Genomic DNA, 56,382 nt, shown 5'->3' with positions numbered 1-56,382 from the left:
GGTGTCGATCACCTTGCCGAGACTGCGGTGCCCGGTGCCGGCGTAGGCGATCCGGGTGGCGGAGGCGTCGATGGCCTTCGGCTGGGCCTGGGCACTGCCCGGACCCGAGGCCGCCGTCAGCGCGAGCAGCGGGACCAACAGGAGCAACGAGGCTCCGAATCTCCCCAGCCGACGCTGCCCGCCGGGGTCAGCGGTGCCGTTCACGGTCCACCTCGCAGTCTCGGAACACATGGGTCGCCCCGCCACTCTGGCTCCGCGCGGGCGTCGCGCGGCAGGGCGGCGGGGCCGTGCCCGGGGGAAGCGCCGGCTGCGCTTTCGGGCAACACCACGGTGCCGGACTACAGATGACGGATCATCAGATCAGGCCGTTGCGCAAGGCGTAGCCGACGGCGTGGGCCCGATTGCGCAGTTGCAGACGTGTGGTGATCTCATGCAGCACGTTCTTGACGGTCCGTTCGGAGTACGACGTCTTCTGCGCGATCTCGGCGGTGTCGAAACCGTCCGCCACCAGGCGCAGCATGTCCGCCTCGCGCGCGGTCAGCGTGGACAGGGTCAGACCGTGCGGATCGAGCGCCGAGCGCTGCAGACTGCCGACATGGCTCAGCAGCTTGCCCAGCAGATCGCCGGGGAGCACCCCTTCGCCGTTGGCCAGCGCGACCGCCAGATGCAGCAGCCGGTCCTGGTCCGCCTCGGTGCGCCGCAGCACCGCCGCGACACCGCACTCGATGACCCGCTGCAGCGCCGCGGACTCGAAGGAGCCGACCACGAGCCCGGTGCGGGTCGCCCGGTTGCGCTGCAGCCGCTGGAGCAGGGCTATCACCTCGTCGTCCACGGAGTCGACGACCACGAGGGACGCATGCGCCCGTTCCGCGTCGGTGTCGTCGAGCAGTTCCACCTCGGGACGCTGGCGGAGCTGATGGACGACACCGATGCGCAGCACCAGGTCCTGGGCGTAGACGGCGACGGAGACCCGGTGCGGCCGGCGGGCCGTACCGGACTGAAGTTCTGTTGTGGTGAGGGACATGCAGAGTCCTGTTTCAGTGGGAGGAGCGAAGAGGAGCGGAAGGACACGGAAGCCTGTGCGGGGACGGTGTCGGGGCCCGCGGGAGGTCCGCGGACCGGTCCGGGGCCGGTCAACGAGCCTGCCGATCCGTCGAGTTGGCCTTGACCGCGCGGGGCACGCGTACTGCCCGGACGTTGCCCTCGCACCTCTCGTGGCCGTCCGCGGGCGGTTCTACGGTCATCGCGTGACGCCTTCTGCAGCCTCTTCCAGCCCTGGACTGCCAGGGCTCGACATGCCCGCCGTGACGGTGATGCCGGGTGGTACCGCCTCGACCCGACTGACCGTCCGCAACGACAGTGACATCGTCGAGGCGTACACCTTGGAGGTCGTCGGCGACTGTGCGGCCTGGGCCACCGTGGAACCCGAGCGGGTCTCGCTGTATCCCGGGACCTCCGAGACGGTGACCATCCGGCTGGACCCGCCCCGCTCGCCCGAAGTGCGTGCGGGTGATGTGCCGCTGGGCGTACGTGTGCTGCCTGCCGAGCACCCCGAAGCGGTCACGGTGCCAGAGACGACGGTGCACGTGGAGGAGTTCCACGAGCTGCGCACCGAGATCCTTCCGCGCCGCCGGCGCGGCTGGCTCCGCGGCCGCTACCGGCTGGCGGTGCGCAACGAGGGCAACGCCCCGGCCCGGATCGCCCTGACCCCGGAACAGGCGGGGGAGGAACTGCGGTTCGCGTTCACGCCCGCCGAACTGACGCTGGAACCGGGCGAGTCGGCGGAGACCCGGCTGCGCGTGCGCACCGGAAAGCCGGTCTGGTTCGGCAAGCCGGTGGTCTGGCCGTTCACCGTGCACGCCACGGACACCGCGGCCGCGGAGCGGGCCGAGCAGCCGGGCGCCCTGGTACGGCCGCCGCTGGAAGCCGAGTTCGTCCAGATCCCGATCTTCCCCAAGTGGCTGCTGGCCCTGCTCGCCGCCCTGATCGCGCTGCTGCTGGCGTGGTTCGCGCTGGTCCGGCCGGCCGTGCGGAGCGCCGCCAAGCAGGCCGCCAACGAGGTGGTCCAGCCGCGTCCCACGCCCGGCGGACCGGACGGGCAGTCTCCGGGGAACGGTTCCGGGGGCAAGACGGGTACGGGTTCCCAGGGCGACAAGGGGACGAAGTCGGGCAGCGGCGGCAGCGGCGGTACCGGCGGAGACGGTGGCGACGGCGGCTCCGGCCAGCAGAGTTCGACCACGATCGACGTGCAGACGTCCGGCGGCCAGGACAACGCCGGTACCTATGTGGTGCCGAAGGGCAAGCTGTTCGGGATCACGGACATCGTCGTCGCCAACTTCCAGGGCGACGAGGGCGTCCTGACGATCACCTTCGGCGACCGGAAGATCACCACGATCGCCCTGGAGACCTTCCGCAACCAGGACTACCACTGGGTCACCCCCATCAAGATCCCCCAGGACGCCAAGGTCATCATGAACGTCACATGCGCGAAGCCCGGTACACCGGCGACGGGCCGGCAGGCGCAGCAGTGTCATGAGGTCCTGAATGTCAGTGGCGTACTCAGCGACGTCACTCGATGACATCGCTCCCTCGAACATCGTTCGCCCCATGAGCAGCTAGGGGAAGAGGAGAGTCTCACTCCGTCCGAAAACCGTCAGAGTGTGGGAAGTTACGGACACTTTTTGAAATAGGTCAGGCGCCCGGAATCTCGCGGTTCTTCCGGGCGCCTGACGGGTCTGACGGCACACGACCAGCAAGCGGAATTGGCTGGTTCACGTCTTTGATGTCATGCCTTGCAAGCGCGAAGGTGCTGTGCGTCGACGTCAAGGTGACACGCCGAAACGGTGTCAGACGTCATCCGTCGTTCGCAGGAGCGCGAACGCCTCGTCGAGCAGTACGGCGAAGTCCTCGGCCTTGCGTGAAGCGGGCGCCTCGGCGCCACGGACATGGATGAGCAGGGCGCCGCGCACGGCGCCGACGGCGGCTCTGGCCAGGACCGAGGCGCGCAGCGCGCGCCGGCCGGCCGGCTCCTCGGGCTCGTGCTCCGCGAAGCGTGCGGCCAGTGCCGCGCCGATGCTGTCCTCGAACTGGGTCAGGACATGGGTGCGCCGGGTCTGGCCCGTCAGTGCGCGGGGCGGTGCGCCCACGAAGAGGATCGCCAGCCCGCCCTCGCGCCGGGCCGCGGCCGCCAGCAGACTGTGGTGGACGGCGGTGAGCGGCGGTTCGCCGGCCGGCCGCCGCGGGATCTCCTCGGCGACCAGCGGGACGAAGTCCAGGATCTCGGCGAACACGAGGTCTTCCTTCGAGGGGAAGTAACGGAAGAACGTGCGCTCGGTGACGCCGGCCTCGGCGGCGATGTCCTTGACCGTCGTGTCCTGGAAGCCGCGCTCGGCGAACATCCGGGCCGCCGTCTGCAGCAGGGTGCGCCGTGTGGCGGCCTTCTTCCGGTCCCGCCGCCCCAGCTCCGGCTCCTGTGTCCCCTGCGCGCTCACGGGATCATCCTGCCACGCTCCGCACCGCACGTGACCCCCTTTTTGACATGAGCATGAAAAGTGTCAGCCCTGACAGTTTATGTATCGTGTCAGTCGTGACATTTTTCGGTGGCTGCCTCTGCCGCGGGCACTGAAGCCCTCCCCGTACGTGCCGCTCGTTCCCGGCAACACCCCTCAAGGAGCACCCTCCATGGCTTCCCTGCTCTACCGGCTGGGCCGCGGCGCCTACCGGCACCGCCGCGCGGTGCTGGCCGCCTGGCTGCTGACACTGACCGCCGTCGTCACCTGTGTGATCGCCTTCGGCGGCACGACCGACGACGAGTTCACCGTGCCGGGCTCACCGGCCCAGACCGCGATGGACGCCCTTGAGCGCGAGCTGCCCTCGGCGGCCGGCACCAGCGCCCAGATCGTCTTCGTCGCGCCCCACGGCCACTCGGTCACCGAGCCGCGCTACGCCCGGGCGATCAGCTCCACCATGGCCGCGGCCGGCCAGGCTCCCCAGGTCGTCGCCGTCACCGACCCGGTGCGCGGCAAGGTCATATCCCCGGACCGGACAACCGCGCTCGGCCAGGTCCGCTACCAGGTCACCCGGGCCGGCCTGCACGACGACAGCCTGGGCGCGCTGGAGCGGACCACCCGGCCGGCGAAGGACGCCGGGCTCACGGTCCAGGTCGGCGGATCGGCGTACGGCAGCAGCAAGAGCGGCGGGCACACCAAGGAGCTGACGGGCGTGGCCGTCGCCCTCGTCGTGCTCACGATCACCTTCGGCTCGCTGTTCGCCGCGGGCATGCCCCTGCTGACGGCGGTCGCCGGCGTGGCCGTGACCCTGCTCGGGCTGTCCGCGCTGACCGGCGTACTGACCATCTCCAGCACCGCGCCGTCCCTCGCCTCCATGCTGGGACTCGCGGTCGGCATCGACTACGCCCTGTTCATCCTCTCCCGTCACCGCTCCCAGCTCGCCACCGGCGCGGACACCGAGGAGTCGGCGGCGCGGGCCATCGCCACCGCCGGCAGCGCGGTCGTCTTCGCCGGCCTGACCGTGCTCATCGCGCTGTGCGGGCTGGCCGTCGTACGCATCCCGTTCCTGACCGTCATGGGCCTCGCCGGTGCCGCCGCCGTGCTGGTCGCGGTCGGTGTCTCCACCACACTGCTGCCGGCCCTGATGGGCTTCGCCGGGGAGCGGCTGCGGCCGAAGCCGGGCTCGCGCGCCGCCCGCCGCGAGCAGGCCGCCCAGAGCGCCGGGCGCGGGTCGCTGGGCGAACGCTGGGGCAGGATCGTCATCAGCCGCCCGCTGCTCACGCTGGCGGCGGTCCTCGTCGGCCTGCTCGCCCTCGCGATCCCCGCCCGGGACCTGCAACTGGCCCTGCCCGACAACGGTTCCGCCCCGGCGGGCAGCGGTCAGCGACAGGCGTACGACACCGTCTCCGCGAAGTTCGGCCCCGGCTTCAACGGCCCGCTGCTGGTGCTCGCCGACACCTCTCACGCCGACAGCACCCAGCAGGCCACCACCACCCTCGTGCGGGACCTGAAGGCCACCGCGGGCGTCGCCACGGTCGGCGCGCCGCAGCCCGTCCCGCACCAGGACGCGGTCCTCATCCAGGTCGTGCCGAGGACGGGGCCCGCGGACGAACGGACCAAGACCCTCGTCGAGCACATCCGCGCGGAGGCACCCGACTGGCGCGAGCGGACGGGGGCGCAGGTGTCCGTCACGGGTACGACGGCCGTGAACATCGACGTCTCCGACCGGCTGGCGAGTTCGCTCGTCCCGTTCGCCCTGGTCGTCGTCGGCCTGTCGCTGCTGCTGTTGCTGCTCGTCTTCCGCTCGGTGGTCGTGCCGATGAAGGCCGGTCTCGGCTTCCTGCTGTCGGTCGCCGCCACTTTCGGCGCGGTCGTGGCCGTGTTCCAGTGGGGCCGGCTCGCGGGCCCGCTCGGCGTCGCGCAGACCGGGCCGGTCGTCAGCATCCTGCCCATCCTGGTGATGGCGGTGCTGTTCGGACTCGCCATGGACTACGAGGTGTTCATGGTCAGCCGGATGCGCGAGGCGTACGTCCATGGCGCCGCACCCCGTGATGCCGTCCTGGCCGGTTCCCGCCATGCCTCCCGCGTGGTCACCGCCGCCGCGCTGATCATGTTCGCGGTGTTCGCGAGCTTCGTGCCGGGCGGCAGCACCCTGCTCAAGCCGATCGCCTTCGCGCTCGCCGTCGGCGTGCTCATCGACGCCTTCGTCGTCCGTATGACCCTCGTCCCGGCGGTCCTCGCGCTCGTCGGCCGGGCCGGCTGGTGGCTGCCGAAGTGGCTCGACCGGCTGCTGCCCGACCTCGACATCGAAGGAGAGCGTCTCGCCCCTGCCCCTGCCCCTGCCCCCGTTCCCGGCGAGCCGGCGGCGGCGAAGCCCGCGCCCGTGCCCACCGCGAGCGGGCCGGGCACGCCCTGAGCAGGGCTCTTGGCCGGGGTGCGCCGCATCGCCGTACGGCGCACCCCGGCCAAGCCGACCGAGTCGGCCGAACGCTCCGTGCCCGCGCGCCGGTTCGTCCCGGACGCGCCGGTGATCCCGGAGGTGCGTTGCCGCCTCGTGTATACACGCCATGTATACGTCCTGTGTATAGTGCGCGCCGTGGAACTGAGACCCCGAGGGGCGACGATGGCGACGATCACTGCCGACCCGGCCGACCGCACGAGGGACCGAACGCCGTGGGCCGGCCCCGCGGCGGCGGTGTCGGGCGCCGGCGTGCTGCTCGGCGTACTGACCAATCTGGCGCAGGGGTGGCTGCCCGGGGCCTGGCAGCAGATCGCCAACTCCGGTGCCGTGTGGGCCGCCGTCGCCTTCGCCGCCGGCGCGCTGCTGTATGCGCGGGGCGCGGCGGGCAAGGCCGCGATCGGGGGTCTCGGCGCGGAACTGGGCCTGGTCGCCGGGTACTACGGTTACGCCGAATTCGGGCGCGGCGGCGCCGGGAGTCTCTTCTTCCCGCTCGTGTGGGCCGGCATGGCGTGCGTCGCGGGTCCCCTGTTCGGCGTGGCGGGCCACTGGTGGCGGCGCGGCCCGGACGCACGCCGCCGCGTCACCGGCCTGGGCGCGCTCGCCGGGCTCTTCGGCATGGAGGGCCTGGACTACGCCTGGATACTCCACTACACCGCGCAGGCGTGGGCCTGCGCGGTGCTGTTCGTTCTGATCCCGCTGCTCATGGCCCGCACGCACAAGGAGCGCGCCCTGGCGCTGGGCGTCGCCGTGGCCTGCGCGCCACTGGCCTACGCCGTCATCGAACTGCCCCTCCAGATGCTCTCCGGCTGAACCGAACGCCGGTCAGCCGAGGACGGTCTCCAAGACGACGATGTGGCCGGCGTCGGGATCGAGGCTTCCGCCGAGCCGGCTGAACGCACCGTCGGTCAGGTCCAGGCACTTGGGCTGCTGCGGAGTGGAGACGAAGGCGCCCGGTCGTTGACGCGGACCACCAGGGAGGCGCCGTTGGCGGCGTTGGTCACCTGCACCAGGGTCCCGAAGGGGAGCTGGGGCCGGCGGCTGAGCGAGGTCGCCGCCGTGTCGGCGTCGTTGTCGAAGAGTTCACCGCTGGCCGTCAGGGCGCCGGGCGGCTGGGGGCCGTAGTGGGTCGCCCAGCACGGATCGGAGGCGTGGGCGGGGGAGGCGCCGAGCAGACATGCGGAGACGCCCAGAGCGGCTGCGAGCGCGCCGGCGGGGAGGGACCTGGCCATGAACAGGTGGCCCTTTCGGGTGGGGGGTGTGACTGAACCGTGAAACTAAAGGTCCAGACCAGTTGCGTCAAGCGGTGAAGTAAGCCATGACGGAAGGGAGTTGGGGGCGTTCGGCATCTTGTCGTGAAACCGCCGACCGGTCCGCCGGGCGGTGCGTGTCGGCGAGGTCGCGGCATGAGGGAAAATAGTTGCCTGGAGAAACTACGGGGAACGTGGGAAAGGCCCGTCATGCCGCACCTCACCATCGACTACTCCGCCCGCCTGGCCGGAGCGTTCGATGTCTGTGCTCTTGTGAAGCAACTGCATCCGCTCGTGGTCGAGGAGTCCGGTTCCTCGGGCGTGTGCAAGACGCTGGTCCGCCCGGTGGAGACCTATGTCGGGGACGTGCCGAGCGCGCAGACCGCGTTCGTCCACGTGGACGTCGGCCTCATGCCCGGCCGTTCCGAGGAGCGGAAGGCGCGGCTGTCCGAGAGCGTGCTGGCCCTGCTCGGCCGGCATGTGCCGCTGGACGACGGTGCGGAGGAACAGGCGGTCCTCACCGTCGAGGTGCGCGATCTCGCCGCTTCCTACCGGCTCTCGCCGTCGGTGCGCTGAGCCGCCCGGGCGGCGCCGGGACGGCGACACGACGGTCCGGCCCGCCCGAATCCGGTTGTCTGCGGCGCCGCGCCCGCACTACCGTGCCGCGGTGGATCTCTTCTCACGTTCTTGGACGGCGCTGCTCACGGCGGTCGCCGCGGTCCCGGACGAGGACTTCGACCGGCCGTCCGGCTGCGCGGGCTGGCTGGTACGGGACCTGGTGTGCCACCTGGTCATCGATGCGCAGGACGTCCTGATCACCCTGGTCACACCCGCCGACACCGAACCGACCGTGGACGCGGTCACCTACTGGAAGCTCGTGGACCCCCCGACCGGCGAGGATCCGCTCGACGCGCTGATCCCACGGCTGGCCGCCGCCTACGGAGAGCCGCGGTGGCTGAAGTTCCATCTGGACGACGTCGGTTCCGCGGCAGGCCGCGCCGCCGCACTCGCCGATCCGGCCGCCCGCGTCGGCACCCGCGACGAGGTGCTGACCGTCGGAGACTACCTCTGCGCGTATGTGGTCGAGTGGACCCTGCATCACCTCGATCTGAACGCCCATCTGCCGGCGGCCGCCGAGCCGCCCGCCGAGACCCTCGCCGCGGCGCGCGCGTCGCTGGAGACGATAGCCGGGACCGCGTTCCCCGCCGCGCTCTGCGATCGGGACGCGCTGCTGATCGGCACCGGACGCAGTACGCCCACCGAGGCGGAGGAGGCCGTCCTCGGCGAACTCGCCGCGAGGCTCCCGTTCGTCCTTGGCTGAGCGGGCCCGTCCTCGCCTCCTCGGCCGGGCGCTCCCGCGTCCCTCGCGGGGTGCTCCGATGTCCCCTGAGCGCTCCAAATCGGCTTGAGCCGAGGGCACCTGATGCGATTAGCTTTCAATCCGGTCACTACCATGTGGCCCCAAGACAACGGTTCGACCGGCTCGTCCGATGTGAGCCGGATCGAGGTCGCCGATGCCAGGGACCGCTCCCCGGGCTGCGGTGATCTTCCTTTCCAGGAGGACCTTTCCGCATGTTCCGACAAATTGGCACCACAGTCGTCCGTCATCCCGTGTGGACGATAGTGGCATGGCTAATCGCCGCGGTGGCGATCGTCGCCACCGCACCGAGTCTGCCCTCGAACAGTGACGAGAGCAGTTTCCTACCGAAGAGTTATGAATCCATCAAAGCGGCGGATCTCCAGCAGAGGGCGTTCCCCAGCGCCTTCACCCCGTCCGCGATCGCGCTGTACCAGCGCACGGACGGCGGCAAACTGACCGCCGCCGACCAGAAGGACATCGCCCGGATCACCACCGAACTGGGCAACAAGCACATCGACCAGGTGCAGAAGGTCGTCCCCGGCCCGCCGTCCAAGGACGGAAGGTATGACCTGACCCTGGTTCAGATGGACAGCAAGAACGCCGGTCAGCCCAAACAGGCCGACGCGGCCAAGGTGTTGCGCGATGACATCAGGCAACTGGCCAAGGGCACACATCTCGACGTCAAGCTCGGCGGCTCCGCCGCCCAGGCCCTCGACCAGCAGGACTCCTCCAAGCGGGGCCAGGCGCTGATCGGCATCGGCACCTTCGCGATCATTCTGGTGACCCTGCTGATCATCTTCCGGGCACCGATCCTGGCCGTCCTGCCCCTGGTGCTGATCGGCCTGGTGTCGGCCATCGCCAACGGACTGATCTCCTACGCCACAAAGCTGTTCGACCTCCAGGCCAACAGCTCGATCTCGTCGATCCTGATCGTCGTGCTCTTCGGCGTGGGTACGGACTACTTCCTGTTCCTGATGTTCCGCTACCGCGAACGCCTGCGCGCCGGTGACGAACCCAAACAGGCCATGATCAACGCGGTCGACCGGGTCGGTGAGGCCATCGCCTCGGCGGCCGGCGCCGTCATCATCGCCTTCCTCGCGCTGGTGCTCTCCACCCTCGGCTTCCTCAAGCAGATGGGCCCGGCGCTCGCCATCGCGGTCGGCGTCACCCTGGTCGCGGGCCTGACCCTGATCCCGGCCGTGGTCTCGCTCATCGGACCGAAGGTGTTCTGGCCTTCCAAGTCCTGGAAGAAGGAGCCGGAGAACGCCCGGTTCGCGGCGCTCGGCCGTGGTGTGCAGCGCCGCCCGGCGCTGACCGCCGCGGTGTCCGGTCTCGTCCTGGTCGTGCTGTCGCTCGGCACCCTCGGCTTCCACGCCACGTTCGACCTGGCGTCGGGCTCCATGCCGAAGACCAAGGAGTCCATGGTCGTCCAGGACCAGATGCAGAAGGCGTACTCGGCGGGCGCCGCGGCACCCACCGACGTCTATCTGTCCAGCACCGACGGCAAGCAGCTGGACAAGGCCGGCTTCGCCGCGTACGCGCAGAAGCTCGGTGCCGTGGACGGGGTCGCCAGCGCCCGGATGACCCAGCTGAACAAGGAAGGCACCACCGCGGACTTCACCGTCACGCTCAAGTACGAGGCGTCGACGGACAAGGCGATCGACGCCGTGGGCAAGGTGCGCGATGTCGCCCACTCCGACGCCCCGCCCGGCACCGAGGCGGTCGTCGGCGGCATGTCCTCGATCTACAAGGACATCAACACCGCGGTGAACCACGACTACAAGACGGTCTTCCCGGTGGCCGCCCTCCTCATCATGGTCATCCTGGGCCTGCTGCTGCGCAGCGTGGTCGCGCCCTTGTACCTGATGGCCTCGGTGGGCCTCGGCTTCGGCGCCACCCTCGGCGCCACCGTGTGGATATTCCAGAAGGGGGAGGGGCATTCGGGCCTGATGTTCATGCTCCCGGTGATCATGTACCTGTTCGTGGTCGCCATCGGCACCGACTACAACATCCTCATGATCGCCCGGCTCCGCGAGGAGGCCCGCGAGGGCCGCGAGCCGCGCGAGGCCGCCGGCATGGCGCTGCGCCACGCCGGACCGACCGTCGCCGCGGCCGGCTTCATCCTCGCGGCGACCTTCGCCACGATGATGCTGGCGGGTAACTCGCTGCTCACGGAGATGGGTTTCGCGGTCTCCTTCGGCATCATCGTCGCGGCGTTCGTCATGGCGATGTTCTTCACCCCGAGCCTCACCGCGCTCATCGGCCACGCCGCCTGGTGGCCGGGCCACGGCGACCAGGCCGAGGCGACGACGGCCGGCGCGGGCACCGGGACGACCGGTTCCGAGCCGCCCTACGGCACCGACCGGGACTCCGTCGTCCACGACCCGGCGGGACACCGCAACTAGGGCCTGTCCGCCGGGCAGGCCCTGGCGGCAGCATGACAGGGAATTCCTGACGGGGGAGTCCTGCCCGGCCACGACGGTCCGGCAGGGCTCCCCCGTCGCCGTACGGCAGGGGGCCCTGACGCGCGCCCGGGCGCTCCAACCTCCCCCGCAGCACCGGCAGTTCACCCAACCGGGACCCGCGCATCAACCGCCGCACGGGTGGGCGTCCGACGCGGCGAGCACGCTCGCGTGCATGGCCATCACCTCGTACAGACCCGGACTCACCCGTGCGGCGGCCGTCACGGTGACCGCCCTGCTCGTCCTCCTCGCCCCGCCCGCCGGCCGGGCCGGCGCCGCCCCGGCGACTCTCCCGCTCGGCGATCCCGGCCTCCCCGAGACCCGCACGACACAGACCCTGGCCGCCGGCGTGACCCTCACCCGTATCATCCGGGGGACCGAGCCCGCCCCGCCCGGCCAGATCGACACCACGGCCCGGGGCCCCTGGCGGGTCGACGTCCTGACGATCGACCCGCACACGGCGCACGGGCATGTGCGGGCGACCTACGGCCCCGACCTGGCCCACACGGAGAAGACGACCGAACTGGTGCGCTCCGCCAGGGCTTCGGCCGGCGTCAACGCGTCCTTCTTCACCTTCACCGCCAGCGCGGAATATCCCGGCGACCCGGTCGGGCTCGGCCTCTACGACGGCCGGCTGCTCAGCGAGCCCACCGGTGACACCACGGAGGCCGACTTCCTCGTGGACGCCGCCCATGGCGACCGTGCCCGGATGGGCCGGATGAGCTGGACGGGCAGCCTGCACAACCGGCGGACCGGGGCCACGCTGCCGCTGACACACGTGAACCACCCGCCCGTGGTGCCGCCCGCCTGTACCGGGCTGCCCGATCCGACGCAGTGCTCCGTACCCGGTGATGTCGTGCGCCTCACACCGGAGTTCGCCGGCACCACACCCGTCGGCGCGGGCGTCGAGGTGGTCCTCGACCGACACGGCTGCGTCGTACGCACCCGGTCCTCGCGCGGCACCCACCTGGTCCCCGGCCAGACCTCGGTACAGGCGACCGGCGTCGGCGCGGCCGCCCTGCTGCACACCGCGGGCGGGGGCTGTCTGCGCACCGACTCCGCGCTCACCGACGAACAGGGCCGGCGTGTGCCCGTCCACCCGGGCCTGTCCGGCGTGACCGGCCGCTATCGGCTCACCGCACACGGCCGCATCGTGGTACCGGCGGGCTCCGGCGGCTTCTTCGCGCGCAACCCGCGCACCATCGCCGGTACGACCCGCGACGGCAAGGTCGTGCTGGTGACCGTCGACGGCCGTATGACGACCAGTGTCGGCACCACGATGGACGAGACGGCGGCCGTGGCCCACGCGCTGGGCCTGACCGACGCGGTCAACCTGGACGGCGGCGGATCCACCACCATGTCCGTCGAGGGCACCCTGGTCAACCACCCCAGCGGCCCCACGGAACGGTCCGTGGGAGACGCCCTGGTCTTCGTCCCCGGCCCGTACCGTCCTGCAGGGCAGGGAAGTTGACCACCGCCCGGTGCCGTGACCGGAAAGGCGGCGCACAGGCTCGCGGCACCTCCGCTCCGCCCGCACGGCTTCACCCAGGGCAGAACGCCGCTCCCTTCCCCCGGCGCCCCGGATCCCTAGGCCCTGTCGTCAAACTCCCGTCGTCCGCCCGGAGGGCGGGCCTGGGGACGGCTGGTGCGTGCAGCTGCAAGGCGGAGGAGGGAGTCGACGCGGCGCGTCGGCGACTGACGACAACGCGGCAGATGTGCGTGCCAGCCGCCCCCAGGCAGGCGGGAGTTTGACGACAGGGCCTAGGCTGAGGGGGTGAGCACCCATACGCCGAACGAAGCCCGTGTCATCCCCCTGCGCCCGCAGGCCTCACCGTCCCGTCCCGGTGGGGCGGCCCGCGGTCCGCAGCGACCGGCGGGAGCCCCGCAGACACCCGCGCCGAGGGAGCCCCTGTGGCGCGACCTCGTCGGCGATGTGCTGCGGCGCGAGCGGCTCGCCCAGGAACGCACGCTGAAGGACGTCGCGGAGGCGGCCCGGATCTCGATGCCGTACCTGTCGGAGCTGGAGCGCGGACGCAAGGAGGCCTCGTCCGAGGTGCTCGCGGCCGCCGCCCAGGCCCTCGGCCTCGGCCTCGCCGACCTGCTCTCCCTCGCCCAGGACGACCTGGCCCGGCCCACCCGGAGCCGGGTGGGCCGGGGCCGTACGACGCCCACGGCGCGGTACGACGGCCTCTGCCTGGCCGCCTGACCCGACCGGACCGACGGCCGGTACGACGGGGCGCACCACCGCCGTACCGGCCGGCTCGCCGGCCTTCGGCCATGGCCGCGCGGGGGTCAGGCGAACGCGAGCCGTCGGCTCAGCACCTCGTCGGCGAGCCCGTAGGCGACGGCCTCCTCGGCGGTGAGCACCTTGTCCCGGTCCATGTCCGCGCGCAGCGTCGTCACGTCGTGATGCGTGTGCCGGGACAGGACCTCCTCCACCTGCGAGCGGATACGGACCATCTCCTTGGCCGCGAGGCTGAGATCGGAGACCGTCCCCTGCCGGCCGCCGCTGGCCGGCTGGCCGAGCAGTACCCGCGCGTGCTGGAGCACGAACCGTCGCCCGGGATCTCCGCCGGCCAGCAGCACCGCCGCCGTCGACGCCGCCTGACCGACGCAGAACGTGGAGATCGGCGCCTGCACGAACGTCATCGTGTCGTAGATCGCCATCAGCGAAGTGAACGATCCACCGGGCGAGTTGAGATAGATCGAGATCTCCTGCTCCGGATTCGCCGACTCCAGATGGAGGAGTTGGGCGATGACCACATTGGCGACCCCGTCATCGATCTCGGTACCGAGGAAGATGATCCGTTCGTTCAGCAGCCGGCTGAAGACGTCGTAGAACCGCTCACCCTGCGCGGTCCGCTCGATGACGTACGGAACAGTGTACGACCCCATGTCACAACCCCATCCGTCGGCGCGACGCGGCCGGGCGGATGTCGGCGAGCGACTCCACCACCCGGTCCACGATCCCGTACTCCCTGGCCTGTTCGGCCGTGAACCAGCGGTCCCGGTCGCCGTCCCGGGCGATCGTCGCCTCGCTCTGCCCGGTGTGCTCGGCGGTGATCCGCTCGACGGCCTTCTTGGTGAACTGGAGGTTCTCCGCCTGGATCTCGATGTCCGCGGCGGTGCCGCCGATGCCCGCGGAGGGCTGGTGCATCATGATCCGTGTGTTCGGCAGCGCGAACCGCTTGCCGGGCGCCCCCACGGTGAGCAGGAACTGGCCCATGCTGGCGGCGAACCCCACCGCCAGCGTCGAGACGTCGTTCGGGATGAGCCGCATGGTGTCGTAGATGCCGAGACCCGCGGTGACCGACCCGCCGGGGCTGTTGATGTACAGGCTGATGTCGGTGCGGGGGTCCTCCGCCGACAGCAGCAGCAACTGTGCGCACACCCGGTTGGCCGACACGTCGTCGACCTGTGTGCCGAGCAGGACGATCCGCTGGGCCAGCAGCTGGGCCGCGAGATGGTCGTCGAAACGGCTGGGCGGTGTGTCGCCCTCCTCCGCGCGGGGCGCGAGCGTGGTGAGTGAGGTCATCTGGTCTCCTTGGATCTCCTTGGCCGCGGCAGGGATGCCGTCGACTCCACTCTTGACCTCGGAAGACCCCCGGATACGGATTCTCTGCCCGCCGCAGATTCGCCAAGGGCAGAGCTGACGTCTCAGCAGGGGCCCTGGGGAGGCGTGGACAGTCGCCCGCACACACTCTCAAACGAGCCAGGCGACCAGAATGTTTCGACTTAATAAGTTTATAGGCCCGTGGCTGGATTTGCGGGAATAGGTCCCGGTCATCATCACTCACTTCGGCGCGGCGTGCCCCGCGGAACCGAAGGGGGAGGAGTCGCAGCGTGGGGCGTGGAGGACGTCGACGGGGAGTTCACTCGATGCACATGTGTCGTGTGTGATCGGCTGATGCGGAACTCGGCCGGCCACCCGTGTGGCGGGCAAGCGATTCCCGCGCGGCGCGCCCCCATCGACCCCCTTTCGTGAAAGCCCGGGAGAGGTCCAGCCTTGTCTGCGGTTTACCTCGGACGCGTCCAGCTGCCCCGCGCTCTCGCCTCGCTGTTCGCGAGGCGACAGACGTCGGGCTGCTCCGGGGGAGTCCGGTGTCGAAACCCGATCCCGGTCATCGCCCACCCCACGCCCGGTCTCGTCGAATCCCTCGGCGAAGCGGGCATCTTCGCCTAGCGCGATGACTCGCGCTGACCAGTGAAGGAGGAGTTCCGTGACATCAGTCGTCCCCTCTCCGCAGCCGGCCGCCGCCGACAGCGGCAACACCAACCCCAATCTCGTCAGGGACGGAGGCTTCCAGAAGGCACCCAATTTCCTGGAGTCGGAGTACGTCTACTACAACGCGGTCGCCAGGGCACAGAACGTGTATCTCTCCGAGTGGGACTACGGCAGCAACGGCAACAATCTCGGCAACGACCAGGGGCCGAGGGGGAATTACATCGACGTGCGCAGCCACGACTACGCCTTCGACCAGAACGAGTGGCGGGACGCGTCACACGGAAGCAACGCCGTCGACCTCATCGGCATGGGCAACCAATGGCATGGCTACGTGGGCCAGCGCATCGCCGGGCTGATCCACGGAGCGCGGTACGAAGTCACCTTCCTGGCGGGAGCCGCGTTCGCCCAGGACGGCCCGCACCCCGTGCGGATGCGCTATACCGTCACCGACGGCTCCTCGCCGTTCGGCGGCGTCGAGCTGGACCGGGACATCCTCGAGATCCGCAAGGCCGACGAAGCAACAGTCGGCAGCGCCTGGAAGCGGTACTGGGAGCAGCACAAGGGCTCCTTCACGGCTGTGTCGTCCGACGCGTACATCAAGTTCGCGGACGACACCCAGCTCGGGTTCTGGTCGGGCGCCCAGCTGGCCGACGTGGCCGTACGACTCCACTCCGCGCCCGTGGTCCCGTTCTCGGTGTCGCCGGGCGACCCGGTCTCTCTCAAGCGCGGCGTCGAAACCCGCTACCCGGGCGTGCAACTGCAGAACGGCGGACAGGCAGCGGTTCCCCCACAGAACATCAAGGTGACCCTCCCTCCGGGAAAGGGGCTCGAGTTCGCCTCCTACAAGCTGACCGTCATGGACGCCTTCCAGAACACGCGTCAGTACAACGGGAACGTGTCGGCGGACGGGCTCACGTTCCCGGATGTCAACCTGGCGCTGCCGCAAGGGGGGTCGACATCCGTGATGTGGGTGGAGGTGAAGGCCGGCGCCGGCGCTCCGCTCGGAAGCACGTACCTGAGCTTCTCCATCGGCGACAAGACGTCGCCCTCCTCGATGCTCAATGTGGTGGAGTAAGGAGACAGGACGGCCGCCTGGTGTCCCGCGTTCGCGCCTCATGAATTCATGGGCGGCCCGGTGCTGGTGACAGAGTGTGAACTGGACGGGGGAAGGGTGCCTCGACCCGGGATGATTCAGCTTCTCCAGGACTGGACCACACGGGGAGGAGGCACCCTCCGGGTGCTGCCGGTGTTCTTGGACAACACCGACGAGCACCTGGTCTGCGCCGACGGCGCCTGCCGTCCGGCTGCGGCTCCTCGCCCTGGACGGCAAGCTCACCAGGGCCGAACCGGCCACCGTCTGCAGCGAACTGTTCGACGTCCCACCTCACGCGCCCGCGGCCACCGCCACGCCCAGGGCGAGCAGGGCGATCCCCGTGGCCAGGGCCAGTCCCCGGCTGACCGCGGGCCGGGTCACCAGCGCGCGGCCGCGATGGACGAGCCAGGTGAACAGCAGGTACCAGCAGGCGTTCACCAGGGCCCAGACCCCGCCGAGCAGGGCGCTGGACAGGAACACCGGCCCCGTCCCCGTGACGAACTGCGGCAGCACCGACACGGCGAACACACCGGCCTTGGGGTTGCCGAGACTCGTACCGAGGCCCGTCGCGCAGCCGCCGCGGAATCCGGCCCGGCCCGCGCCCGCCGGGGCGCCCACGGGGCCGGCCTCCCCGGGCTCCGGCGCGGCGCGGCGCGCGGCCGTCAGCGTCCGCACACCGAGCGCGACAAGCACGATCCCGCCCATGATCTGTATCGCCGTGTACGCGCGCGGACTGGCCGGCAGAACGGCCGACAGACCGGCCGCCGCGGCCATGGACCACAGCAGCAGACCGGCCGCGTTGCCGACGATCGTGCCCCGGGCCGCACGCAGTCCGCCCGCCAGCACCTGACGGATCATCACCGCCTGACCGGCCCCCGGGAGCATGGCGAGCAGCCAGGTGGTGAGCAGGAACGCGGGCAGACGGGTGGGCACGAGGGGCCTTCCGGACGGTCGGACAGGGCCGCTCCAGCATCTCCGACCAGCCCATTTAAGAGAAGTTAAGAGCCTTCGGTGCAGCATTAACATGAGTGCATGCTCGTGGACCCGGGGCAGCTGCGGCTGCTCGCCCTGATCGAGGAGTACGGCTCGCTCACCGCGGCCGCCCACGCCCTGCGGCTCACGCCCGCCGCCGTGACCCAGCAGCTCGCCAGGGCCGAACGCGCATGGCAGGTGCCCCTCGTCCGGCGCGGGCCGCGCGGCGCGACGCTCACCGAGGCCGGTGCGCTGCTCGCGGCACACGGGCGGACCGTGCACACGGCGGCGGAACAGGCGGCCGCCGACATGCAGGTGCTCCTCGGGCATCTCTCCCTGCGGCTGCGGGTCGGCGCCTTCCAGGCCGCCGCCCTGCATCTGGTGCCACCCGCGCTGACGGCGCTGCGGCACCGCCATCCCGACGCCGATGTCTCCGTCGTCGACCTGATCTCGGGCCGGGGCCTGGGCGAGATCACCGCCGGCCGGCTGGACCTCGCCGTCGTCGCCTCCTGGGGCCCCTCACCCGCGCTGCCCCCGCACGTCCGCAGACATCCGCTGCTGCACGACCCGATGGTCGTGGTCCTCCCCGACGACCATCCGCTCGCCGTCGCCACACCGCCGGGCAGACCACTGCGGCTGAAGCAGCTGAGCGGCGAGGCGTGGGTGGGCATCGTGGCCGGCCACGCCGCGCGGGAACAACTCGACCGGGCCGCGGGCGAGGAGGGCTTCACCCCCAGGGTGCGGTTCGAGACGGAGTCCTTCGACATCGCCCAGGCCCTGGTCGGCGCGGGCAGCGGCGTCGCCCTGGTCTCACGTCTGGCGCTGACCGGCATCCCCGGCACCACGCATCGGGGCCTGCTGCGGCCGCCACTGCACCGTGAGATCCAGGCGCTCACCCAGGCCGACACGACACTCACCCCGCTCGTCGAGGTGTTCCTCGGCCTGCTACGCGACGTCGCCCGCGAACGCACCGCCACCTGGGACGAACAGCCCCCGGGCGGCTGAGGATCGCCTTCGCGGGCCGCCGGACAACTCCATCGGCGCGGACGAAGCCCTCCGAAAGCGGGAGGTACGGTCCACGCGTACTGCCGTTCCCGTGGGTCAGGCGGTGGGTTCGGGGCCGTGGACGACGCGGCCGCCGAGGACCGTGTGGGTGGGGCAGAGGTCGCGCAGGCCGGTGCCCGTGCAGTGCGCGGGGTCCTGGTCCCAGACAGTGAGGTCGGCGAGCCGCCCGGCGGTGAGGCTGCCGCGCAGCTGTTCCTCGCCGAGCAGGCGCGCGGCCCGGGTGGTGTGCAGGGCGATGGCCTCGTCGTGGCCGATGGCGTGTTCGGGGCCCTGGACACCGATGACGGTCTGCCGGGTGGTCATGCCCCAGACGGAGCGCATGGCGCCGAACCGGCCGACGGGGTAGTCGGAGCCGGCGGCCACCAGCGCCCCCTGGTCCAGCCAGCCCCGGGCCGGGAACAGCGCGGCGACGCGCTCCGGCCCCCAGAACTCGCGCTCGACGTCGGCGGTGTCGTGCAGCAGCGGCTGCTGGATGGTGACCGGGATGCCCAACGCGACGGCGCGGGCCCGCTGTTCGGGGCCGGCCAGACCGCCGTGCTCCATGACGAGCGTGCCCGCGGGCACGCCGGGATGGCGGCGCAGCACCCGCTCGTAGACATCGAGGAGGAGGCGTACGGCACGGTCGCCATAGGCATGGGTGCCGACCCGCCAACCGCGCCGCACCACCGCTTCGACCGCCTCGACCAGCGCGTCGGGCTCCCAGGTCAGGGTGCCGGAGAAGGCGTGGTCGCAGGCGTAGGGCTCCTCGGTGGCGCCGGCCTCCAGGCCGCCGTCGAGGCCGAACTTCACCCCCCACACGCGCAGCCACGGGTCGGCGCCGTGGCGCAGGTCCTCCATGGCGTCGAGCAGGTCCTCCACCTGGGCGGTGCCGGACAGGCCGAGCGCGGAGATCAGCGCGCGCACCCGGATCCGGAGCGCGCCGGCCTCGCGGGCGGCCCGCAGCACGGCGTAGTCGTCGAGGGAGACCGCACAGTCGCGCACGGTGCCGATCCCCGTGGCCGCGTACTGCCCGCCGGCCAGCCGGAGCCCGTCGATACGCTGGGCCCGGCTCTGCGCCGGGACGTGCCGCTCCACCAGTCCCAGGGCGTTGTCGACGAGGCGGCCGTTGAGCCGGCCGTCCGCGTCCCGGCCGATCACGCCGCCCGCCGGCACGGGCGTGTTCTGTGTGATGCCCGCCAGCCGCAGGGCGTAGCTGTTGACGACGTCGTTGTGTCCGCCGCGCTTGACGAGGACCGGGTGGCGGTCGGTGGCCCGGTCGAGTTCGGCGGCGGTGGGCATACGGCGCTCCGCCAGATGGAGTTCCTGCCAGTTGGCGGTCGTGCGGATCCACTCGCCCTCGGGCGTCGTGGCGGCCCGCTGCCGGATCAGGTCCAGGAACTCGGCGATGGTGCGGGCCCGGTGGACCGGCACGTCATGGGCGCTGTGCCCGGCGAAGATCAGATGGGTGTGCGTGTCGTCGAACGCCGGCAGAACCGTGGCCCCGGGCAGATCGAGGACCCGGGTACCCGCCGTCACCCACGCGTCGAGCCCCTTCGGATCGGACGACAGCGCGGCGATGCGGTCGCCCCGCACCGCCAGAGCCCGCCGCGGCCCCTGGCCGGGCACCAGCGTGTGCACCGCGGCCGCCCGGATCAGCAGATCGGCACCGTGATCGGTCATGGTCGTCTCCCGCCTCGACTCGACGCTCTCGTGTGCGGCGGACGGAAACGCCCCGCTCCGCCGCCGAGACCGTTGTACGAGGATTCAGCAGACTTCCTTCCATTCGGCAGCCGATTTCGCAGGAAGTGTGCCACTGGGCGCCCCTGAATCGCCGATCATGCGACAAGCGCACTCGGGAAGAGCTGTTCAGGAAGAGCCACCCCCTGGGCGAAGCCGGCTGAGTCACTCGTCACCGGTGTTCTTCGGTCGCCCGCATCCGCCCCCGAGCGCGTGCTCCGCGGGCGTGGGTGACAGTGTGCGCAGGAAACGGAGCAGGACCTCGACGTCGGCGCCCACGAGCGGGGCCCCGTGGGCGAAGCCGACGGCCCGCGGCTCGGCGGGGAGCCGGGCGAGGCTCTCGGTCCGCAGTGCCGGATCAGCGGCGAGGGCCGCCGGTCCCAGGGCCGGCCCGCCGCGGTGGAAGACCGCGTCGCCCATGAGGACGGTGCGGGTGGGCTCGTGGAACAGCACGATGTGGCCCGGGGAATGGCCGGGCGTGTGCAGGACACGCAGGCCGTTCGAGCCATCCAGCACCTCGCCGTCGCTCACCGTCCCGTCGGCCGGGCACGGCGTCCAGTGCAGCTTGGGGAGCCGGTCGAGGAGTCGCCCGGCGCGACCGGAGCGGCCCTCGGGCGGGACCCGGCCCGCTTCCAGCCAGGGCCGGTCCGCGTCGTGGATGAGGATCCGCGCGCCCGTACGGCGTCGGAGTTCCGCCGCGCCCTGGACATGGTCGGGATGGGCATGGGTGAGGACGATGCGGCGGATGTCCGACGGTGTGCGGCCCAGTTCGACCACCGCGTCCAGCAGGACGGAGGGGGCTTTGGCCCAGCCGACGTCGACCAGGGTGAAGCCGTCGTCGCCGTCGACCAGGAAGGCGTTGTTCCGGCCGGTCGCCGCGATCCGGGCGATGCCCGGGGCGAGTTGTCGGGGTGTCGTCATCGTTCAGCTCCCGGATCCGGCCGGCGGGACGGGGACATAGCCTTCGCGGGCGAGCCGGGGCAGCACGCCGCCCGCGGCGAGGATGTCCAGGACCAGCGGGGGACGATGCGGCGGATGTCCGACGGTGTGCGGCCCAGTTCGGCCACCGCGTCCAGCAGGACGGAGGGGGCTTTGGCCCAGCCGACGTCGACCAGGGTGAAGCCGTCGTCGCCGTCGACCAGGAAGGCGTTGTTCCGGCCGGTCGTCGCGATCCGGGCGATGCCCGGGGCGAGTTGTCGGGGTGTCGTCATCGTTCAGCTCCCGGATCCGGCCGGCGGGACGGGGACATAGCCTTCGCGGGCGAGCCGGGGCAGCACGCCGCCCGCGGCGAGGATGTCCAGGACCAGCGGGGGAAGCGCGCCGCCCGCAAGGCGCAGTCCGGACCCGGTGTGCTCGGCCCAGCCCGCCGCGAAGTCCAGCCGCATGACGGCCCCGTCGCCGAAGGCGGCCGTGACCCCGGGCACCGTCAGCGCGGGCAGACCATGGTTGATGCAGTTGCGCAGGAACAGCGAGTTGAACTCCTCCGCCACCAGGGCGGCCACACCCAGTTCGCGGAAGAGGGCGGCGACCGGGCGGGAGGAGCCGAGGCCGAAGTTCCGTCCGGCGACGACGATGTCGCCGGGTGACACCTCGTCGGTCCAGCCGGGGCGCAGCTCGTAGAAGACATGCCGTGCGGCTTCGGGGACGGGGAGCTTCATGGCGAACGCCGGGTACATGGCGTCGGTGGTGACGCCGTCGCCGACCACCCAGACCTTCCCGGTGACGACGGTGTCCATCAGCGCGGTTCCCCTCGTGGGTCGGTGACATGGCCGGTCAGGGCCGAGGCGGCGACCGTCGCCGGCGAGGCCATGTAGATCTCCGCCTCGGGGCTGCCCATACGACCGGTGAAGTTGCGGGTGGAGGAGGTCAGACAGACCTCGCCGGGGGCGAGCAGCCCCATGTGGTAGCCGAAGCAGGCCCCGCACGTGGAGTTGGTGATCACGGCTCCGGCATCCGCCAGATCCTGCAGATACCCGGCGCGCAGGGCGTCCTGATACACCCGTTGGGACGCCGGGGTCACCAGCAGCCGTACCCCGGGGGCGACCTGCCGGCCGCGTACGACGTCGGCCGCGATCCGCAGGTCCTCCAGCTGTCCGTTGGCGCAGGAGCCGATGAAACACTGGTCGACCGGCCGGCGTTCGATCCGCGAGACCGGCAGCGCGTTGCGGCTGACGGTGCCGGGCCGGGCGACATACGGTTCCAGCGCGGAGAGATCCACGGTGCGTACGGCGGCGTAGGCGGCGTCCGGGTCGGGGTCGGCCGGTGTGTAGGTGTCCGGAGCGGCGCCGTGCCCGGCGAGGAAGTCGCGGGCCAGGTCGTCGACGGGGAAGGTGGAGAAGTCGGCGGAGATCTCGGCGCCCTGGGTGGCGATGGTACGCCGGTCGTTCATGGGGATCGAGGCCAGGCCCAGGCCGCCGTACTCCAGGTTGTGGTTGGTGGCGTCGCCGTAGGTGCCGGCGATGTGCAGGAAGACGTCCTTGCCGGACACGGCGGCGGGCTTGCTGCCGACGAACTCGTAGCGGAGGGTAGGCGCCACCTGGAACCAGGTCGTGCCGGTGCACAGGATCGCGTACACCTCGGCCGGTCCGAGGCCCCGGGCGGCGGTGTTGTAGGCGCCGGCCGCGCAGGTGTGGGAGTCGGTGCAGGCCAGGATCTCACCGGGCCGCGCCAGCGTGTTCTCGGCGATGACCTGGTGGCAGATGCCGTGCCGGCCGACGTCGTAGAACCTCTCGATGCCGCAGGCGCGGGCGAACGCGCGGGCGTGGGTGCCGCCGAGCGCGTCGTGGAGGTGCGGCGCGGGCACGGCGTGGTCCATGACGACGGCGACCTTGTCCGGGTCGGCGATCCTCAGCGGCTGCACCCAGCCCATGGCGAATTGAAGGTCGATCAGGACGGTCATGTCGACCTCGCAGACCACGGTGTCACCGACGGCCACCTGCTCCAGGCCGGCCCTGCGGGCGAGGATCTTCTCCAGCATGGTCATGCCCATCGCATACCGTCCTCCGTGTGGTCGTAGCGCTCGCCGATCGCGGACCACTCGCGCAGTCCGACGAGTTCGAACAGGCCCTGTGGACCCGCCGCGACCTCGGGCAGAGTGCCGCCGAGGCGCCGCAGCGCGTCCAGTGCGGTCAGGGTGTAGGGGGCGAGCAGGGCGCCCGGGTGGATGGCGATCCGGTAGCCGAGGGCCGCGAGCCGCCCGGGCGCGGTGTCCGGGGTGAGTCCGCCCTGGACCATGTTGATCAGGAGAGGGGCCGCCACACCGGCGGCGATCTGCTCGATCTCCTCGGCACTGTGCGGCGCCTCCACGAAGACGACGTCGGCGCCGGCGGCGGCGTACCGGTTCGCGCGGTCGACGGCCGCGTCGAGACCCAGCGGGCCGCGGGCGTCGGTCCTCGCGATGATCACAAGGTCGCCGGTGCGCGCCTGGAGTGCCGCGTCCAGCCTGTCGGTGAACGCGCGCACGCCGATCAGCTCCTTGTCCGGCAGATGCCCGCACCTCTTGGGGAACGCCTGGTCCTCCAGATGCAGGGCGGCGACACCGGCCCGCTCGTACTCGCGGACGGTGCGGGCCACGTTCAGCGGGGCGCCGTAGCCGGTGTCGGCGTCCGCGATGAGGGGGACGCCGTCCAGGGCGGTGACCACGACACGGGCGCGCTCCGTCATCTCGGTCTGGGTGAGCAGCCCCATGTCGGGCAGGCCGAACCCGGCGACGGACACACCGGCGCCGCTCAGATAGGCCGCGCCGAAGCCGGTGCGTGCCACGAGATGGGCGCAGAGCCCGTCGAACACGCCCGGGGCGGTGATCAGACCCGGCCGGGCGAGCAGCGAGCGCAGCCGGCCGCCCGGTGTGTCGGGCGTGGGCGGGCGCGAACCGCCGTGTGGGGATGCGGACATGGGGACCCTCCTTCGGTGGGCGGCGGTCAGTCGAGGGCGCCGCGGACGGGTGCCGCCAGCAGCTCGACGAGACGGGCGAGGTCGGGCTGTGCCTCCAGGCCGAGGACGAGCCGCTCGATCTCGGCTGCCCGGCCGGGGGCCATGACCCGCGCGGTCAGCGCCCGGTACTTCGCCCGGATCTCGTCCAGGGTCAGCGGGTCGTCGGGACCGCCGTGCGGCTGGTTCAGGGCCCGGGTGAGGACGGTGCCGTCGCGCAGGATGAGGGTGAGGCGGGTGTTGTAGCCGGGCCGGTCCCAGCTCGGCTCCTGCTGCTCGTCCACCTGGGTCACCTCGGTGCGGCCGATCAGCTGCCAGACGTCGTCGGCGTCGAGGCGGGCGGGCGTGAACTGCTCCGGCCGCACATGACCGTCCAGCAGCGCGACGGCGGTGGCGTAGGCGATGTTCATCTGGGCGCCGATCGCGGTCAGCGGCCGCTCGGGGGGCCACCAGCCGTGGTGGTAGAGGGCGTCCGGCACCTCGATGCGGACGCTCTCGATGTCCCCGGGAGCGAGCCCGTGCCCGGCGGACAGGGCCAGCGCGGCGTCGATGGCAGGGTGCAGACCGCCCATCGCCGCATGCAGCTTCACCGCGATCTGCTCCGTGTTCCATGTCTCGCCCAGGCCGGTCGCGATCCGGTCGGGGTCGGGGCGGTGGCCCTCGCCGAAGGTGGCGAGGAAGCCGCCGTAGGGACGCTCGAAGACCCGCTTGATGCCGGTGTATCCGCCCTGGGCGAGGCCTGCGGCGTAGAGGCCGCTGCGGGCGGCGAGTCCGTGGTGCATCCGCTTGGACATCGCCTCGTACTGCGCCGCCATCAGCCCGGCCGACTGGGTGGCCGCGAGGCCCAGCGCGTCCTCGAAGGCGGCCGCGTCCAGGCCGCGCAGGGCTCCCGCGGCGGCGGCCGCGGCGTGGGTGCCGAAGACCGAGCCGGAGTGCCAGCCGCGCGAGAGCATCTCGGGACCGTGCAGCGCCAGGCCGACCCGGGTGCCGGTCTCGCAGCCCAGGACGGTGGCCCGCAGGAACTCCGCACCGCTGACGGAGGGGATCAGGGCGGCGGTGGACAGCAGGGCGGGCAGCACCAGTGAGGCGCTGTGCAGCGGCGCGGCCGGGTAGTAGTCGTCCAGTTCGAAGCCCTGGACGAAGGTGCCGTTGAGGACGGCGGCCGCGGGCGCGCCGGTGGTGCGTCCCCAGCCGATCAGGGGCACGTCCCCGGCGCCCTCCAGGGCGAGGACGGCCGTCACGGCCGTACGCGACCAGGGCAGCTGCGCGCCGACGAGCGCGCAGGCCAGGCCGTCGAGGACGAGATGCGCGGCCCGTTCCCGCACGGGCGCCGGGATCTGTTCGAGCGTGGTGCCGGCCAGCCAGGCGGCGAGCCGGCCGGTGGGGCCGGCGGGATCGGTGGGCCGGCGGTGGGTCGCCTGCGTCGGTGCGGACACCGCGCTCACCTCCAGGTTCGTACGGCATGGAGCCGGGCGGGTCGCGGCCGACTCGATTCGCTGACATTAGAATTTATAACATCTAGTTTTGTCGAGTGCCTCGGTAGCATGACGGCATGGCTCTGAAGCGCACCTCCCTGCCCCGCACCGCCGAAGCCGTGGCCCTCGCGGAGCTGCGGGACGCGATCGTCCGCGGCGATCTGGCTCCCGGCACCCAGATCCGGCAGACGGCGGCGGCACAGGAGCTGGGACTGAGCGTCATCCCGGTCCGTGAAGCCCTGAAGACCCTGGCCGGAGAGGGGATCGTCACCTACGTCCCCCAACGCGGATACACCGTCACGGAACTGACCCCGCGGAGTGTCGACGGCATCTTCCGGATCAGGGAACTGCTGGAGAGCGAGGCCGAGGCGAACGCGGCGGCCCGGCTGCGGCCCGAGGACATCGCGGCGATGCGCGCCGCCGTGGACGCCCAGCGCGCCGCCACGGCCGCCGCCGACGTACCCGCGGTGATCGCCGCCAACCGCGGCTTCCACTTCGCCCTGCTCGCCCGGTGCGACAACGACTGGCTGCTGCGCTTCGTCACCCAGCTGTGGGAGGCCCTCGAACCGCACCGCGCGCTGTCCTACCGGCGGGCCGCCGTGGCCGGCGACTCCGCTCGGGCCGAGGCGATCCTCACCGAGCACGACGGCATCGTCACCGCCTTCGAGGACGGCGCGGCCGCACGCGCCCTGCGCCTGCTGGCCGGACACCGCACGCAGGGGCGGGCGGACTTCCACCGGCTGCTCGGTGCCACCGAGCCCACCGGCTGACCGGGCGGGCGGACCCGCGCCCCGCCCCCTCCGTGGAACGGCCCGGGCCGGGAACGAGCAGGGCTCGTCCCCGGCCCGGGCCGGACGGATGACGCGGGACGCTACAGCTCCGCCCGCACCGCGCGGGCGGCCGCGACCAGGTTCTCCAGGGAGGCGCGGGTCTCCGGCCAGCCGCGGGTCTTCAGACCGCAGTCGGGGTTGACCCACAGCCGTTCGGCGGGGACGGCCCGCAGACCGGTGCGCAGCAGCGCGGCCGTCTCCGGAGCGCCGGGAACACGCGGGGAGTGGACGTCGTAGACACCGGGGCCGGCCTCGCGGGGGTAGCCGTGGGCGGCCAGTTCCCGGGCGACCTGCATAGGGGAGCGGGCGGCCTCCAGGCTGATGACATCGGCGTCGAGGTCGTCGATGGCCTGGACGACATCACCGAACTCGGCGTAGCACATATGGGTGTGGATCTGGGTGTCCGGACGTACGCCACCGGTGGTGAGCCGGAACGCCTCGGTGGCCCAGGCGAGATAGGCGGCGCGGTCGGCGGCACGCAGCGGCAGGGTCTCGCGCAGCGCGGGCTCGTCCACCTGGATCACCGAGGTACCGGCCTCCTCCAGGTCGCCGACCTCCTCGCGCAGGGCGAGGGCGACCTGACGGGCGGTCTCGGCCGGCGGCTGGTCGTCGCGGACGAAGGACCAGGCGAGCATCGTGACGGGACCGGTCAGCATGCCCTTGACCGGACGGTCCGTCAGCGACTGGGCGTACGTCGTCCAGCGCACGGTCATCGGGGCCGGCCGGGAGATGTCACCGGCGAGGATCGGCGGACGCACATACCGGGTGCCGTAGGACTGGACCCAGCCGTGCCGGGTGGCGAGGCAGCCGGTGAGCTGCTCCGCGAAGTACTGGACCATGTCGTTGCGTTCGGGCTCACCGTGCACCAGGACGTCCAGCCCGGTCTTCTCCTGGAAGGAGATCACCTCCCGGATCTCCGCCTCGATGCGCTCCTCGTAGCCGGCCGTGCCGATGCGGCCGGCCCGCAGGTCGGCGCGGGCGGTGCGCAGTTCGCCGGTCTGCGGGAACGAACCGATGGTGGTCGTGGGCAGCAGCGGCAGACCGAGGCGGGCACGCTGGGCCGCCGCCCGCTCGGCGTACGGCTGGCGACGGCGGGCGTCGGCCTCGGTGACGGCGGCGGTCCGGGCGCGTACGGCCGTGTCGCGGGTGATGGGGGAGTGGGCGCGGGAGGCCAGGTCGGCCCGGTTCGCGGCGAGTTCCGCGGTGATCGTGCCGGTGCCGTGGGCGAGGCCCCTGGCGAGGGTGACGACCTCGGTGGTCTTCTGCCGGGCGAAGGCGAGCCAGCGCAGGATCTGCGGCTCGATGTCCCGTTCCACGGCGGCGTCGAGCGGCACATGCAGCAGGGAGCAGGACGCCGAGACATCCACCCGGTCCGCGAGGCCGAGCAGGGTGCCGAGCGTGGTCAGGGAGCGCTGCAGATCGTCGACCCAGATGTTGCGGCCGTTGACGACGCCGGCGACCAGGCGCTTGCCGGGCAGTCCGCCGACGGCGGCGAGGGCGTCCAGGTTGGCGGCGGCCCCCTCGGTGAAGTCCAGGGCCAGCCCCTCCACCGGGGCCTTGGCCAGCACGGGCAGTGCCTCGCCGAGCCGGTCGAAGTACGAGGCCACCAGCAGCCTGGGCCGGTCGGCGCGGGCTCCGAGTTCACGGTAGGCGTGGGCCGCGGCGTTCAGTTCGGCCGCAGTGCGGTCCTGCACGAGCGCGGGCTCGTCGAGCTGGACCCACTCGGCGCCGGCCGCGCGCAGCGCGGCCAGGATCTCGCCGTACACCGGCAGCACACGGTCCAGCAGGGTGAGCGGGTCGAAGTCACCGGCCACGCCGGGGGCGGGCTTGGCCAGCAGCAGATAGGTGAGGGGTCCGACGAGCACGGGCCGGGCGGCCAGGCCCAGCGCCAGGGCCTCCCGCAGCTCGGCGACCTGCCTGGCGGAGTCGGCCGCGAACACCGTGTCCGGGCCCAACTCGGGCACCATACAATGGTAGTTGGTGTCGAACCACTTGGTCATCTCCAGCGGCGCGACGTCCTGGGTGCCGCGCGCCATCGCGAAGTACCCGGCGAGCGGATCCGCGGCGACCGCCTCCCGGTGACGCGTGGGGATCGCGCCGAGCATGACGGTGGTGTCGAGCACATGGTCGTAGTACGAGAAGTCGCCGGTCGGCACCTCGTCGAGGCCGGCGTCCGCCAGCTGTTGCCAGGTGGTGCGGCGCAGTCCGGCGGCGGTGGCCCGCAGCGCGTCGGCGCTGACGCGGCCCTTCCAGTAGCCCTCGACCGCCTTCTTCAGTTCGCGGTCCGGTCCCTGGCGGGGGTAGCCGTACACGGTGGCCCGTGTATGTGCGGCGCGGGACATGCTGGTCACGGAGATCTCCTTCGCGAGATGAATCCCTGAGGTCCCGGGGACGGGACGAGAGCGCGAAGGGGTGACGGAACCGGACGGCGCCGACCCTGGGCCGTCCGTTCGGTTCTGTACGCCGACCCGCCCTCGAGGTCACCGGGATGTCCGCGCACGAGACGTCCCGCACGCGGGCAGTTGGCAGGTCTTCGGACTCGCGGGCACAGCCATGCCTCTGCCGAGGCGTGGACACCTACTGGCCGTCGCTTCCCAGGCCCTCCATGGGGCCCAGTGCGTATGACGGCGGTCGTTCCCGCTCACCGCTGCGGGGCAGTCCCGGATTCCCACCGGGTTCCCTCTTGCGACGCATCCCGCCTGGCTGACGGGGCGAACCAGCTGCGGGAGCCAGCTTAGGGGGCCGCCCGCGCAACGGGGAGCGCACGTCCGGCATTCGGATGGTGAGGTGGGACACGGCGACCGGGCGCGGGGCGCCGGCGGGGCGGGTGAAGCCGGTCGGGTGATAGACGGGCCGGTCCCGGCTTGGGAACGGCCCCGGGCGGGCTCGGCCGGAGAGACTGCGGCCATCCCAGTGGAGGTGGCGAACATATGCTCAGCGACAGCACAGCGACGATCCTGGCCGACCGGCAGGGCGTGGCGGAGGTCGTCGCCGCCGCTCCGCGCGTGGCGCAGATCGCGGCGCGGTGCAGCGACGAGACGGAGGCCGCCCGGCGTCTTGCGCCCGAGGTGGTCGAGGCCGTGCGGGAGGCCGGGTTCGCCCGGCACTTCGTGCCCGCGGCCTTCGGCGGTACAGAAGGCGGCTTCGCGGACATGACCTCGGCGGTGATGCTGGTCGGGGAGGGCTGCGCCTCGGCGGCCTGGGCCGCCTCGCTGTCCGCGTACGCGGCCCGGTACGGGGCGTACCTGCCCGTGGAGGGGCAGGCGGTGCTCTGGGGTGACGGGCCGGACGCCCTGATGGCGGGCGCGCTCATGCCGGCCGGCACGGCGGAACGCGCCTCCGGTGGCTGGCGGCTCAGCGGTGAATGGAAGTACATCAGCGGAGTGCGCTTCGCCGACTGGGTGTTCGCCTGCTCCGCCGTACCCGGCAAGGTGGGCCCCGACGGGCGGGGCGAGGTGCGGTTCTTCGCGGTGCCGCGGGCGGACATCACCGTGAAGGACACCTGGTTCACCCTGGGCATGCGCGGGACCGGCAGCGACACCATGGTCCTCGACGACGTCTTCGTACCCGACTGTCTGACCCTGTCGAGGTTCGACATCAACGCCGGGCGGGCGACGGCCTCCGAGGCCCGGTGCCACACGGTCCCGGTGAACGCGGTGAACGCGCTGCCGCTCGCCGTTCCCGTGGTGGGCGCCGCGCGCGGCACGGTGCGCACCGCGGCCGAGCAGAACATCCGCCGCACCGACCGGCGCGGTGCCCCCCTGCGCGAGAAGCCGCAGGCGCAGATCGACCTGGCCCGCTCCGCCGCCGAGACGGACGCCGCCGGACTCCTCGTCCAGCGGGCCGCACGGGTCGCCGACGGCGTCGAGGAGACCAGGGACGGCGAGGCGGCGGTCCGCGGACCGCGGGACTTCGCGCTGGCGGTCGAACTGTCCGTGTCGGCCGTCGAACGCCTCTTCCGCGGCACGGGGACGGCGGGCCATTTCGAGTCCGACCCCCTCCAGCGGTTCTGGCGGGACGTCAACACCGCCGCCTCCCACATCATCTTCTCCTTCGAGACGGCCGGAGCCGCCTACGGCGCCTGGGCCCTGGGCGCCGAGGGCGCCGAGGGCGCCGAACCGAGGCGGTGACCACGCCGACGCGCCGGATCCAGGCCCACTTTCTCTGATCCAGGCCCTCTTTCCCTGAACGGCTTTCTTCGCGCGGGCGGCACGGATACCCATGGGAGGTGAGACGCCGGAAGGCGGACACGATCCCGAGAGGAACGCGCCATGAGCGAGGAACGGTCCGAGGACGAGTGGTATGTCGACGAGCGCTGCACGAACTGCGATGTCGCACGGCAGCTGGCGCCCGGTCTGATCGGTGAGGTCGACGGGCGCTCGGCCGTGCTGCGCCAGCCACGCGACCGAGCCGAGGCCGAGCTGCTCCACGCCGCCGCACACGCCTGCCCCACCCGCTCGGTCCGCCCGCCGAGCGGCCGCCTGGACACGGCACAGGACCCCTTCCCGATGGCCCTGGACGACACCGTGTACCTGTGCGGACACAACTCCACGCACACCGCGGGCGCCAACTCCTACCTGTTACGCCGCCCCGGCGGCACCGTGATGATGGTGGACACCCCGCGCTGGAGCACCGCGCTGGCCACCCGCTACGAGACGCTGGGCGCCGTCACCGACGTCCTGCTCACCCACCGCGACCACGTCGCCCACGGGCGCCGCTACGCCGACCGCCTCGGCGCCCGGCTGTGGATCCACGAGGGAGACCTCGACGCCGCCCCGGACGCCGACCGCGTCCTGCGCGGCACCGGCCCGACGGAGATCGCGGAAGGGGTGATCGCCCATCCGCTGCCCGGCCACACCCAGGGCAGTGTGCTCTTCGTCGCCGACGAGCGGTACTGCTTCAGCGGCGACAGCTTCTACTGGTCACGGACCACCCAGGACATCGAGGTGGCCGAGAGCGTCACCTGGTACTCCATCACCGAGCTGGCCGCCTCCTTGTCACGCACCGTGGGCCGGCTGCGCTTCGAGTGGTTGCTGCCCGGCCACGGCGACCGCCGGCGGCTGCCCGCCGACGAGATGGCCCGGCGCCTGCGCAGGCTGACGGCACGCACCCGGGAACTGCGCCCCCGGCCCATCGATTTCACCGCGGTGCGCTGGTGACACACCGGTCCGGGCCGGCGCGCGGGGCCGGCCGGGACGAACCGGTCCCGGCGCACCCGCCTGTGGAAGCATGGGAGCCGTGCGTGCTGCTTACATCGAACAGCTGGGTGCCGCGGACGTCATCCGGTACGGCGAGATCGCCGGTCCGCGGCCCGGCCCCACCGATGTGCTGGTCGATGTCCTGGCCACCACGGTCAACCCGGTGGACACGTTCGTCCGGTCGGGTCGCTACCCGACGCCGATGGCCTTTCCCTTCGTCGTAGGCCGTGACCTGGTCGGCACGGTCGCCGAGGCGGGCCCCGGCGCCCCCGGCTTCCGGGCCGGGGACCGGGTGTGGTGCAACAGCCTCGGACACGGGGGAAGACAGGGCGCGGCCGCGGAGCAGGCGGTGGTGCCGGCCGACCGGCTGTACCACCTGCCCGTGGGAGCCGATCCGTACGCCGCGGTGGCGGTGGTCCATCCGGCGGCCACCGCCCATCTGGCGCTGTTCGTCCACGGCCGGCTCCGCGTGGGCGAGACCGTGCTGGTCGCCGGTGCCGGAGGTAACGTCGGCAGCGCCCTGGTGACCATGGCCGTGCGGGCCGGCGCCCGCGTCCTGGCGACGGCCGGCGCGCGGGACGCGGCGTACTGCGCGCGGCTGGGCGCGGCCGAGGTGTTCGACTACCGGGACCCGGACCTGACCGCGAAGATCCGTGGTGCGGCGCCCTCGGGGATCGACGCGTACCTGGACACGGCGGGCGTCAACGACCTGGAGAGAACGGTCGGGCTCCTCGCCCACCGGGGCCGCGTGGTCCTGCTGGCCGGGGCCGGGACCCGTCCCGTGCTGCCCGCCGGGGCGCTCTACATGAACGACCGGTCCGTCGTGGGCTTCGTGATCTCCCACGCGACACCCGACGAACTCGCCGAAGCCGCCGCCCACATCAACGACCTGTTGGCGCGGGACGCGCTGCGACCGCGCGACATCGAGGTCTTCCCGCTGAGCGCGGCAGCCGACGTACACGCCGGGCTGGAGAGCGGCGAACTGGGCGGGCGGCGTGCCGTCCTGCGCACGGACCTCGCGCCGGTGACCGAAACCCCGCGGTGAGAAAGGGGCGGGCCAGCGGCGCTGGGTACGTTGACCGGTGTCCGCGCCACACATCGAAGCGTCGGCAACGGCTGAGGGGACACAGCACATGGCCCGCATCGCTGTCATCACCGCGCCCAACATCGGTTACCGCAACACCGGAATGCTGACCGTCGACCTGGCCTTCGCGGGCCTGTGCCGGCGCATGGACGTCCAGACCGACACGGTCTGGTACACGCTGCATCCGCCGGAGACCGTGCCGCTGCGCGCATGTGCGCGAGACACCGCGTTCCCGTTCCGGTTCCGTCCGCTGACCGAGCACCTCGACGTGCTCCGCGGCCACGACGCGGTCGTCTTCTGGGGCGACTTCCTGCACACACGGCACTACCTGGCCCAGGACGCGACGAACCGCCTGCTCGACTTCGGGCTGGCCAGGGACCGCGACGCCGCCCGGACCCTGCTCCACCGCGCCCTGCTGCTCGCGGACCAGCCGGACGAACTCCTCGACCGCACCCTCAGCTACGGGGGCACCGTCCTGCACAACACGCAGTCCGACTACGAGGACAAGGAGTACGGCTCGCTCTTCTCCCGCCTGATGACGCGCAGCCACCGCGTGTGGATGCGTGACCCGCTGTCGGCCGCCAAGATCGCCCAGCTGCGCGCGGACCGTACGACCGACCACTTCGGCGCGGACGCGGCGCTCCTGTGCCACCCCGGTGACCTCGGCCGGCTGCCGACCACGTCCTGGTCCGAGGAGGTCCCGCGGGGCGGTGCGATCGGCGTGTTCCTCGGCGCCCGCACCCCGGTCCCCGCGTGGCTGCCCGGGTTCTGCCAGGGTCTTTCCGAGCGCCTGGGGGCGCCGCTGGAATGGCTGCCCTGGTTCGACCGGGACATCCCTTCCCGGGCCGCCCACATCCCGACCCGCCCGGGTGACCACACCATCGGGGACCTGCTGCACATCCTCTCCCGCTATCGGCTGGTCGTCACGGACACCTACCACCTGTGTGTCAACGCCTGGGGCGCCGGCACCCCGGTGATGTGTGTCGGAGCGCCCGAACCCCGTCCGCGGACCGACGACGACTACCTGACGCTGAGTCAGGTGAAGAAGCATGTGTTCCACATGACCTACGACGCGGCAGACTTCTATGTGTCCACCCTGCCCGGCACCCGGGAAGACCGTGAGGACCGCGCCGACCGGCTCGTACGCCTGGTGGAGGGCGGCGGGGCGGACGCCGTGGCCCGGCGGATCCGCGGCCACGCCGATCGTTCGGGTATCGCCTTCACCGAGGCGCTCACCGCGTTGCTCGGCACCGGGCGCTGACGGTGCGGGCGTTGCTCGGACGATGTGGCGCAGCGGTGCTGACTCTCCGCCGTCCACCGGGCCGGCGGGTGACCGGCCGGGTGGGACCGGGCCTCGCGGGCCGCGGCCCCACCCGGCGCCGGCTCAGCCCGCGTGCACGGTGCCGGCGTACCGCTGGACGAAGCGGGTACCGGTGCCCGCCGTGACCGTGACGTCGTAACGGCCCTCGTCGGTGCGCCACGACAGGCGCGTGCGCTCCCCGCCACCGACCCACACGGTGCGTTCCTTGCCCGCGAAGTCGTTCGGCGTGAGGGTGAAGGCCACCTCGGTGCCGCCGGAGTTGCGCAGCTCCAGCTCCACCGACGTGCCCCGCAGGGCCGCCGTCACCGACGGCACCGCCACATCGTCCTGCCCCTCGCGGACGACCGTGCCGCAGAAGCGGCGGGCGAACCCGTCGGCGCCGTACACGGAGAAGTCGTAGCGGCCGTCGGTGACGGTGGCGTCCCACACATAGGTGCGCGACGAGTGCGCCGGGACGGTGAACGGCGTGCCGGTGAGGGCTGGGCGATGTTCGGCAGCACGGTGAAGTGGTAGCCGACGCTGCCGTCGTGGGTGAGCGTGCAGGTGACCTTGCCGGTGGCCCGCTCGACCCGCACATCGGCCCACGGGCGGTACGGCAGCGCGCGGTGCGGCCGGCTGCCCTTCTCCTGCGCCGGCATGGACTGCTGGTCGGGGATCTTCACCGCCGGCAGGGAGTCGCCGGCGTCCGCCTTGGCCATCAGCGCGACCGTGTCGGGCAGTCCGGGGATGCTGTAGTCGGGCTTGCTGAAGTCGAAGCAGCTGGTGAGGTCGCCGGAGACGGTGCGCCGCCAGTCGGAGATATTGGGCTCCTGCACCCCGGTCACACGCTCCAGGAAGCGCAGCACCGACGTGTGGTCGAAGACCTGGGAGTTGACCCAGCCGCCGCGCGACCACAGGGACACCACCCACAGCGGCACCCGGCTGCCGAGGCCGATCGGCTTGCCGTTCGCGAACTCGTCCTTGGTGCCGGGCTCCGGGAACGGCGGGATGACGTGGTCGAAGTAGCCGTCGTTCTCATCGTACATGAGCAGGAAGACGGTGTTCTTCCACACATCGGGGTGGGAGAACAGCGACTGCAGCGCGGTGTCGTGCCGGCGTCCCAGAGGTTCAGCGTGGCGACCTTCAGCCGCAGCCGCTGCCGGGCGGCACGCACGGGCACCTGGACCGTGACGGTGTCCGAGCCGACGGCGCTGTCGGTGACGGCGACCACGATCCGGCCGGGCGTCCGGGGCGCGAGGACCGGCGCCTTGCCGCTGACCGTGCCGTCTGCCGAGACCGACAGCCACGCGTGGCCGGCGACCCGCTGGAAGGCCGCGCTGCCCGCGTCATTGCCCTCGGGCCTGATCCACAGCCCGCCCAGCCGCACCGAGAAGCCCTCGCCGGAGGTCTGCGCCTCGGTGGTGACGGCGTCCACCACCGCGTGCGGGCGCGGGATCACGGGGCGGACCAGGAAGCTGAACGGGGCCGTCTTGGCGAGGATGCCGTACCCGTCCTTGGCCAGCAGACAGGCGGTGTACGGCCCGTCGTTCAGGCCGGAGGTGTCGAGGGTCGTCTGCCCGGCGGCGCCCGGCACATACGTCCACACCAGGGAGCTGCTGCCGCTGCCGGGCTGCTTGTCACCCGCGTGGACACCGATCCAGTTCTTGGGGTCGGGTGTGTCCGTCGCCCAGGTGAAGGTCAGCTTGTCACTGTGCTGGGGATGTGCCGGAGAGCCGATCGCGAGGGTGCTCCCGGACGCGGCCGGATACGGAAATCTGAGAGTGGCCCAGGCGCGGCGAGTGAGCGGACTCCATCCCTGAATTGGCAAGTGACCAGCTATGTTTCGGAAAATCTGCCCTTGGTGCGGCACTGCGAGTCGACCGGACCGGATGTTTCCGCTTCGTCCGTCCGAGGCTGTCGGGGCACCTCACGGCCGATGGCGATTCATGCCGCGCTGTGCACAGCTGCGGTGTCCTTCAGAACGGGTAGTCCGCGATGTCCGGCCGGACGGTGAGCCACTGGGTCTCGGTGAACGCCTCGATGTTGGCGGCGGCCCCGCCGAGCCGGGACCCGGTGCCGGACGCCTTGACCCCGCCGAAGGGGGCGTTGGGCTCGTCGCTGACCGTCTGTTCGTTGATGTGCACCTTGCCGGAGTCGATCCGGTCGGCGAGCCGCATCGCCGTGCCGACGTCACCGAGGATCCCGACGGACAGCCCGTACTCGCAGTCGTTGACGATCCGCGCGGCCTCCTCCAGCGTGGCGAAGCCCATGACGGGTGCGACGGGCCCGAAGATCTCCTCGCGCCAGGCCCGCATGCCGGTGGTGAGCCCGGTCAGCACGGTGGCACGGTATCCGGCGCCCACGATCTCGCCGCCCGCGGCCAGCGTCGCGCCCGCGGCGACACTGTCGCTGACGATGCCGTGCACCCGCGCCAGCTGCCGCCGGTCGATGAGCGGCCCCAGCGCCACGTCCTCCCGCGCGGGGTCGCCCACGGGCAGCGCCACGGCCTTCGCCGTCAGCGCGGCGGTGTACGCGTCCATGAGCGACTCGTGCACGATGTGCCGGCCGGTCGTCATACAGATCTGCCCCTGGTGCAGATAGGAGCCGAACGCCCCGGCCGAGGCCGCCCTGTGCACATCCGTCCCGGGCAGCACCACCAGGGCGTTGTTCCCGCCGAGTTCGAGGTGGGCCCGCTTGAGCAGCCGGCCGGCCTGCTCGCCGATGACCCGTCCGACCGCCGTGGACCCGGTGAAGGAGATCACGCGCACCTCGGGCGCCTCGACGAGCGCCTGCCCCACCGAGCCGTCGCCCGGCAGCAGATGGAGCACCCCGGAGGGCAGCCCGGCCTCCTCGAAGATCCGGGCGATGACGACACCGCCGCTGACCGCGGTCCGCGGATCGGGCTTGAGCAGCACCGCGTTGCCCAGCGCCAGCGCGGGTGCCACCGAGCGCAGACCCAGGATGAGCGGGAAGTTGAACGGTGCGATCACGCCCACCACGCCGGCCGGGCGGCGCCGCGCGAGCGACCAGCGCGCGTCCTCGGACGTGAGCACCTCACCCTGCGGATGCGTCGGCAGCCCCGCGCACTCGAAGCACTCGCCCAGCGCCAGCTGCACCTCGAACCCCGCCTTGGCCCGTACCGAGCCGGCCTCGCGCACCAGCCAGTCCTCGATCTCGGCGGCGTGCTCGGTGAACAGCTCGCCCGCGCGCCGCAGTACGGCCGCCCGCTGCCGCGGCGACGTGGCCGCCCAGGACCGCTGCGCCTCGGCGGCGCGGGCGGCGGCACGGCGCACGTCCTCGGCCGTGGCCAGGCCTACGGTGCCCAGCCGGTCGCCGGTCGCCGGCTCGGCCACCGGCTGTGCCCGGGTGGCGTCCCGCCAGCCGTCGCCGAAGAGTTTCTCGCTCCAGACGTCGTTGTCGAGGAGTGTCATCGGATTCCCTTCCGTCTCCCGTGACGGGTGAACTCTCCGCCCCATCCTCTTCCACCGGCTCTGCGTCGGCGAGGACCCGCCGCTCGCCCCGTATCCGCGGCGCATCCATGGCGGGCCTGACCGGCCGTCATGACCGTGGTCTCGGCCGGCGCGCAGTAAGGTCATAGTAAAGTCGGCTGGTGAGGGGCGTCGGCAGGACCACCGGCGGCGCCCCCGTGCCGAGCCACGCAGGACGACGCATCGCACGACGCATCTGACGCAGTGCTCATTCACGACTTCCCTGGAGAGCCGATGCGTTGTGCCCTGCCCATGGCCGTCGTCGCCGTTCTGCTGTGCGCGGGCTGTGCCGTGACCGGCGAGGGCGCCGGACAGGCGAAGCCGAAGGCCGGCTCGTCCGGCCCGGCGCCTGATGCCGCCGTGCGTGCCGCCGTCGCCAGGACCGGCACGACCACCGCCCGGTTGCGTGAGCGCATCGAGATCACGGGCGGGACAGAGACCTACACGCTCACCGTCGCCGGCGGGTTCGACTTCGCCCGCCACCGGGGCACGCTTGCCGTCGACTTCCCCGGGGGCGGTGTCCCGCACAGCGACGAGACCTTCGCGGACGGCAAGGTCTATGTCAAAGGCGCCACCGGAGTCGCCGACGGCATGTGGGGCATGATGCGCCTCGACAGGGCCGAGGCGCACTACGCCCTGCGGGCCCCCGTCAACGACCCCGAGCATGTCCTGACGCAGATCTCCGCGCTGCGACGGGTCTCCGTCGAGGGCGTGGAGACCGTCCAGGGTGTCAGGGCTGTCCACTACCGCGGGATGCTCGACCACAGGACCCTGACCCTCAGGATGGCCGGTGCGGTGCGCTCGAAGCTGGACCAGGCCCGGGACATCCTCGGATACGACCTGCCGGTCTTCGCCGACGCCTGGGTCGACGGCCGCGGGCGCCTCGTGCAGACCCGTACGACGCTGAACCTGGCCGGCGGCAGGGTGCAGGTGACGACGGCGCTGTCCCGGCTCGGCGCGCCGGTGTCGGTGAAGCAGCCGCAGCCCGAGGAAACGGTCCTGGTCAGCAGCATGAGCGGGGTGCTGAACGGCTGAGCCCGCCCGCGCCCGTCGCCGGGTCCATGGCGCGGTGCGTCCAGGTTGCCGTCATCTGCCGTACGACTCCGTGCTGCGGCGTGGCCCCATGACGTACGACCGTGTACCGTCCGTGGACGCGCTCATGGCCCTGCTGGCCGCATGCGGGGACGTCTGGGACACCCCGGACCGGTCCGGTGACCCGGTGGACATCCTCGACCACGGCCTCCAGGTGGCCGCCCTGCTCGCCGTGAGCCACCCGGACGACGAGGAACTCCAGCTGGCCGGGCTCGTCCACGACATCGGCCGCTTTCTGGTGCCCGCGACGAGGCAGGACACGGGCGGCACTCCGCGGAGGCGGTCGAGGAACTGCTGGGGCCGAGGGTCGCCCGCCTCGTCGCCGCGCACATCCCGGCCAAACGCTATCTCGCGGCCGCCGACCCGGAGTTGGAGCTGTCCACCGAGAGCGGCCGCACGCTCGCCTGCCAGGGCGGCCCCATGACCCCACAGGAGACGGCCGCCTTCGAGGCGGACCCCGACTTCCGAGCGGCGATCGCCCTGCGCCGCGCCGATGACGCGGGAAAGGCGGTGGGGTCGACGGTGGCTCCGCCGGAGACCTGGCGGCCCGTCGCGGAGCGGGTGGCCGCAGGCGTCAGTGGGTGGCTCCCTCGGTGACCTTCAGGTCGTGGCCCGGCGGGGTGCGGGCGGCGGCGATCAGCAGGGCGCGCAGTCCGTGGGCGACGGTGGCGGGCTCCAGGGCCGGGGCGGTGCCGTCGACGACCTGTTCCGGCGCCCAGGGGACGTGGACGAAACCGCCCCGGGCGTGCGGGAACTCGGTGGCGATGAGGTGGCCGAGGCCGTACGCGACGTGGTTGCAGACGAACGTACCGGCCGTGTTGGAGACCGCCGCCGGGACCCCCGCCGCGCGCAGGGCGGCGACACAGGCCTTCACGGGGAGGGTGGAGAAGTAGGCGGCGGGGCCGCCCGGGACCACGGGCTCGTCGACGGGCTGCCTGCCCGTGTTGTCGGGGATACGGGCGTCGTCGACATTGATGCCGACGCGTTCCACGGTGACGGCGGGGCGGCCGCCCGCCTGGCCCAGACACAGCACGAGGTCGGCATTCGTCTCGCGGACGGCGTCGCGCAGGGCGTCGACGGACCGGCCGAAGACACAGGGGAGTTCGACGGCGGTGGCGGTGAGCCCGGCGGGCGGCTCGGCGGCCACGAGGGAGGCGGCCTGCCAGGACGGGTTGACCGTCTCGCCGTCGAAGGGGGCGAAGCCGGTGATGAGCACGCGAGTCATGGCACTTCCTTCCCGAAAGCACGACAGCAGAGACAGGCCACAGCAGAGACGGGTCCCGGTCAGAACGCGAACAGTGCCATGATCACGGTGGCGCAGACCAGGAGCGGGAGAGCCGTCGGGATCTGGGCCTTGATGGGGCCGTACTGGTCCTTCAGTTCGAGCAGGGTCGCCGGGACGATGTTGAAGTTGGCCGCCATCGGTGTGCACAGCGTCCCCGAGAAGCCGGCCAGCATGCCGAGCGCGAGGACGGCCGGCGGATCGCCGTGCAACTGCTCGACGAGGACGGGCCAGCCGATCGCCGCCGTCATCACCGGGAACGCGGCGAACGCGTTGCCCATGATCACGGTGAACAGGAACATCCCGACGCAGTACGCGATGACGGCGAGGTACCTGGAGTTGTCCGGCAGAACGTCGTGCATGATCCTGCCGACCTGGGTGCCGACCCCTGCCAGCGCGAAGACCGAGCCGAGCACGGCGAGCAGTTGGGGCAGCAGGAGGGCGGAGCCCATCGCCTCCAGCATGGAACGCCCGGCGTGGAGCGGCACGGACAGCTTCCGTTCGCCGGTGACCAGCATGCCGACGACGAGGGCGGTGACACAGCCGACGCCGAGCCCGAGGAGGGTGGCCCTGCCGGTCTCGAACAGGCCGGACGTGTCGAGCACGGAGGCGCAGACGATGGCGACGAGCGGGATCGTCAGCGCGGGGACGAAGAGCTTGCTGCCGAGCCGCGTCGCGGAGGCCTCGCGCTCCTCGGGGGTACTCGTGACCGGAACACCCTTGCCGAGGAAGTTGAATCCGGCCAGCACGATCAGGGCGAGGACGGCGACGCCGAGCGGTTCGGCGGGCAGGGTCCAGCCGCCGTTCTTCGCGGTGGCGTCGGCGACGCCGGTGCCGTAGGGAAAGGTGAGCCCGAGCAGGCCCCAGAAGGCGGCGGACGTCCAGCGCCTGGGGTTGCCGCGGTCGGCGGCCATCTGCACGGCCATGACGACGAAGACGAGCCCCACCAGCCAGTAGAGCCATTCGACCTTGATCACTTGTCGGTCCCCTTCGGCAGCGGCAGGTCGTGTTCGGCGGCGGCGAGCGCCATGTCCCGCTGCAGCTGGCGGTCCAGGAGCAGCAGCCGGGCGCCGTGGATCAGGAGGGCGCAGACGGCGAGCGGTATCGCCCACAGGGCCAGTTGGGTCGGCTCCAGGTTCCGGTGGTACGTCGAGTCGACGAAGCCGGTGATCAGGAGGATCGAGCCGATCGCGATGAAACAGTCCTCGCCGAAGAACACGCCCACGGTGTCGGCCGACGCGGCATAGGACCGCACCCTCTCCCGGAGGCGTTCGGGCAGCGGTGCGCCGGTCGAGCGCTCGGCGGCGGCCTCGGCCATGGGGGCGACGAGCGGCCGCACCGTCTGCGCGGGACCGCAGATGCTGGTGAGGCCGAACGCCGCGGTGACCTGACGGACCAGCAGATAGACGGTGAGGAACCGGCCGGCGCTGAGCGCGCCGAGCCGGCCGATGAGTCTGCGTGCCTGTTCCCGCAGGCCGTAGCGCTCCAGGAGGCCGATCACGGGCAGGGCGATGACGAAGACGGTGACCGAGCGGCTGTCGGCGAAGGACCGGCCGAGGGCCGCGAGGACCTCCGGCGGGTTCATCCCGCCGATCAGTCCGGTGAAGACACCGGCGACGCCCACCACGAGGACGGGGTTGCGGCGCGTGACGAATCCGAGGATCACCACGACCACGCCGAGGAGAACGATCATGCGATGGCCTTAGGCGTGAGCGGGCGGGACGCCCGGGCGGCGCGGATCCGGCGGGCCGGATCCGCGGGGGTTGCAGGGACCCTAGAGGATCGTTCAACGATCGAACAAGAGGTCGGCCGGAAAATCCGTCCCTTGTCGGATCGTTCAACAATCGATTAAGTTCGAAAGGTGATCGACCTCAACGCAGACCTCGGTGAGGGCTTCGGCCGCTGGACCCTCACCGACGACGACGCCCTGCTCTCCGTCGTGACCAGTGCCAATGTCGCCTGCGGCTTCCACGCGGGCGACCCCTCCGTGATGCGCCGCGTCTGCGACCTCGCCGCCGCGCGCGGGGTCCGCATCGGTGCGCAGGTCTCCTACCGCGACCTGGCCGGCTTCGGCCGCCGCGCCATGGACGTACCCGCCGACGAACTGGCCGCCGAGATCGCCTACCAGATCGGGGCGCTGCGGGTCTTCGCCCAGGCCGCCGGGGCCGAGGTCGCCTACGTCAAGCCGCACGGCGCGCTCTACAACCGCACCGTGCACGACGCCGGGCAGGCCGCGGCCGTGGTGTCCGGCGTGACCCTGGCCGGCGGAGCCCTGCCGGTGCTCGGCCTGCCCGGGTCGAGGCTGCTCGCCGCCGCCGAAGAGGCAGGCCTGACCGCCGTACCGGAGGCCTTCGCGGACCGTGCCTACACCCCGGCCGGCACCCTCCTGCCGCGCCGCGAGCCGGGCGCCGTGGTGACCGACGCGGACGCGGTGGTCCGGCGCGCCCGGGCGTTCGCGGTGGAGGGCGCGGTCGAGGCCGTGGACGGTACGACCGTCCCGGTGGCCGCCCGCTCCCTGTGCGTCCACGGCGACACACCGGGCGCCGCCCGGATCGCGGCGCGGGTCCGCGAGGCCCTCGTGGCGGCCGGGGTCGAGGTCGGGGCCTTCGCATGACACCGAGCCGGTTCGCGCAGGCGATACAGAGCCCGTCCGCCCAGGTGCGCCCCGCCGGGCGGCACGCACTGCTGGTCGAACTGCCGGACGCCGAACGCACCGCGGCCTTCCACGCGGAACTCCTGCGGCGGCGCGCCGCGGGCACCCTGCCCCCGGTCGAGGACATCGTGCCGGGCGCGCGGACCGTGCTCCTCGACGGCGTGGCCCGGCCGGAGGAACTGGCCCGCCGGATCGCCGGCTGGGACGTGCCCCCTCGCACCGCCGACGAAGGGGCAGCCGTCGAGATCCCTGTGCGGTACGACGGACCGGACCTGGCCCGGGTGGCCGCCCTGTGGGGCGTCCGCGCCGAGGAAGTCGCCGCCCGGCACTCCTCCTACCCCTACCGTGTCGCCTTCTGCGGCTTCGCCCCCGGCTTCGGCTACCTCACGGGTCTGCCCCCGGAACTGCACGTGCCGCGCCGTGACACACCCCGCACCCGGGTCCCGGCCGGCGCGCTCGCGCTCGCCGGTCCCTACAGCGCGGTCTACCCCCGCGCCACCCCCGGTGGCTGGCAGCTGATCGGCACCATGCCGGATCCGACACCCCTGTGGGACCTGGGCAAAGAGGAACCGGCCCTCCTCACACCGGGCACGCGCGTGCGGTTCGTGGCCGAGGGCGGCACACCATGACCGCCAAGCTCACGGTCGTACGTTCCGGCGCCCTCACCACGGTCCAGGACCGCGGCCGGCCCGGCCACGCCCACCTGGGCGTTCCCCGCTCCGGCGCCCTGGACGCCCCGGCCATGGCCCTGGCCAACCGGCTCCTCGGCAACCCCCCTGATGCCGCCGTCCTGGAGACCACCCTGACCGGCTGCGCCCTGCGCCCCGACCGCACCGTGACCGTTGTGGTCGGCGGTGCGTCCTGCCCTGTCACGGTGGACGGGCGGCCGGCGGCCTGGGGCGGGCCCGTACGGGTGCCCGCGGGCGCCGTCCTCGGGGTGGGCGGGGTGACGGCGGGCGTGCGCTCGTACGTGGCCGTCGCCGGCGGCATCGCCGTCGAACCGGTCCTCGGCAGCCGGTCGACGGACCTGCTCTCCGGGCTCGGCCCGGCGCCCCTGCGCGACGGCGACGTCCTCCCGCTGGGCCCGCCCGCCCCGCGACCGGCGCTGCCCGCGGCCGCCCCCTGGCCCGCGCCGCCCGCCGAACTGACCCTGCCGCTCCGCCCCGGACCCCGCACCGAGTGGTTCACTCCCGCCGCGCTGCGCACCCTCGCCTCGGCGACCTACCGCGTGTCGCAGCACAGCAACCGCATCGGCCTGCGCACCGAAGGGCCGTCCCTGGAGCGCGTCCGGACCGGCGAGCTGCCGAGCGAGGGCATGGTCCTCGGGGCCGTGCAGGTACCACCGGACGGGCGCCCGGTGGTGTTTCTGCACGACCACCCGACGACCGGCGGCTATCCGGTGATCGGCGTCGTCCCCGAGCCCGCGCTGGCGGCGGCGGCCCAGGCCGCGGCGGGCACGCCGATCCGCTTCACTCTGGGCTGACGCCTCGCCCGGCCCGCCTCCGGGAGCGGCGCCGCGAGGCCGGCCCGCCGGCGGCGTGCCGGGCCTTCGCCGGTGGGCGATTCTGGAGGGGTGGGTCGTGTCCCGGTCCGCCGGTTCGCGGCGGACCACGCCGGCTCGGGCCGACGGGCACTGCGCGTGACGCTGGTCGCGGCGGCCGGCTTCTACCTGTTCCGCTACGGCCTCGACCGCCCCGTCGCGGCCACCTACGCGCTGTTCGCCGCCGTGGCGGTCGGCGGGCTCGCCAAGATCCCGGGCACCGGGCGGCAGCGAGCGGCGACCGTGCTGCGCCTGCTGCCGGTGTGCTGGCTGCTGGTCGTCGTCGGCACCTACCTGTCGGTGCGGACCTGGAGCGCCGTCGCCGGCATGCTGGCGGTCGGCTTCGCGCTGGCCTTCGCCGCCGTGGGCGGCCCACGCCTGGCCGGGGCGGTGCCGGGCCTGCAACTCCTCTACATCCTCCCGTCCTTCCCGCCGTACGCTCCCGAGACGCTCGGCGAGCGCCTCATCGGTACGACGACCGGACTGGCCCTCTTCATCGCGGTGGAGGCACTGGTCTTTCCCGAGCCCGGCCCGCCGTCGTACCGGCGGCGGGCCGCCCACGCCGCGCGCACCGCCGCCCACGACGCGACCCTGCTCGCCACACCGCCGTACACCCTGACCGGCACCGGCATCCGGGCGGCCTGGGACACGAGCCGGTCGCTGCGGTCGCTGACGGTGCCGGAGGCGGAGCGGCCGGCCGGTCCCGGCGTACGCGACCGCGCCCTCGCCCACACCGGTCTCGCCACCCGCACCCTGCTCAGCCGCCTGGCCCAACTGCCCGCCGCGCCCGACGGACGACCGGGTCCCGAGGCGACCGCCGTGCTGCGCGCCGTGGCAGGGCTGGCCACGGCGACCGCGACCTGTCTGGAAGCCGGGCCGCCACCGGTCGCATCGTACGAGGACCTCGCCGCGGCCCGCGCACGCCTGTCGGCCGTGTCCGGCGGCCCGGCCGAGGATCCCGCGCCCGCGCCTGCTCCCGGCTTCCCGCCCGCCGTACTGCGCCGGCACGCCGCCGTGCTGGAGATCGCCGACGCCACGCTCGCCATGGCCGCGGCGGCCGATCTGGCGGTACACGGCCGACACGCCACGGTGGAGATCCCGCGGAGCCGCTTCTGGTACGCCAGGACCTGGGCACCGCTGCTGTGGTGGCACCGGCTGCGCGGCCATGCCGGGCGCCGGTCGGTGTTCTTCCAGAACGCGGCCCGGATCGCCCTGGCGCTGACCGCGGCCCGGCTGGTTGCGGGCGTGGACACGCTGCCCCACGGGTTCTGGGCCACGCTGGCGACGCTCACCCTCACCCGGACCACCATGGACGAGACCTGGCACACCATCCGTCTGGCGCTGGCGGGCACCCTGGCCGGAGCCCTGGTCACCGCCGGGGTACTGAGCCTTGCCGGTCCCCACACCGCCGTCTACGCCGTGGTGCTGCCTCTCTGGATGCTGTTCGCGTTCACGGTGGGACCGGTCAAGGGCGTCGGTTGGGCGCAGGGCCTGTTCACCGTGCTCGTGGCCCTGGTCTTCGCCCAGCTGTCGGTGCCGACCTGGCGGCTGGCGGAGGTCAGGATGCTGGACGTACTGGTGGGCAGTGCGATCGGTGCCGTGTTCGGGCTGCTGGCCTGGCCGCGCGGCGCCCATGACGAGCTGCGCCGGGCGGCCGCGGAACTCCTGCGCCGGGCGGCCGAGATCGTGGTGGCGACCGGCGCCTCGGTGGGAGCGGGCGGTGCGGTGCTCGCCGCACCCACCGGGCAGCCCGGTCACCGGTCCCTGCAGCGCGCCGTCGTCCTCGCCGAATCCGCCTACGCGCAGTTCCAGAGCGAGCCGACGCCCTTCGGCGGCGCGGCGCGCGGGGCCGCCCCGCGCACCGTGGACTGGCAGGCCACACTGATGGCCGGTCACCACACCCTGTGGGGTTCCGAACGGCTGCTGACACCGCCGCTTCCCGGACTGGGCCCCGCGGCGGCCGAATCCGTCGGCGCGCTCGGCGACCGGGTGGCCGGGCGGATGCTGCTGGTCTCGGCCGCCCTGGACCCCGGGGCGGACACCCCGGCCGGGCGGATCCCGCTGTTCGACCCCGCGCTCAAGGGGTCCGCGGCCGAACCGCCGGGCGCGCCGCGCCTGTACTACGCGACCGTGTCATGGCTGGAGTCCCTGATGACCGACCTGACCCGGATCGCCCGCGGCGGCACCGGACCACCCGGGCAGGGCCGCCGGGAACGGTGACCGCCCGGACCGGGAGCACCGGGTGGTGTGCCGGCGACCGACCTCACCGGGCAGGGCCGCCGCGGGCCCCGGCCCGCGTACCGGACGGGGCGATGACCCGCCGGAGCCAGCGGGTACGGGCGTCGCGGGCGTCCCGGCTGAGCGCGGCCCGCGGTGCGACGGTGTCGAAGCCGTGGAAGGCACCGGGCCAGACGTGCAGTTCGGCCTGGCCCCCGGCCCGCCAGATCGCCTGGGCGTAGGCCACGCCCTCGTCCCTCAGCGTCTCGGCCGAACCGACGTCGACATAGGCCGGCGGCAGCGCGGACAGATCCGTGGCACGGGCCGGAGCCGCGTACGGCGGCAGGTCCGCAGCGCCGTACCGGTCGCCCAGCAGCGCCTGCCACGCCGTCGTGCTGGAGACGCGGTCCCAGGTGTCGACACCGGCCAGCTGGTGGCTGGAGACGGTGTCGCCCCGGTCGTCGAGCATCGGGCACAGCAGCAGCTGCCCGGCCGGGGCGGGCCCGCCCCGGTCACGGGTGAGCAGCGCGAGCGCCGCCGCGAGTCCGCCGCCCGCGCTCTTGCCTCCGACGACGATGCGTCGGGCGTCGACGCCCAGTTCGGCCGCGTGCCCGGCCACCCAGACGAGCCCGGCGTAACAGTCCTCCACCGCCGCGGGATAGCGGGCCTTCGGCGCCAGCCGGTACTCGACGGAGACCACGGCCAGCTCCAGCGGGGCGGCCCAGTCGTCCAGGAGCCGCGGCAGCACCGACCAGGCGTTGCCCATGATCATCCCCCCGCCGTGCAGGTAGTACAGCAGCGGGAGCGGCCCGTCGGCCCCGGCGGGCCGGGCGCTCACCAGCGTGACCTCCGGGCTGCCCGGCGGCCCCGGCACCCGCAGCTCCGCCACCTCGAAGCGGCCGTCGGCCTGCAGATCCCGCACCGTCGGCCGGGGCCGGCCGGCCCGGTCCCGCTCCTGCCGCGCGGCGAGGTTCTCCGCGGTGAAGGGCTCCCTCGCCGCGTCGCCCAAATCCGCCAGCACCAGGGCCAGTTCGGGGTCGAGCGGGGGAGCGCCCCAGGTCACCGGGGCCGGGCCGCGCTGCGAGGGAACATCATCCGCAAGGTCCATGCGGCCCAGTCAATCACCCGCCCGGCCGGCCCCGTCGGGCCGCGGTGGCCGCCTCCGCCGGCCTTGGCCCGAGGCCGCCGGTCCTGGTAGGCATGGCCTGTGCGATTCGAGAGTGTGCCCATGCCGGCGGGGGTCGAGGCCCGGCCCCGTGACACCCGTGGATATCCCGTGCCGGCGATCACGCCCTGGGAAGGGGACCAGCCCCAGTTCGCGCTGACCGACTACGAGCGCAGCGCCGAGTGCGCGAGGAAGCGCCTGTGCTCGGTGTGCAACCAGCCCCTGCCGCAGGGACCGGTGTGGCGTGTGGTGGGGGCCGCGGAGAGCGCGGCGATCGGGGAGGCGCTGGCCGCCGACCGGCCCTACCGCAACATCGCCCCGACCCTCGAAGGACCGGGGCACCGCGCCTGCATGCTGTACGCCTCGATGGTGTGCCCGTATCTGGCCCGGCCCAACGCCCGGCGCGGCATTTCGGCGGCGGAGCCGGACGACCTGACCTCCCATGTGGTGCGGGGCGCCGTCCGGGGCGCCATGGGTGCCGTGGTGGGATTCGCCGAGTACGAGTACGCCGTCACCGGCAGCCGGGTGCTCTTCCGGTTCCTCGACGTCGTCGAGTTCCTGCCGCACGACACGGCCGACGCGCACCTGGACGAACTGCGGGCCGAGCTGGCCCGGACGGCGAAGTGACCCGCACTCCGCGCTCCGGACCCGCCCGGCCCGTGCCGTCGTACGACCTCAGGGACGGTATGCCGCCAGGCCGACGGTCGAGGTGACCTTGGTCGGGTGGCCCGTGCCGTCGGCCGGCAGCGTCACCGTGCCGGACGAGGTACGCACCGCGAGGGTCTTGCCGTCGGGGGACCAGGCCGGCTCGGTGTAGTCGGTGGTGGCGTGCGGGGTGAGGTCCTTGATGTGGTCGCCGTGCGCGAGGTCCTCGACGAGCACGTGGTCGTGGCCGGCGACCGAGCGCACGAAGACGACCTCCTCGTTGTCCGGGGAAAGCGCCGGCTCGGACCCCTTGGTCAGCTTGCCGCCCTGCTGGCGCGTGTAGTCGTCGCGGATGTAGACGGCGCCCGTGTCGGTGTTGGCGTAGACCGAAGTGCCATAGTGCCCGGCCGCGTTGGGCCAGACGTTGCCCGTCTGCGGCAGCGCACCCCCCGGGCCCGGGTCGCCGTACAGGGACAGTGTCTTGGGCGTGCCGTGGACGGACTTGGCGGAGATGTACTTCAGCCGGGACACCCCCTTGTCGCGGGCGGCGAAGATGAGGTTGTCCCGGGCGGGCAGGCCGATCTGGGTGTCCTTCGGCGTCACCTGCCAGGTGGGGTGGGACCAGTTCTGGTTGCCCGGGTTCTTGGCGACGACGACACGCCCGCTGCCGTCGGGACCCGCGACGTCCAGGTTCCCGGAGCCGTCGATGAAGGCGGCCCTGGCACCGTCGGGCGACCAGGCGAGGTCCCGGACGGGCACCCCGAAGTCGACCCGGTGGCCGTTGATCAGCACGTATCTGGTGCCGTTGCTGACGGTGAGAGTGGCATGCGAGGCGGTGCCGGCGGCCGAGGCGGTGCCGGCGGCGCCGAGCAGGGCCGTGCCGGTGACGGCCGCGGCCACACCGATGGCGGCCACGATGGTGCGGGTACGCGTGATCATGACGTATTCCCCCAGGAACATCGACAGGTCAGGTCAACGTCAGAGCCGCTCCGCCGTCGCCCAGGTCGCTGAAGGCCACGCGACCGCCTGCCGCTCTGTTCGAGACCGAGCCTGACAGGCTCCGATCCTCGAACCGTCCCTTCACGGTCACAGGGGCGTAACACCGTCGAGGAGCTGTCATGAAGTACGTCCTGTTCATCCGCACCCGCACTCAGCCGTTGTCGTCAGCGGCTGTTGTCACCGGCTGTTGTCACCGGCTGTACTCGCCCGCGTCGAGGCCGCGGTCGACGCCGTGCGGGACGACCTGTTGTCCGGGCTCGGGACGCAGGCGCTCGCCGTCGAGGAAGACCTCGGCCTTGTCCGGTTCGAAGGAGACCAGGTCGTCGATCCGGTCGACTTCCCGGTAGGCGTCGCGGTACGACCAGGCCGCGCGCCGGGCGTCGCCGAAGTCGTAGTAGTCGCACAGCCCCTTGTACGGGCAGAACGTCCGGCCGTCGACGGGGCGCAAAGTGCTCTCGTCGATGTCGGCGCGCGGGACGTACCAACGCGGGGCGAATCCGGACTCGTGGAGCACCAGCGGACGCCCGGAGCGCGCGATCGCGGTGTCGCCGAGCCGGACTTCGAGCAGGCGGGAGGTGGTGCGGATGTCGATGCGGTGGTACGGGTCCGCGGCGTGTCCGAGGATGCGTTCGTCCTCCTCGTAGAAGGCGTCCATGGCCCGCCAGGCGAAGGCGATACGGCCCATGAGGCCGGCGCCGTGCACTCCCAGGCGGTGCGTTCGGCGGCGCGGTCGCCGGTCCGTACTGCGTACCAGGCCGTCCTGCCGAGATCCCGGTGCCGGGTGACCTTGTCGCTCGCGACCAGGACCTGCTCGTCGAGGTCCGCGCGCGGGAAGTAGGCGACCGGGTAGCGGCCCGGCTCGTGCAGGAGGACGGCGTTCTCGCTGTCGGCGATCCAGGCGTCGTCGAACCGCACCCGCATACGACGGCGCAGCCGCTCGGCGAACAGGAGTCGCTCGGGCAGCGGGTCGGGGGTGAGGAAGCGTTCGACGGCGCCGGTGGACAGGGGGCCTTGCTGCCACGACAGTCCCATGGCGGGTCCTTTCCTGGTTCGGGGGCGGGCACGGTGCCTCAGGCGAGCACGCGGGCGAGGAAGCCGCGAATGTGCTCGGTGATGGCCTCCAGATGGCTCTCCAGGGCGAAGTGCCCGGAGTCGAGCAGATGGATCTCGGCGTCGGGCAGATCCTGGCTGAACGCCTTGGCGCCCTCGGGGCCGAAGATGGCGTCGTTCGCTCCCCAGACCGCCAGCAGCGGGACCCGGGAGTCGCGGAAGTACTGGTGCACCCGCGGGTAGAGGCCGACGTTGGTGGGGTAGTCGCGGAAGAGTCTCAGCTGGATCTCGTCGTTTCCGGGGCGGTCCAGCAGGGCCTGGTCGTGCACCCAGTTGTCGGGGCTGACCAGGCTGGGGTCGGCGACCCCGTGCACGTACTGCCAGCGGGTGGTTTCGAGGGTCAGGGCCCCGCGCATGGCGGCCTCGGTGTCCGGTCCCGGCGCCTCGGCGTAGGCGAAGACGCCGTCCCAGAAGGGCGTGGCGAAGCCCTCTTCGTAGGCGTTGCCGTTCTGGGTGATGATCGCGGTGACGCGGTCCGGGTGGCGCAGGGCGAGCCGCCAGCCGATGGGGGCGCCGTAGTCCTGGACGTACATCGCGAAACGGTCGACGCCCAGGTGCTGGAGCAGCCCGGAGGTGACCTCGGCGAGGGCGTCGAAGGTGTACGGGAAGTCCTGCGGGGCGGGCATGGCGGACTGGCCGAACCCGATGTGGTCGGGGGCGATCACGTGGTAGCGGTCGGCGAGTGCCGGGATCAGCCGGCGGAACATGTGCGAGCTGGTCGGGAAGCCGTGCAGGAGGAGCACGGTGGGTGCGTTCCGGTCGCCCGCCTCCCGGTAGAAGACCTCAAGACCGTTGACGGTGGCGGTGCGGTGGTGGGTTGCGGAGATCATCGCGTCTAACCCCTCTATTTGATTTCAGTGGTTGCAACTCCAGTCGAGCACGCCTGATGTAACCTGTCAAGGCGGCTTTGAGGGTTAGAGGAGTCGTAGGTATGCGCCTGGGTGAACCGGCCATCCCCGCCCCTGCGGGTCAGCCGGAGCGTGCGCGAGACGGCCTCCGTCTCGTCGATCCAGGTCCGACGGCGGTCGCCTCGTCCGGGGGCGCCCGGCCGCCTCATCGCTCGCGGCGCTCGGCCTCCCTGTCGACGCCCCCGGCCGCCGAGGTCGTCCTCGACCGGTAAGGGCGGGGTCGCCCCGCAGGGCCCCGGCTATCCGCCGGGAGGGTCCGGACCGGACACCGACGTCAGGTCGATGGCGCGGTCGACGTTCTGCGGCTGGAGGACGCGCAGGGCGACCTGCCGGTACTCCTGTCTGTGCGCCGTGGACAGGAACTGCCGGTCCCCGGTGCGCCGGTACATCATGGTGAATCCGTAGATGCCCCATGCCTGCCCCCCTCGACCAGCAGGAGGGCGGGCTGTAGCCCTGGACCGTGTTCGGGCCGACCGGCGCTCCGGGCGCCGGGGCGAAGTCGAAGACATGCGGCGTCGAACCGTCCGGGCGGGGAAAGACCCGTTGCTTCGTCCTTGCTGTGGGGATACGCCATCCGCAGCGTCCCCGGCCGGAACCCTCCCACCCGGTCGCCGTTCTGGGAGAAGACCCGCTTTTCGAACTTCGTGCCGACGGGGACGCATGGGCGGCCTCCAAGGGGGCGGCGCGGCGGGGATGTTGGGTGGTGGGGACGCTGGGCGAGTCTGGCGCGGGAGCGGTCTCTCCGTACACCCATATGGGCGAAGTTCATCTACGTGAATGGCCGATTTGCTGACATCGAGTCAAATCCCTTGTGGGATACCGGTGTTGATGGGGGCTGTCGGCTATCGGCGCGGCGGATGCCTGTTGTCTTCCGTTCCATGAGCGTTCAACTGGCTATTGCTGTGAGTGTCGTGTGCCGTCCCTAGCCTCCTTGAGGCTTTCGAAAGAAGGGGCTCATGGACTCACTCCTCGCGATCCGGGCACGCGGGATCACCAAGTGCTTCGGTGATGTCGTCGCACTCGACGGCATCGATCTGGATGTGGCGCAGGGACAGATCCACGGCCTGGTCGGACCGAACGGAGCCGGCAAGACGACCCTCCTCGGACTCATGCTCGGCCTGGCCGTGGCCGACGGCGGCCGGCTGGAGATCCTCGGCGCACCGGTGGGCCGGACCTTCGCCGCCCCCGACGGAGTCGCCGGGTTCGTGGACGGGCCGGGGCTCTACCCCTCGCTCACCGCCAGGCAGAATCTCGCCGCCCTGGCCGCACTGCGCGGTGAGGACGCGCGCACGGCAGGGGTCGACGACGCGCTCGAACAGGTCGGGCTCGGCGACGTGGCCGACGACCGCGCCCGCGGCTTCTCCCTCGGCATGCGCCAACGGCTCGGACTCGCCGCGGCCCTGCTCACCAAGCCCCGGCTGCTCGTGCTCGACGAGCCGTCCAACGGCCTCGACCCGGCCGGCAAGAAACATGTGCACGGGGTCCTCACCCGGCTCGCGGCGGAGGGTACCGGTGTCGTGCTGTCGAGCCATCGCATGGACGACCTCGAAGCGCTGTGTTCCGAGGTGACCATCCTCGCCACCGGGCGGGTCGTCTTCTCCGGCCCTCTGGGCAAGCTGGCCGCCGAGAACCGTGAACTCGACTACCGGCTGGCCACCTCCGATCCGCGGACCGCCCGGCAGTTGGCCGCAGAGGCGTCCGGGGTCCGCCTGGTCGACGACGCGGGCGGCCGCCAGGACGCCGGGGTGCTCGTCGTACGGGCGCTCGTGCCCGCCCTGGACGAACTCGTGGTGCGGCTGGTGCGGTCGGGCATCGCGCTGCGTGAACTCGCCCCTGTGGTGTCCCCCCTCGAAGCCGCGTTCCTGGCCCTCACCGAGCAACAGGGGTCCGGTGGTGGGGCGCAGGGCGTCTTGGCCGGGGAGCAGCCGGCCCGTGCCCGTGCGGCGCAGCAGGACGCGGTGGCCGAGGAGCGGCTGGGCGGTGCCGAGGGGGCTCCGGCCCGTACCCGGCGGCAGGCCTCCGGTGCCCCGCAGCAGAACCTCGGTGCCGAGCAGCAACACATCCGCGCCGAATCGCAGTCGGCCCGCGCCGAATCGCAGCTGGCCCGTACCGAAGAGCAGCTGGCCCGTGCCGAGGAGCAGTCGGCCCGCGGCGAAGTGTTGTCGGCCCGTGCCGAGCAGCAGGACCCCGGTGCCCAGCCGAGGGACCCCGGGACCGAGCCTCAGGACCCCGGGGCCGGGCCTCAGGACCCCGGGGCCGGGCCTCAGGACCCCGGGGCCGGGCCTCAGGGCCCCGGGGCCGGGCCTCAGGGTCCCGGGGCCGAGCGGCAACACGCCCGCGTCGAAGGGCAGTTGCCGTTGCCCCGTGTCGAGAATCAGGACTGCTCCGCCCCGGCGCAGGAGAGCACCGCTCAGCAGCAGGAGGCCGGCCGATGACCGCAGCCCCGTCCGCCACCGTCGTCGCCCCCACCCCTGGCCCCGCTTCGGCCCCCCGCGCCGCGCGTGTCTCGGTTGCCCGGGGCTACCGCTTCGAACTGGTCAAGCTCGTCTCGCAATGGCGGATCCGCCTGCTGGTCCTCGCCTGCTGGATCGCGCCGGGCCTGTTCGTCGCCGGGGTGAGCCAGCAGAGCACCCTGCCCGCCGACACCCTCTTCGGGCGGTGGATGCCCGCCACGGGCTGGGCCGGACCACTGGTGATCCTCGGCTTCTCGGGTACCTGGGCGCTCCCGCTGCTGACCTCCGTGGTCGCCGGTGATGTGTTCGCCTCCGAGGACCGGCTCGGCACCTGGCGCCATCTGCTCGTGGCGATCCGCTCGCCCCGCCGGATCTTCGCGGCGAAGGCGCTGGCGAGTCTCACCGTGATTCTGCTGCTCGTGGTCGGGCTGGCCGCGTCGAGCACGGCCGGCGGGCTCGTGGCGATCGGCAACCAGCCGCTGGTCGGCCTCGACGGCCATCTGCTCACTCCGGGGGACGCCGCCGGCAGGGTCCTCCTCGCCTGGCTCTGTGTCCTCGCCCCGACCCTCGCCCTCGCGGGGGTCGGCCTCCTCGGATCGGTCGTGCTGGGCCGCTCGCCCATGGGGCTGCTGCTGCCGGCGGTCGTCGCGCTCGCGATGCAGCTCGCCCAGATGCTGCCGCTGCCCGTGGCCGTACGACTCGCCCTGCCCAGCTGGGCGTTCATCGCCTGGAACGGCCTGTTCACCGGACCGGCCCAGCTCGGTCCGCTCGTCATCGGGATCGTGGTCAGCCTGGTGTGGGCCGTGACGGCGACGCTGATCGCCTATCTGCTCTTCCTGCGGCGCGACTTCACCGACCTGTCCGACGACGGATCGGCGCGTCGCGCGGTCACCGCCGGGCTCTTTCCGCTCGCCGGTCTCGTCGCCGTCACGGTCGCGGTCGTCGCCGTGACGACCGGCGCGACCACCGGATCCGGGATCCAGCAGGACAAGGTGCAGCGCTCCCTCGCCGAGGACTTCGCCCATCTCTACCGCATGCAGACCGCGCAGTTGCACCGCCCCGCCGTGACCGAGGCACAGCTGAGGTCCTCGGCGGCCTGCACCAAGGGCGATGTCAGGGAGGACGCCGAGGGCGCGGGCAACGACTGGCGCTGCGTCGTCTCCTGGCATCTGCCCGGTACCCAGGCCACGGGGCAGGCCGTCTACCAGCTCGACATCACCGCAGACGGGCGGTTCGTGGCCGACGGCGACGGACCGAAGGAAGTGAACGGCTACTTCCTGGTACGGACTTCGACCGGAGACGCACCGAACCCGCTCTGGCAGTTCGACGGCAATGTCGACCTGCTTCCCGCCACCGCGAAGGGATGACTCCTCCATGCAGGTAACTCGCCGCCGCCGTTCCGTCGAGAAGGAGTACTTCGACCTGCTCGGCAGACGTGTCGGCCGTCGGGCAGCGCTGGTCACGGCATGCATCACGACCGTCGCCCTGGCCACCGGCACCGCCGTCGCCTCCACGCGCCAGTTCGGCACCGACCAGGTCGGCCAGGTCACCGCCAGGGGCCAGGTCGTCTCCAGCGACCAGTACATCTCCCCGTACGGCAGCCGCATGGTCATCGACGACGGCAAGATCATGTCGTCGACGGTCAGCCCGGACGGCGGCCACCTCGCCGCCGCGGTCGCCGACGGCGACGCGGCGCTGGTCGTCGTGGACCTCAGGACCGGGCAGGTGAAACAGCGCGTCGGCACCAACGCGGCGGACGACCTGCGCATCAAGAGCGGTGCCGTCGGCCAGGAAGGCCCCACGTACTCGCCCGACGGCAAGCAGCTGTGGCTGGGCCAGGCCGACGGCTACACCAGGTTCACCGTGAACGCGGACGGCACCCTCGCCGATCCCACGGCCGTCCCGATCCCGGCCGACGGCATCAAGCACGCCCTGGTCGGCGCCGCGGTGTTCTCGGCCGACGGCTCCACCGTGTACTCCGCGGTCAACGGCCAGAACCGGGTGGTCGCCATCGACGCGGCGACCGGGACCGTCAAGCAGAGCTGGTCCGTGGGCAACGCCCCGCGCGGCATGGTCCAGGCCGGCGACAAGCTCTACGTCAGCAACGAGGGCGGCCGTCCGGCGAAGCCTGGCGACACCACGATCAACTCCTACGGCACCCAGGTGCCGGCCGACCCGAAGACCGGTGCCACCACCACCGGCACGGTCAGCGTCATCGACCTGGCGAACGCCTCCGCCGCAGTCGGCAGCATCGACGTCGGCCTGCACCCGACCGCCGTGTACGCCAAGAACGGCGCGGTGTTCGTCACCAACACCGCCGACAACAACGTGTCGGTCATCAACGCCAAGAACGACAAGGTCGTACAGACCATCTCCACCCAGCCGTGGCCGGAGGCGTCCGTCGGCTACGAGCCGAACGCGGTCACCCTCACCGACGACGGCCATCTGCTGGTGACGCTCGGCCGCGCCAACGCGGTCGCCGTCTACCGCTACACCTCCCCGCAGGAGCCGGTCAGCTACGTCGGTCTGCTGCCGACGGACTACTTCCCGTCGGAGATCACCACCGTGGGCCGGACGGTCGTCGTCTCCAACACCCGCGGTATCGACGCCCGCCGCCCCGACAGCGCCGGCCACGGCACCCACGACACCACGTCCAGCCTGACGCAGTTCGCGCTGCCCAGTGACCGGGTCATCCGGTCCGAGACCCGCAAGGTGTTCCAGCAGAACGGCTGGACACCGGGCGCGCTCCAACGCGCGGGCCAGCACGGCAGGGCCACGCCGATGGCGGTCCCGGCGCGCCTCGGCGACCCGTCGACGATCAAGCACGTCTTCCTGATCGTCAAGGAGAACCGGACCTACGACCAGGTCTACGGCGACATCCCGAAGGGCAACGGCGACCCGTC

51 protein-coding genes, 3 pseudogenes and 1 riboswitch (2 of these 55 only partly in view) are annotated in these 56,382 nt (G+C 72.3%); of the genes and pseudogenes, 27 read left to right on the top strand and 27 right to left on the bottom strand.

What is annotated here, in order from left to right:
* Both IE277_RS19615 and IE277_RS19610 read right to left on the bottom strand, forming a co-directional pair.
* Nucleotides 1-231, bottom strand: partial view of a TolB family protein gene (locus IE277_RS19615; RefSeq protein ID WP_189954160.1) — the 5' end (the start) only. It extends 3,018 nt beyond the left edge of the window; only the first 231 of its 3,249 coding nucleotides appear in the window; the start codon lies at nt 229-231; its stop codon lies beyond the left edge, outside the window.
* 124 nt (nt 232-355) lie between these two features.
* Nucleotides 356-1,024, bottom strand: a complete 669-nt coding sequence (locus IE277_RS19610; protein ID WP_189954158.1) for a helix-turn-helix transcriptional regulator — start codon at nt 1,022-1,024, stop codon at nt 356-358.
* A 271-nt stretch (nt 1,025-1,295) separates the two neighbouring features.
* On the opposite strand from IE277_RS19610, the gene IE277_RS19605 reads away from it, so the two are divergent.
* A complete protein-coding gene (locus IE277_RS19605) occupies nt 1,296-2,579 on the top strand; it encodes a COG1470 family protein (RefSeq protein ID WP_189954450.1) in 1,284 nt (427 codons plus the stop codon).
* 267 nt (nt 2,580-2,846) lie between these two features.
* On the opposite strand, the gene IE277_RS19600 is transcribed toward IE277_RS19605, so the two are convergent.
* The gene (locus IE277_RS19600; RefSeq protein ID WP_189954156.1) at nt 2,847-3,491 is read right to left on the bottom strand and encodes a TetR family transcriptional regulator; all 645 of its coding nucleotides are present in this window, start codon (nt 3,489-3,491) and stop codon (nt 2,847-2,849) included.
* Nucleotides 3,492-3,681: 190 nt separating this feature from the next.
* Between IE277_RS19600 and IE277_RS19595 the strand changes: the two genes are divergently transcribed.
* Nucleotides 3,682-5,925: an MMPL family transporter gene (locus tag IE277_RS19595; RefSeq protein ID WP_189954154.1), complete on the top strand. Its 2,244-nt coding sequence runs from the start codon at nt 3,682-3,684 to the stop codon at nt 5,923-5,925.
* 207 nt (nt 5,926-6,132) lie between these two features.
* Nucleotides 6,133-6,780: a DUF6518 family protein gene (locus tag IE277_RS19590; protein WP_229881802.1), complete on the top strand. Its 648-nt coding sequence runs from the start codon at nt 6,133-6,135 to the stop codon at nt 6,778-6,780.
* A 95-nt stretch (nt 6,781-6,875) separates the two neighbouring features.
* On the opposite strand, the gene IE277_RS19585 is transcribed toward IE277_RS19590, so the two are convergent.
* Nucleotides 6,876-7,199: a septal ring lytic transglycosylase RlpA family protein gene (locus tag IE277_RS19585; RefSeq protein WP_229881800.1), complete on the bottom strand. Its 324-nt coding sequence runs from the start codon at nt 7,197-7,199 to the stop codon at nt 6,876-6,878.
* A gap of 228 nt (nt 7,200-7,427) precedes the next feature.
* Between IE277_RS19585 and IE277_RS19580 the strand changes: the two genes are divergently transcribed.
* The 5 genes from IE277_RS19580 (at nt 7,428) to IE277_RS19560 (ending at nt 13,245) form a co-directional block, all read left to right on the top strand.
* Complete coding sequence (locus IE277_RS19580; RefSeq protein WP_189954152.1) at nt 7,428-7,793, top strand: 5-carboxymethyl-2-hydroxymuconate Delta-isomerase; 366 nt, start codon at nt 7,428-7,430, stop codon at nt 7,791-7,793.
* Between the two features lie 91 nt (nt 7,794-7,884).
* Nucleotides 7,885-8,538 (top strand): maleylpyruvate isomerase N-terminal domain-containing protein, encoded by a 654-nt coding sequence (locus IE277_RS19575; protein ID WP_189954149.1) that lies wholly within the window; start codon nt 7,885-7,887, stop codon nt 8,536-8,538.
* A gap of 251 nt (nt 8,539-8,789) precedes the next feature.
* Complete coding sequence (locus tag IE277_RS19570) at nt 8,790-10,982, top strand: MMPL family transporter (protein ID WP_189954147.1); 2,193 nt, start codon at nt 8,790-8,792, stop codon at nt 10,980-10,982.
* A 232-nt stretch (nt 10,983-11,214) separates the two neighbouring features.
* Nucleotides 11,215-12,510, top strand: coding sequence for a phosphodiester glycosidase family protein (locus IE277_RS19565; RefSeq protein WP_189954145.1), 1,296 nt, complete (start codon nt 11,215-11,217; stop codon nt 12,508-12,510).
* Between the two features lie 303 nt (nt 12,511-12,813).
* Nucleotides 12,814-13,245 (top strand): helix-turn-helix domain-containing protein, encoded by a 432-nt coding sequence (locus IE277_RS19560; protein ID WP_229881798.1) that lies wholly within the window; start codon nt 12,814-12,816, stop codon nt 13,243-13,245.
* An 86-nt stretch (nt 13,246-13,331) separates the two neighbouring features.
* Here IE277_RS19560 and IE277_RS19555 read toward each other — a convergent pair whose 3' ends face one another.
* Both IE277_RS19555 and IE277_RS19550 read right to left on the bottom strand, forming a co-directional pair.
* The gene (locus tag IE277_RS19555) at nt 13,332-13,934 is read right to left on the bottom strand and encodes a ClpP family protease (protein WP_189954144.1); all 603 of its coding nucleotides are present in this window, start codon (nt 13,932-13,934) and stop codon (nt 13,332-13,334) included.
* Nucleotide 13,935: 1 nt separating this feature from the next.
* Nucleotides 13,936-14,574, bottom strand: coding sequence for a ClpP family protease (locus tag IE277_RS19550; RefSeq protein ID WP_189954142.1), 639 nt, complete (start codon nt 14,572-14,574; stop codon nt 13,936-13,938).
* Nucleotides 14,575-15,259: 685 nt separating this feature from the next.
* Here IE277_RS19550 and IE277_RS19545 point away from each other — a divergent pair.
* Nucleotides 15,260-16,339, top strand: a complete 1,080-nt coding sequence (locus tag IE277_RS19545) for a hypothetical protein (protein ID WP_189954140.1) — start codon at nt 15,260-15,262, stop codon at nt 16,337-16,339.
* Between the two features lie 309 nt (nt 16,340-16,648).
* On the opposite strand, the gene IE277_RS19540 is transcribed toward IE277_RS19545, so the two are convergent.
* Nucleotides 16,649-17,290, bottom strand: coding sequence for a LysE family translocator (locus tag IE277_RS19540; protein WP_189954138.1), 642 nt, complete (start codon nt 17,288-17,290; stop codon nt 16,649-16,651).
* Between the two features lie 99 nt (nt 17,291-17,389).
* Here IE277_RS19540 and IE277_RS19535 point away from each other — a divergent pair, with 99 nt between their 5' ends.
* The gene (locus IE277_RS19535; RefSeq protein WP_189954136.1) at nt 17,390-18,334 is read left to right on the top strand and encodes a LysR family transcriptional regulator; all 945 of its coding nucleotides are present in this window, start codon (nt 17,390-17,392) and stop codon (nt 18,332-18,334) included.
* Nucleotides 18,335-18,430: 96 nt separating this feature from the next.
* Here the strand turns inward: IE277_RS19535 and IE277_RS19530 are convergent, their stop codons facing one another.
* The 7 genes from IE277_RS19530 to IE277_RS19500 form a co-directional block, all read right to left on the bottom strand.
* On the bottom strand, nt 18,431-20,053 hold the full coding sequence (locus IE277_RS19530) for an amidohydrolase (RefSeq protein ID WP_189954134.1): 1,623 nt from the start codon (nt 20,051-20,053) through the stop codon (nt 18,431-18,433).
* Between the two features lie 222 nt (nt 20,054-20,275).
* Nucleotides 20,276-21,031, bottom strand: a complete 756-nt coding sequence (locus tag IE277_RS19525) for an MBL fold metallo-hydrolase (RefSeq protein ID WP_189954132.1) — start codon at nt 21,029-21,031, stop codon at nt 20,276-20,278.
* Entirely contained in the window at nt 21,028-21,321 is a 294-nt protein-coding gene (locus IE277_RS19520) for an MBL fold metallo-hydrolase (RefSeq protein WP_189954130.1), read from the bottom strand. The genes IE277_RS19525 and IE277_RS19520 overlap by 4 nt, the downstream gene beginning before the upstream one ends.
* A gap of 3 nt (nt 21,322-21,324) precedes the next feature.
* Entirely contained in the window at nt 21,325-21,846 is a 522-nt protein-coding gene (locus IE277_RS19515) for a LeuD/DmdB family oxidoreductase small subunit (protein WP_189954128.1), read from the bottom strand.
* Nucleotides 21,846-23,099, bottom strand: coding sequence for a 3-isopropylmalate dehydratase large subunit (locus IE277_RS19510; protein ID WP_189954126.1), 1,254 nt, complete (start codon nt 23,097-23,099; stop codon nt 21,846-21,848). The genes IE277_RS19515 and IE277_RS19510 overlap by 1 nt, the downstream gene beginning before the upstream one ends.
* Nucleotides 23,090-24,004 carry an isocitrate lyase/PEP mutase family protein gene (locus tag IE277_RS19505; RefSeq protein ID WP_189954124.1) on the bottom strand — a complete coding sequence of 305 codons (915 nt, stop codon included), beginning with the start codon at nt 24,002-24,004 and terminating at the stop codon, nt 23,090-23,092. The genes IE277_RS19510 and IE277_RS19505 overlap by 10 nt, the downstream gene beginning before the upstream one ends.
* 26 nt (nt 24,005-24,030) lie before the next feature.
* Nucleotides 24,031-25,476 carry an MmgE/PrpD family protein gene (locus IE277_RS19500; RefSeq protein WP_189954122.1) on the bottom strand — a complete coding sequence of 482 codons (1,446 nt, stop codon included), beginning with the start codon at nt 25,474-25,476 and terminating at the stop codon, nt 24,031-24,033.
* A gap of 116 nt (nt 25,477-25,592) precedes the next feature.
* On the opposite strand from IE277_RS19500, the gene IE277_RS19495 reads away from it, so the two are divergent.
* Nucleotides 25,593-26,285: a GntR family transcriptional regulator gene (locus tag IE277_RS19495; protein ID WP_189954120.1), complete on the top strand. Its 693-nt coding sequence runs from the start codon at nt 25,593-25,595 to the stop codon at nt 26,283-26,285.
* Between the two features lie 101 nt (nt 26,286-26,386).
* Here the strand turns inward: IE277_RS19495 and metE are convergent, their stop codons facing one another.
* Nucleotides 26,387-28,696: a 5-methyltetrahydropteroyltriglutamate--homocysteine S-methyltransferase gene (metE, locus tag IE277_RS19490; RefSeq protein WP_189954118.1), complete on the bottom strand. Its 2,310-nt coding sequence runs from the start codon at nt 28,694-28,696 to the stop codon at nt 26,387-26,389.
* A 156-nt stretch (nt 28,697-28,852) separates the two neighbouring features.
* Nucleotides 28,853-29,081, bottom strand: a riboswitch (cobalamin riboswitch).
* Nucleotides 29,082-29,275: 194 nt separating this feature from the next.
* Between metE and IE277_RS19485 the strand changes: the two genes are divergently transcribed.
* The 4 genes from IE277_RS19485 (at nt 29,276) to IE277_RS19470 (ending at nt 33,888) form a co-directional block, all read left to right on the top strand.
* Entirely contained in the window at nt 29,276-30,475 is a 1,200-nt protein-coding gene (locus tag IE277_RS19485) for an acyl-CoA dehydrogenase family protein (protein ID WP_189954116.1), read from the top strand.
* Nucleotides 30,476-30,616: 141 nt separating this feature from the next.
* Nucleotides 30,617-31,504 (top strand): MBL fold metallo-hydrolase, encoded by an 888-nt coding sequence (locus IE277_RS19480; RefSeq protein ID WP_189954114.1) that lies wholly within the window; start codon nt 30,617-30,619, stop codon nt 31,502-31,504.
* 79 nt (nt 31,505-31,583) lie between these two features.
* Entirely contained in the window at nt 31,584-32,588 is a 1,005-nt protein-coding gene (locus IE277_RS19475; protein ID WP_189954112.1) for an NADPH:quinone reductase, read from the top strand.
* Nucleotides 32,589-32,676: 88 nt separating this feature from the next.
* Complete coding sequence (locus IE277_RS19470) at nt 32,677-33,888, top strand: polysaccharide pyruvyl transferase family protein (protein ID WP_189954110.1); 1,212 nt, start codon at nt 32,677-32,679, stop codon at nt 33,886-33,888.
* Between the two features lie 123 nt (nt 33,889-34,011).
* On the opposite strand, the gene IE277_RS47275 is transcribed toward IE277_RS19470, so the two are convergent.
* Both IE277_RS47275 and IE277_RS49550 read right to left on the bottom strand, forming a co-directional pair.
* Complete coding sequence (locus IE277_RS47275; RefSeq protein ID WP_229881796.1) at nt 34,012-34,263, bottom strand: phospholipase domain-containing protein; 252 nt, start codon at nt 34,261-34,263, stop codon at nt 34,012-34,014.
* 557 nt (nt 34,264-34,820) lie between these two features.
* Nucleotides 34,821-34,973: pseudogene (locus tag IE277_RS49550) on the bottom strand (alkaline phosphatase family protein); the annotation flags it as partial.
* An 87-nt stretch (nt 34,974-35,060) separates the two neighbouring features.
* Here IE277_RS49550 and IE277_RS19460 point away from each other — a divergent pair.
* Nucleotides 35,061-35,747 carry a hypothetical protein gene (locus tag IE277_RS19460; RefSeq protein WP_189954498.1) on the top strand — a complete coding sequence of 229 codons (687 nt, stop codon included), beginning with the start codon at nt 35,061-35,063 and terminating at the stop codon, nt 35,745-35,747.
* Between the two features lie 156 nt (nt 35,748-35,903).
* Here IE277_RS19460 and IE277_RS19455 read toward each other — a convergent pair whose 3' ends face one another.
* Nucleotides 35,904-37,358 (bottom strand): benzaldehyde dehydrogenase, encoded by a 1,455-nt coding sequence (locus IE277_RS19455; protein WP_189954109.1) that lies wholly within the window; start codon nt 37,356-37,358, stop codon nt 35,904-35,906.
* Between the two features lie 291 nt (nt 37,359-37,649).
* Between IE277_RS19455 and IE277_RS19450 the strand changes: the two genes are divergently transcribed.
* The 3 genes from IE277_RS19450 (at nt 37,650) to IE277_RS47270 (ending at nt 39,104) form a co-directional block, all read left to right on the top strand.
* Nucleotides 37,650-38,450, top strand: a complete 801-nt coding sequence (locus IE277_RS19450; protein ID WP_189954107.1) for an SCO4651 family lipoprotein — start codon at nt 37,650-37,652, stop codon at nt 38,448-38,450.
* Between the two features lie 88 nt (nt 38,451-38,538).
* A complete protein-coding gene (locus IE277_RS19445; protein WP_229881792.1) occupies nt 38,539-38,931 on the top strand; it encodes an HD domain-containing protein in 393 nt (130 codons plus the stop codon).
* Entirely contained in the window at nt 38,928-39,104 is a 177-nt protein-coding gene (locus IE277_RS47270) for a hypothetical protein (protein WP_229881791.1), read from the top strand. Before IE277_RS19445 ends, IE277_RS47270 begins: the two co-directional genes overlap by 4 nt.
* Here the strand turns inward: IE277_RS47270 and pcp are convergent.
* The 3 genes from pcp to IE277_RS19430 are packed head-to-tail and all read right to left on the bottom strand — an operon-like array spanning nt 39,082 to nt 41,482.
* Nucleotides 39,082-39,732, bottom strand: coding sequence for a pyroglutamyl-peptidase I (gene pcp / locus IE277_RS19440; RefSeq protein ID WP_189954104.1), 651 nt, complete (start codon nt 39,730-39,732; stop codon nt 39,082-39,084). The two genes, IE277_RS47270 and pcp, sit on opposite strands and share 23 nt — an antisense overlap.
* Nucleotides 39,733-39,791: 59 nt before the next feature.
* The gene (locus tag IE277_RS19435) at nt 39,792-40,766 is read right to left on the bottom strand and encodes a DUF979 domain-containing protein (protein WP_189954102.1); all 975 of its coding nucleotides are present in this window, start codon (nt 40,764-40,766) and stop codon (nt 39,792-39,794) included.
* Complete coding sequence (locus IE277_RS19430) at nt 40,763-41,482, bottom strand: DUF969 domain-containing protein (RefSeq protein ID WP_189954101.1); 720 nt, start codon at nt 41,480-41,482, stop codon at nt 40,763-40,765. The genes IE277_RS19435 and IE277_RS19430 overlap by 4 nt, the downstream gene beginning before the upstream one ends.
* Before the next feature lie 168 nt (nt 41,483-41,650).
* Here IE277_RS19430 and IE277_RS19425 point away from each other — a divergent pair, with 168 nt between their 5' ends.
* The 4 genes from IE277_RS19425 (at nt 41,651) to IE277_RS19410 (ending at nt 46,202) form a co-directional block, all read left to right on the top strand.
* Nucleotides 41,651-42,403 (top strand): LamB/YcsF family protein, encoded by a 753-nt coding sequence (locus IE277_RS19425; RefSeq protein WP_189954099.1) that lies wholly within the window; start codon nt 41,651-41,653, stop codon nt 42,401-42,403.
* Complete coding sequence (locus IE277_RS19420; protein ID WP_189954097.1) at nt 42,400-43,071, top strand: 5-oxoprolinase subunit B family protein; 672 nt, start codon at nt 42,400-42,402, stop codon at nt 43,069-43,071. Before IE277_RS19425 ends, IE277_RS19420 begins: the two co-directional genes overlap by 4 nt.
* Entirely contained in the window at nt 43,068-43,925 is an 858-nt protein-coding gene (locus tag IE277_RS19415; RefSeq protein ID WP_189954095.1) for a 5-oxoprolinase subunit C family protein, read from the top strand. Before IE277_RS19420 ends, IE277_RS19415 begins: the two co-directional genes overlap by 4 nt.
* Before the next feature lie 90 nt (nt 43,926-44,015).
* Nucleotides 44,016-46,202 carry an FUSC family protein gene (locus IE277_RS19410; RefSeq protein WP_189954092.1) on the top strand — a complete coding sequence of 729 codons (2,187 nt, stop codon included), beginning with the start codon at nt 44,016-44,018 and terminating at the stop codon, nt 46,200-46,202.
* Nucleotides 46,203-46,245: 43 nt separating this feature from the next.
* Here the strand turns inward: IE277_RS19410 and IE277_RS19405 are convergent, their stop codons facing one another.
* Nucleotides 46,246-47,307: an alpha/beta hydrolase gene (locus IE277_RS19405; RefSeq protein ID WP_189954090.1), complete on the bottom strand. Its 1,062-nt coding sequence runs from the start codon at nt 47,305-47,307 to the stop codon at nt 46,246-46,248.
* A 120-nt stretch (nt 47,308-47,427) separates the two neighbouring features.
* Between IE277_RS19405 and IE277_RS19400 the strand changes: the two genes are divergently transcribed.
* Nucleotides 47,428-47,991 (top strand): hypothetical protein, encoded by a 564-nt coding sequence (locus IE277_RS19400; protein WP_189954088.1) that lies wholly within the window; start codon nt 47,428-47,430, stop codon nt 47,989-47,991.
* A 48-nt stretch (nt 47,992-48,039) separates the two neighbouring features.
* Here the strand turns inward: IE277_RS19400 and IE277_RS19395 are convergent, their stop codons facing one another.
* The 5 genes and pseudogenes from IE277_RS19395 to IE277_RS47255 form a co-directional block, all read right to left on the bottom strand.
* Entirely contained in the window at nt 48,040-48,948 is a 909-nt protein-coding gene (locus IE277_RS19395) for a TolB family protein (protein ID WP_189954086.1), read from the bottom strand.
* Between the two features lie 250 nt (nt 48,949-49,198).
* Nucleotides 49,199-49,711, bottom strand: a complete 513-nt coding sequence (locus tag IE277_RS47265) for a DUF427 domain-containing protein (RefSeq protein ID WP_229881789.1) — start codon at nt 49,709-49,711, stop codon at nt 49,199-49,201.
* A 44-nt stretch (nt 49,712-49,755) separates the two neighbouring features.
* Nucleotides 49,756-49,929, bottom strand: a pseudogene (locus IE277_RS47260) (DUF427 domain-containing protein); the annotation flags it as partial.
* A 149-nt stretch (nt 49,930-50,078) separates the two neighbouring features.
* Complete coding sequence (locus IE277_RS19385) at nt 50,079-50,948, bottom strand: alpha/beta fold hydrolase (protein WP_189954085.1); 870 nt, start codon at nt 50,946-50,948, stop codon at nt 50,079-50,081.
* 317 nt (nt 50,949-51,265) lie between these two features.
* Nucleotides 51,266-51,418, bottom strand: coding sequence for a hypothetical protein (locus tag IE277_RS47255; RefSeq protein ID WP_229881787.1), 153 nt, complete (start codon nt 51,416-51,418; stop codon nt 51,266-51,268).
* Between the two features lie 564 nt (nt 51,419-51,982).
* Between IE277_RS47255 and IE277_RS19375 the strand changes: the two are divergent.
* The 3 genes and pseudogenes from IE277_RS19375 to IE277_RS19365 all read left to right on the top strand — a co-directional run.
* Nucleotides 51,983-52,909, top strand: a pseudogene (locus IE277_RS19375) (ABC transporter ATP-binding protein); the annotation flags it as partial.
* Between the two features lie 548 nt (nt 52,910-53,457).
* Nucleotides 53,458-54,846 (top strand): ABC-2 transporter permease family protein, encoded by a 1,389-nt coding sequence (locus IE277_RS19370; RefSeq protein ID WP_189954083.1) that lies wholly within the window; start codon nt 53,458-53,460, stop codon nt 54,844-54,846.
* Between the two features lie 7 nt (nt 54,847-54,853).
* On the top strand, nt 54,854-56,382 hold the 5' portion of the coding sequence (locus IE277_RS19365) for a bifunctional YncE family protein/alkaline phosphatase family protein (RefSeq protein WP_189954080.1). 1,222 nt of this gene lie beyond the right edge of the window; only the first 1,529 of its 2,751 coding nucleotides appear in the window; its start codon is at nt 54,854-54,856; its stop codon lies beyond the right edge, outside the window.

This window comes from Streptomyces alanosinicus (genome assembly GCF_014650595.1).
Lineage (GTDB): Bacteria > Actinomycetota > Actinomycetes > Streptomycetales > Streptomycetaceae > Streptomyces > Streptomyces alanosinicus.
Note: the sequence above shows the minus strand (reverse complement) of the source record. Positions and strands in the feature narration are given on the sequence as shown.

Coding starts and splice junctions, on each gene's coding strand:
- IE277_RS19415 (WP_189954095.1), top strand. CDS start 43,068: ATGACCGCCAAGCTCACGGTCGTACGTTCCGGCGCCCTCACCACGGTC.
- IE277_RS19405 (WP_189954090.1), bottom strand. CDS start 47,307: ATGGACCTTGCGGATGATGTTCCCTCGCAGCGCGGCCCGGCCCCGGTG.
- IE277_RS19520 (WP_189954130.1), bottom strand. CDS start 21,321: ATGACGACACCCCGACAACTCGCCCCGGGCATCGCCCGGATCGCGACG.
- IE277_RS19585 (WP_229881800.1), bottom strand. CDS start 7,199: ATGGCCAGGTCCCTCCCCGCCGGCGCGCTCGCAGCCGCTCTGGGCGTC.
- IE277_RS19485 (WP_189954116.1), top strand. CDS start 29,276: ATGCTCAGCGACAGCACAGCGACGATCCTGGCCGACCGGCAGGGCGTG.
- IE277_RS19510 (WP_189954126.1), bottom strand. CDS start 23,099: ATGGGCATGACCATGCTGGAGAAGATCCTCGCCCGCAGGGCCGGCCTG.
- IE277_RS19480 (WP_189954114.1), top strand. CDS start 30,617: ATGAGCGAGGAACGGTCCGAGGACGAGTGGTATGTCGACGAGCGCTGC.
- IE277_RS19550 (WP_189954142.1), bottom strand. CDS start 14,574: ATGACCTCACTCACCACGCTCGCGCCCCGCGCGGAGGAGGGCGACACA.
- IE277_RS19555 (WP_189954144.1), bottom strand. CDS start 13,934: ATGGGGTCGTACACTGTTCCGTACGTCATCGAGCGGACCGCGCAGGGT.
- IE277_RS19590 (WP_229881802.1), top strand. CDS start 6,133: ATGGCGACGATCACTGCCGACCCGGCCGACCGCACGAGGGACCGAACG.
- IE277_RS19565 (WP_189954145.1), top strand. CDS start 11,215: ATGGCCATCACCTCGTACAGACCCGGACTCACCCGTGCGGCGGCCGTC.
- IE277_RS19495 (WP_189954120.1), top strand. CDS start 25,593: ATGGCTCTGAAGCGCACCTCCCTGCCCCGCACCGCCGAAGCCGTGGCC.
- IE277_RS47255 (WP_229881787.1), bottom strand. CDS start 51,418: ATGATGTACCGGCGCACCGGGGACCGGCAGTTCCTGTCCACGGCGCAC.
- IE277_RS19385 (WP_189954085.1), bottom strand. CDS start 50,948: ATGATCTCCGCAACCCACCACCGCACCGCCACCGTCAACGGTCTTGAG.
- IE277_RS19595 (WP_189954154.1), top strand. CDS start 3,682: ATGGCTTCCCTGCTCTACCGGCTGGGCCGCGGCGCCTACCGGCACCGC.
- IE277_RS19610 (WP_189954158.1), bottom strand. CDS start 1,024: ATGTCCCTCACCACAACAGAACTTCAGTCCGGTACGGCCCGCCGGCCG.
- IE277_RS19470 (WP_189954110.1), top strand. CDS start 32,677: ATGGCCCGCATCGCTGTCATCACCGCGCCCAACATCGGTTACCGCAAC.
- IE277_RS19580 (WP_189954152.1), top strand. CDS start 7,428: ATGCCGCACCTCACCATCGACTACTCCGCCCGCCTGGCCGGAGCGTTC.
- IE277_RS19570 (WP_189954147.1), top strand. CDS start 8,790: ATGTTCCGACAAATTGGCACCACAGTCGTCCGTCATCCCGTGTGGACG.
- IE277_RS19525 (WP_189954132.1), bottom strand. CDS start 21,031: ATGACGACACCCCGACAACTCGCCCCGGGCATCGCCCGGATCGCGGCG.
- IE277_RS19395 (WP_189954086.1), bottom strand. CDS start 48,948: ATGATCACGCGTACCCGCACCATCGTGGCCGCCATCGGTGTGGCCGCG.
- IE277_RS19605 (WP_189954450.1), top strand. CDS start 1,296: ATGCCCGCCGTGACGGTGATGCCGGGTGGTACCGCCTCGACCCGACTG.
- IE277_RS19370 (WP_189954083.1), top strand. CDS start 53,458: ATGACCGCAGCCCCGTCCGCCACCGTCGTCGCCCCCACCCCTGGCCCC.
- IE277_RS19445 (WP_229881792.1), top strand. CDS start 38,539: ATGACGTACGACCGTGTACCGTCCGTGGACGCGCTCATGGCCCTGCTG.
- IE277_RS19505 (WP_189954124.1), bottom strand. CDS start 24,004: ATGTCCGCATCCCCACACGGCGGTTCGCGCCCGCCCACGCCCGACACA.
- IE277_RS19515 (WP_189954128.1), bottom strand. CDS start 21,846: ATGGACACCGTCGTCACCGGGAAGGTCTGGGTGGTCGGCGACGGCGTC.
- IE277_RS19430 (WP_189954101.1), bottom strand. CDS start 41,482: ATGATCGTTCTCCTCGGCGTGGTCGTGGTGATCCTCGGATTCGTCACG.
- IE277_RS19400 (WP_189954088.1), top strand. CDS start 47,428: ATGCCGGCGGGGGTCGAGGCCCGGCCCCGTGACACCCGTGGATATCCC.
- IE277_RS19530 (WP_189954134.1), bottom strand. CDS start 20,053: ATGACCGATCACGGTGCCGATCTGCTGATCCGGGCGGCCGCGGTGCAC.
- IE277_RS47270 (WP_229881791.1), top strand. CDS start 38,928: ATGACCCCACAGGAGACGGCCGCCTTCGAGGCGGACCCCGACTTCCGA.
- IE277_RS19420 (WP_189954097.1), top strand. CDS start 42,400: ATGACACCGAGCCGGTTCGCGCAGGCGATACAGAGCCCGTCCGCCCAG.
- IE277_RS19450 (WP_189954107.1), top strand. CDS start 37,650: ATGCGTTGTGCCCTGCCCATGGCCGTCGTCGCCGTTCTGCTGTGCGCG.
- IE277_RS19455 (WP_189954109.1), bottom strand. CDS start 37,358: ATGACACTCCTCGACAACGACGTCTGGAGCGAGAAACTCTTCGGCGAC.
- IE277_RS19535 (WP_189954136.1), top strand. CDS start 17,390: ATGCTCGTGGACCCGGGGCAGCTGCGGCTGCTCGCCCTGATCGAGGAG.
- pcp (WP_189954104.1), bottom strand. CDS start 39,732: ATGACTCGCGTGCTCATCACCGGCTTCGCCCCCTTCGACGGCGAGACG.